Genomic DNA, 57,671 nt, shown 5'->3' on the forward strand with positions numbered 1-57,671 from the left:
CCATTTATCGCCAACTTTTTTGCCTTTTCCTGTAGCAGTGCCAGGCTTTTTACGCTTCTCTTCTTTTTCTTTTTTATCCTTCGCTTTCTTTTCTTTAGCTTCGGCTTTTTTCTTTTTCTCTAAAGCTATGCCCAGCTTTCTCTCTGCTTCTTTAATTGCTTTTTCAGCGTCTAAAAGTCGCTCTTTTGCTAATGTGAAACGCTCTACAATAGACTCATAAATTTCCGGATCATCAATTAGAACTTCAGGTTCGCTACCATCATCAGTCTCATATCCATATACGCTAGCAATACTCAAAATGTTAATAACATAATCTTCAGGATTACGATTGAGTAAATATGACAATGCTTTTTGATTATCAATTTTTTCAATATATTCAATACCAAATACGCTAGAAATTACCTGACTTGACTGTTTAATTTGTAAAGGATTTTTACTCACATCAGTTAAAGCACCGCCTTCCGGAGAGCTTTTAGTTTTATCGAGTTCTCTTTTTGCTGTCTGAGCATCTACATCTGCTTGTGATAACTCGCTACTTGCTTGCTTCCAATCTAATTCCGCAGCTTCAGCTGGATATAAAGCACGCCAATCTCGGTTAGCTTCCTCAATTAGTTGTTTTTCTTGTGCAGTCGTTGGATTCTTCGATATTGAAATATAAATTGGCGCATGGTCGCCACCAAAATCAACAATCCCCTGATATGTCTCAGACGTTACACTCGGAATAACCGATTCTGGCTTAACATTGTCATAAGACGGTGTTTTAAACGATGCACTCGGCTTTTTATCCGTCATTTCAATCTGTAATGCCGGTTTACCTGGTGCAATTTCAACAGAATATACACCTGGTCGCCCAGTTTTTTTAGCTTGAACAACATTGACCTGTTGCGGGTTTTTAGTCATTGCGGGCGTAACTTTATTCTTTTCTGGCGAAACAACCTGTTCAACCACAACCTTAGCCGGCACTGTTTTTTGACGAGAAATATCTTTAACGGGCATATCTGTCACGATGCTGACAGGAAGAGCCGTTAATGAATATGTTTGACTCTGTAATTTCTGATTAGCGACTAAATTGGCTAATTGTTGCTGATGTTCCCGAAAAGCAGGGTCCATTGTATCTAAAGCAATAGGGGTAGGTGTAAGTAAAGCACCAACGGCAGTTAAACGACCAGCCATCGGTAAGCTACTCTCCAATAACCCAGCCAAACGGGCAAAAGGCGAAGTGAGTGCAGTCGTATTAATTGTAATACCCCACGTTCCCTCAACTATCGCTATTTGGGACGGAATCGTCATTAACATGGCTGAGGCAATAGCTTGTTTTTCCGGCGTTTTGCTGAAATTCACCGATGAACCATTCCCTCCACCGCCTGAGTTACCGCCATCCCCATTACCTTCCGGACCAGTGCCTTTTCCGCTGTTATCATTTCCACCGTACGGATCATTCTCAGAACTCCATCCTGAACCATCTGAAGCATGTACACCCATAAAAATTTCCTTTTTTTATTAAGAATCCGTTTCATGGCACTGTGTAAATACACAGTTAAGTTAAATTAAATATAAACCTAATTCATGAATAAGAAAAAATACTAATGAATATTATTTTTGTTTGCATTACTTTTTACCTTCGCTTTCCTGCTCCCTCATCCACTCTTCATGAAATAAATCATCCTGCAGAAGGTAGCAATTGATTTTCTGTGTAGCCATAAGGCGAAATCATGAATAACGGTAAATATAATAAACGCCATATAATTTGATTATTTGTCATGTTGTTTAAGTTTTTGTCATTAACAGTCAGTTAATAGTAATGTAACTTATTCTCATTAACTGTTTTTAGATAAAAAATATTCACTATGACTAAAATTGAACACTTTCCTGTTTAATACGGTTTTTTGTGTTTATTTCATTCCATTATTTCGGTTAATACTTCATTAAAGATAATATTTAATATTACACACTGAAAATCAATCGATTGATTTTATTAGAAAATAATTTTGCTGAAGACTTTGTCACAAGTAGCCCTACAGGTAATTTCACAATTGCAAAAAAGGATATGACAGTGGGGAATTTAGCGTTTATCTAATGAGTATAAGTAAAGTTCGATTGCAGTGAATCTACAGGGAAAGGGAATTATTCAAGTGATAACTATACTCTAAATAATTCGAATTGTAGGAGCAGCAATTGAAGATAGTCAGATGAGCATACATCAGTATGTGACCCAAATAACCGAAAGAAGCCAACACAGCTAGAGCTCGAAATATGACGAAAATTTAGGCACTTTTCCGCTTATTCATCTCACGTATGTAACCCAAATAACCGAAATATGGCCAATGATTAAATTTCTAAATAGTTCGAACTCTAGCAAGGCGGCAATTGAGGATAGTTTGGGGAGCATACATCAATATATGACCCAAATAGCCGAAAGAAGCCAACACAGCTAGAGCTCGAAATATGACGAAAATTTAGGCGCTCTTTCTCTTATCAGCAGCGATATTACTATAATCTGGGCTCTCTAAAGCGATTAGCTCATCCAACAACGCAGTTAATTGCTGCATTTTCTCTGGTGAAAATGCCAGCTCTATTTTTTGATAGCCTTCTTCCACTTCCTGCCGTGCTTTGTCATAGAGCTCTTGCCCTGCAGGTGTCAAAGAGACATATAATTTACGTTGGTCATTCAACGGTTTTAAGCGGAAAATTAAACCTTCGCGCTCCATACGGGTTAGGATCCCCGTTAAACTTGGGCGCAGAATACAGGTTTGAACTGATAATTCATGAAAATCAATTGAACGCTTATCAGCTAAAACTCGAATGATACGCCATTGCTGTTCAGTCAAATTATACGACTTTAATATCGGCCGGAAAAAACCCATTGCGGTTTCTCTTGCCTGCAATAATGCAATTGTCAATGATTCATGCATAAGATTAAAACTCACCACTTAATTAACGTTACTTAACCCAATTTTGGCATTTTATGGCAGTTGCCATTTCGCTTTGTTGGCCCTGTACTTTGATGAAATCACATACCATAACTATGAGCTTTCACATCACCAGTTTGCCTTATTTAAGAGTAGCACGGTCAAATAACAATCTCAAAGAAAAACCCTAAAATATTAATGAGTAAATAATTTAAAAACTCACTTTTAAGTTAATTTTTTGTAAATCAAAAAAAATTGAAAAAATAATATTTTCTTTTATAACATAACCTTACAAGAAGACAACTTAATTATGTTAATGAGATCACAATTAAAATTAACATTTCCATAAACCTATTGCTAATTTCAAAATTATACTTTATTAATATATTAATAATTACTCGAAAGTTGAATTCTTTTCATTAAGGAGTTGTCAATGAAAGGCACTGTATTTGCCGTTGCCCTCAATCATCAAAGCCAGCTTAGCCACTGGCTTGAGGCATTCCAGCAAGCCCCTTATAAAACCCCACCAAAAACCCCAGTGTGGTTTATTAAGCCGCGTAATACGCGTATCAATTCAGGCGAGAAAATTTTGCATCCCGCTGGTGAAGAAGTGCAAAGTGGCGCTACGCTTGCTTTGGTGATCGGTAAAAATGCACGTAAAGTCAGTAAGACAGATGCACATCAGTTTATTGCTGGGTTTGCGCTGGCAAATGAAGTGAGCTTGCCAGAAGACACCTTCTATCGCCCTGCCATTAAAGCAAAATGCCGCGACACGTTTTGTCCAATTGGTGAAATGGTTGCAACTTCGCTAAATAATCCTGTCGATATCATCACCCTAGTAAATGGTAAAGAAGTGGATCGCTGGTCAACAAAAGATCTGATCCGTGATGCGAGTGAGTTAGTTGCTGCATTAAGTGACTTCGCCACCTTAAAGCAAGGGGATGTGATCCTGCTCGGCACACCACAACAACGTGTCACCATCAAACCCGGTGACGAAGTGGTTATTCAAGCGGAAGGCTTTCCTAGCCTGAAAAATACCGTTGTGGCAGCAGGAGGAAAATAATGTCTACGATTACAAAACACGCAAAAATCCTTTTTAAAGGCACTGAATATTCCGTCACCGTCGGTGATAACGAAGCCATTACGTTACCTAACGGGGACGTGATTGCGGGTGATTCTCCTGATGTTGAATGGTTACCTCCTGCGCAAGGAACCTTGTTTGCCCTAGGCCTGAACTATGCCGACCACGCTGCCGAATTAGAATTTAAGCCACCTGAAGAGCCTTTAATTTTCTTAAAAGCAGAAAGCAGCTTAACGGGTCATCGCCAAGTTTCTGTTCGCCCTGATAATGTGGAATATATGCATTATGAGTCTGAATTAGTGGTGGTGATTGGTAAAACAGCTCACAAGGTTTCAAGGGAAGATGCCATGGACTATGTCGCAGGTTACACCGTGTGTAATGACTATGCGATCCGTGACTATTTAGAGAACTATTATCGCCCAAATTTACGTGTTAAGAGTCGTGATACTTTAACGCCGATTGGCCCTTGGATTGTCGATAAAGATGCCATTAAAGATCCGCATAATTTGGCTTTGTACACCTATGTTAATGGTGAATTACGCCAAAAAGGCACCACTGCCGATCTAATTTTCGATATTCCTTTTTTAATTGCTTACCTCAGTGACTTTATGACATTGCAACCGGGAGACATGATTGCTACGGGGACACCAAAAGGGCTGTCTGACGTGGTACCGGGCGACGAAGTCATTGTTGAAGTTGAAGGCGTTGGCCGACTGGTCAACACCATTATCAGCGAAAAAGACTATGAGGAACGAGTGTAATGACTAAGATTAATCATTGGATCAACGGTAAAAACGTTGCCAGCAAAGACTATTTCGAAACCACCAACCCTGCAACGGGTGAAGTATTAGCAGAAGTCGCCGCGGGTGGACAAGATGAAATCAACCAAGCCGTTGCCGCAGCGAAAGACGCTTTTCCAAAGTGGGCCAATACCCCAATGAAAGAGCGCGCTCGCTTAATGCGTCGCCTTGGTGAATTGATCGACGAAAACGTCCCGCAAATCGCGGAAATGGAAACCAAAGATACCGGTTTACCTATTCACCAAACTAAAAACGTGTTGATCCCACGTGCTTCACATAACTTTGAATTTTTTGCTGAAATTTGCCAGCAAATGAACGGCCGTACATACCCTGTTGATGACAAGATGATGAACTACACCTTGGTTCAACCTGTGGGTGTCTGTGCGCTAATTTCCCCATGGAACGTGCCATTTATGACCGCCACATGGAAAACCGCCCCTTGTTTAGCACTGGGTAATACTGCGGTTCTGAAAATGTCTGAATTATCACCATTATCGGCAAATCGCCTCGGTGAACTGGCACTAGAAGCCGGTATTCCAGCAGGTGTTCTGAACGTGGTTCAAGGTTACGGTAGCACTGCGGGTGATGCGTTAGTTAAGCATCATGATGTCCGTGCGGTTTCCTTTACCGGCGGTACGGCTACTGGCCGCACCATTATGCAAAATGCAGGCTTGAAAAAGTATTCTATGGAGTTAGGTGGTAAATCACCTGTGTTGGTGTTTGAAGATGCCGATATTGAGCGTGCACTAGACGCAGCTCTGTTTACTATTTTCTCCATTAATGGTGAACGCTGTACGGCTGGCTCACGTATTTTCATTCAAGAAAGCATCTACCCTGAGTTTGTTAAACGCTTTGCTGAGCGGGCAAATCGCCTGATCGTCGGTGACCCGAACGATCCCAAAACCCAAGTGGGTGCATTGATCAGCCAGCAGCACTGGAACAAAGTTTCGGGTTATATTCGCTTAGGTATGGAAGAAGGCGCAACCTTGTTAGCGGGTGGTCCAGACAAACCGACTGATCTACCTGATCACCTCAAAGGTGGTAATTTCTTGCGTCCTACCGTATTGGCTGATGTCGATAACCGCATGCGTGTCGCCCAAGAAGAGATCTTTGGGCCTGTTGCTTGTTTAATTCCGTTTAAGTCTGAAGAAGACGGTTTACGCATGGCAAATGATATTGAGTACGGTCTTGCTTCGTATATTTGGACACAAGATGTCAGCAAGATTTTACGTTTATCACGCAGCATTGAGGCTGGCATGGTGTTTGTTAACACCCAAAACGTGCGTGACCTGCGCCAGCCTTTTGGTGGTGTAAAAGCTTCGGGTGTAGGCCGTGAAGGTGGCGAGTATAGCTTCGAAGTCTTCGCGGAAATGAAGAACGTCTGTATCTCCTACGGAGACCACAACATCCCTCGCTGGGGTGTGTAATAAAAAGCAAAATTATTCCGTAGCAAGCTACACCATTCTTTATTCTAAGTAATTTTGAATCAATGATAATTAATTTGGCTACTTATCCTAAATAATTCGTGTTGTAGCTAGGCGGTAAGTGAAGTTATCCCTAGGAGCATACTGAAGTATGTGACTAGGGTAACTTTATGAAGCCAACAACGCTACGGCGCGAAGTATGACGGATAAGCGAAGGAGGAAGGAAATGGGTAAGTTGGCACTCGCAGCAAAAATAACACACGTCCCATCCATGTACCTATCAGAACTACCAGGTAAAAACTTTGGATGTCGCCAAGCCGCTATCGATGGGCACAAAGAAATCAGTCGCCGCTGCCGTGAGTTGGGCGTTGATACTATTATTGTTTTTGATACACACTGGTTAGTTAACAGCGCCTATCATATTAACTGTGCTGACCACTTCAAAGGTATTTATACCAGTAATGAGCTTCCACATTTTATTCGTGATATGGAATATGAATATGATGGGAACTCCGTATTGGGCCAAATGATCGGTGAGGAAGCACGTAAATTAGGCGTTCGTGCTCAAGCACATGAAATTCCAAGCTTAACCCTCGAATACGCCACATTAGTCCCTATGCGCTATATGAATAGCGATCGTCACTTTAAAGTCATCTCGATTTCAGCCTTCTGTACTTCTCATAGTTTTGAAGACAGCCGTAAGTTAGGCGAAGCCGTACTGACTGCGATTGAAAAATACGATGGAACTGTGGCGGTACTAGCAAGTGGTTCGTTATCTCACCGCTTTATTGATGACCAACGTGCTGAAGATGGCATGAACAGCTACACACGTGAATTTGATGAGCAAATGGATAAACGCGTCGTCAAACTTTGGCGTGAAGGACGTTTTGAAGAATTCTGCAAAATGTTACCTGAATATGCCGACTACTGCTATGGCGAAGGCCATATGCACGACACCGTGATGCTATTAGGTATGCTGGGTTGGGATAAATACGCCGAAAAAGTGGAAATTTTAACTGACTTGTTCGCAAGCTCTGGAACAGGACAATTAAACGCGGTATTCCCTCTGCCTAGTTATATTACTGACAAACAAGCCACCACTGCGTAAGGAGTTGTTATGCCTCATTTTTATGCAGAATGTACAGAAAACATTCGTGATGACGCTCAGCTACCTGAGCTCTTCGCCAAAGTGAATGAAGCCCTTGCGGGAACAGGTATCTTCCCATTAGGTGGCATTCGTAGTCGTGCTATTTGGCTAGATACTTGGCAAATGGCCGATGGCAAGCACGATTATGCTTTTGTCCATATGACGTTGAAGATAGGTGCTGGGCGTTCTCTTGAAGATAGGCAAAAAACGGGGGAAATGATTTTTGAGCTGATCAAAAAACATTTTGCCGATTTGATGGCAAAACGCTACCTCGCATTATCTTTTACCATGGAAGAGCTTGATCCAGTTTTAAATTATAAGCAAAACAATGTTCATGCCTTATTTAAGGGTTAACAGTTTAAAGGTTAATGGTTTAAATCTTTATTTATCATTTTATTGAGAGGGCAAGATGGTTAAAAATTTCGATAAACACATACCGCACTATTTGATCCCATTACTAGGGTCATTAGTGGCATTCGGTCCATTGTCTATCGATATGTACCTTCCTGCCCTCCCTCAAATGGGTATTGCGTTACACGCCACTCAAGGGCAAATGCAGTACACTCTTGGCGCCTTTTTTGCCGGATTCTGCATTGGAATGCTGTTTTATGGCCCACTAAGTGACCTTCTAGGTCGTCGGAAAATGTTGTTAAGTGGCCTTGCCATTTTTACTGTCGCCAGTTTGTTGTGCGCCCAAGCCACCAATGCAAATACTTTGATTGTATTCCGAGCGCTGCAAGCTTTTGGCAGTGGAGCGGCCATTGTGATGGCAAGAGCTATCGCTAGGGATGTTTACCCTGCTCATGAGTTACCTAAAGTACTGTCATTAATGACACTTGTGACCATGATAGCGCCATTACTGGCACCGCTATTGGGTGGTTTTTTACTCATTCATTTTCAGTGGCAAGTGATTTTCTATTTGCTGGCAGTGATTGGCTTGGCTTCGGTGTGTGCAATTTTTTTCTTACTCCCTGAAACGTTAACCCACCAGCGCGGTTCTGAAAATATACTTTGTATCGCTTTCAAGAATTATGCACAGGTGCTCACAGACCGAGAAGCACTGAGTATTATTGGCACCATGGCCTTCTCCTTTGCCGGTATGTTTGCCTTTATCAGTGGTTCACCGTTTGTGTACATCAATTATTTCGGTGTTTCTGAACAACATTATGGTTTGCTGTTCGGCTGTAACATCTTGGGGATGATTGTCATGCTGTTGTTGAACGTTAAACTACTAAAAACCTATAGTTTAACGCGCATACTGACTATGCAAAGTGGGTTTCAATTAGCGTTTGGTCTGCTGTTACTCATATTTTACCAACAAAGTTTGCCCATAATTGTTATTCTAGTCGTACTGTTCTTATCGATGGTCAATGCTATCGGCACGAACAGTTTGTCACTATTACTGCAACATCGCGGGAAAATTGCAGGAAGTGCCAGTGCACTTGCCATTTCTATTCAGTTTGCCTTAGCGGCTGTCGCCAGCGTTGCAGTTTCTGTATTACAAGATGAATCCCCATTCGCTATGGCACTTGTTATGGCGCTTTGTGCCGGGTTAAGTTTTGCTAGCCAACAGCTATCAGCTAAAAATATCCGCCCACAAGTCCAATCAGTGTCTTCGGAGAACAACGAAAAATGAGCATAAATACTAATTCTACATTATTTCGCCAACAAGCTTATATCAACGGCCAATGGGTTGATGCCCAAAATAAAAGTGTATTTGAGGTCACTAACCCAGCAAATAACGAGGTTATCGCTAACGTCAGCAATGTCGGTGCTTTAGAAACTCAACAAGCTATCGAAGCCGCAGAAAAAGCCCTGCCGGCATGGCGTGCTAAAACCGCCAAAGAGCGCAGCCAAATTTTAAACAAATGGTTCCGTTTAATGATGGATAACCAAAAGGAATTGGCCGAATTACTCAGTGCTGAGCAAGGTAAGTCGATCACTGAATCGATGGGAGAAATTGCCTACGGTGCCAGCTTTATTGAGTGGTTTGCTGAAGAAGGTAAACGAGTGTATGGGGAAACCATTCCATCACCTCTGCCAGGACGTCGTCTGGTGACGATAAAACAGCCCGTGGGTGTGGTTGCGGCTATCACGCCATGGAACTTCCCAAATGCCATGATCACTCGCAAAGTCGGCCCTGCGCTTGCAGCTGGTTGTACGATGGTATTAAAACCTGCGGCAGAAACGCCATTATCAGCATTAGCATTGGCAGCGTTAGGGGAAGAAGCTGGCATTCCTGCTGGCGTGTTTAACATTGTTCCAGGTACTGATGCTAAAGCTATTGGTGGCGTTATGACTTCCAGCCCAATTGTTCGCAAACTCACATTCACGGGTTCAACGCGAGTCGGTAAGTTGCTGATGGAACAGTGTGCCAATACGGTGAAAAAGATGTCTCTGGAACTCGGAGGTAACGCGCCATTTATCGTGTTTGATGATGCTGATTTAGATGCAGCAGTACAAGGTGCATTAGCGGCTAAATTCCGTAATAGCGGGCAAACTTGTGTGTGTGCTAACCGTATTTTAGTCCAAGAAGGGGTTTACGATGAATTCGCAGCTCGTTTGGCAAAAGCGGTGAATGAACTGAAAATCGGCCCTGCCACACAAGCAGACTCCCAACAAGGTCCTCTGATTAACCAAGCCGCGGTCGATAAAGTCACTGAACATATTGCAGATGCCGTTTCACACGGTGCAAAAGTGATTGCAGGGGGTAAACCAGCCCAATTAGGTGGCTTGTTCTTTGAACCGACGGTTATCACAGGTGTGACTGAGTCCATGAAGGTCGCAAAAGAAGAAACGTTCGGCCCACTGGCACCATTATTTAAATTCCGCGATGAACAAGAAGCGATAGCTCTTGCCAATGATACTGAATTTGGCTTGGCATCTTATTTCTATTCAAAAGATATCGGGCGTATCTACCGTGTTGCAGAGGCATTAGAAAGCGGCATGGTGGGTATTAATGAAGGCATTATTTCAAATGAAGTAGCCCCATTTGGTGGTATTAAGCAATCGGGTCTGGGGCGTGAAGGTTCACGCTACGGAATTGAAGATTATTTGGAAGTGAAATACCTCTGCTTTGGTGGTCTTTCCAATTAGAAAGACACATTAGCTGGCGGTCTTCGCTTTTAAAATCTTAGCTCTAAATAATTCGAGTTAGAACAAGGCAGTAAATGAGACTAATCCCTTAGGAGCATACCCGTGTGACTAGGGGATAGGCGCAAGCCTATCGTGAAGCTAACGCAGTTATAGCTCGAAGTATGACGAGCTGAGGTGCAAAAGGAAAATAAGATGTTACAAAAAGATGTCATATCGCAAATCGCACAGCGCCTAAATCAGGCTGAAAAATCACGTGAGCAAATTCGTCAGATCTCACTCGATCACCCAGAAATGACGATCGACGATGCTTATGCTATTCAAAAAGAGTGGGTTGGCGTGAAAATTGCTGAAGGACGCGTGTTAAAAGGCCATAAAATTGGGCTGACGTCTAAAGCAATGCAAGCCAGTTCACAGATTGATGAACCTGATTACGGCGCGCTTCTTGACGATATGTTTTTTGATGACGGCTGTGATATTCCAACAGACCGCTTTATCGTGCCACGCATTGAAGTTGAATTAGCTTTCGTACTCGCGAAGCCATTACGCGGGCCAAACTGCACCATCTTTGATGTGTATAACGCGACTGATTATGTGATCCCAGCACTTGAGCTAATTGATGCACGTTGCCACAACGTTGACCCTGAAACCAATCGCCCACGCAAAGTGTTCGATACCATTTCAGATAACGCAGCAAATGGCGCAGTAATTTTAGGTGGCAGACCAATCAAGCCACGCGATTTGGATATGCGCTGGATCAGCGCCCTGCTCTATCGCAATGGTGTCATTGAAGAATCTGGCGTAGCAGCGGCTGTACTCAACCACCCAGCGAATGGTGTGGCATGGCTAGCGAACAAATTAGCACCGCATAATGTACAACTTGAGCCGGGCCAAATTATTTTAGGTGGTTCATTTACACGCCCTGTCCCTGCTCGTAAAGGCGATGTATTCCATGTTGACTACGGCAATATGGGTTCCATTAGCTGCCGATTTGTATAAGGAATCCCCATGGATCTGTTAGAAAATAAATTCAAGAAAGCCTTAAAAAGTGGCCAACCGCAAATTGGTTTATGGCTTGGCTTGTGCAGCCCATATAGTGCTGAATTACTTGCCGGTGCAGGCTTCGACTGGTTATTAATTGATGGTGAACATGCACCAAATAATGTGCAAACGACCTTATCTCAGTTACAAGCTATTGCCCCTTATCCGTCACAACCCGTCGTTCGTCCGCCATGGAATGATCCTGTTATCATTAAGCAATTGCTAGATATTGGCGCACAAACGTTGTTGCTGCCAATGGTGCAAAATGCAGAGCAAGCCAAGCAAGCGGTACGCGCAACGCGTTATCCACCCGCCGGGATCCGTGGTGTCGGCAGTGCTTTAGCTCGCGCTTCTCGCTGGAACCGAGTACCTAATTATTTAACTCGTGCCAATGATGAAATGTGCGTGATAGTACAGGTTGAAACCCGTGAAGCCATGAATAATCTTCCTGAGATCTTAAAAGTTGAAGGTGTCGATGGCGTGTTTATCGGCCCTGCGGATCTTAGTGCAGATATGGGCTTTTCAGGCAACCCTAACCACCCAGAAGTCAAAGCTGCGATAGAAAAAGCGATTGTCCAAATTCGTGAGGCTGGCTTGGCACCAGGTATTTTAATGGCAGCCCCAGATGTTGCCGAACATTATCTTAAACTCGGCGTACTATTTGTTGCCGTCGGGGTCGATACCACGCTACTGGCACGTACCGCAGAAGCACTAGCAGCAAAGTTTGGTAAAACAGTTTCAGAGGTGACCTCGAGTGCACCCAGTGTTTATTAATAAAGCTATCTCTAAATAAGTTAATTTTAACCCTACAGACAAATAACTTAATTAGATAAATAAAAAATCAATATCGCAATATAGGGCAGACAGCACCATGACTGCCTACTAGTCCCTTGTACCTATAATAATCTGCAAAAGAAAGAATTGAGGGCCCTACAATATGAGTAATCAACAACTTGCAAGCACTAACCCTGCTGAACAACATAAAAATTTAACCGAACCGCAGCAGCGGGTGATTAATAAACTATTTAAACGTCTCATTGTATTTTTATTTGTGCTGTTTGTTTTTTCTTTCTTAGACCGTATTAATATCGGCTTTGCAGGTCTAACTATGGGGAAAGATATCGGCCTAACTTCCACCATGTTTGGCTTAGCAGCCACCTTGTTCTATGCCACTTATGTGATTTTTGGTATTCCAAGTAACATCATGTTAGGGATTGTTGGGGCTCGCCGCTGGATAGCCACCATCATGGTACTTTGGGGTATCGCTTCTACAGCCACCATGTTTGCCACAGGGCCAACCAGTTTATACGTCCTACGGATGTTAGTGGGTATCGCTGAAGCTGGCTTCTTACCGGGGATTTTAGTTTATTTAACTTACTGGTTCCCTGCCTATTTCCGTGCTCGTGCTAATGCCTTATTTATGATTGCGATGCCAGTCACCATGGCATTCGGTTCACTAGCTTCTGGTTATATTTTAGGCATGGATGGCATTTTAAACCTAAAAGGCTGGCAGTGGCTGTTCCTGCTAGAAGGTTTCCCATCCGTGATCCTCGGTGTGTTGGTTTGGTTCTATTTGGATGATTCACCAAAGAAAGCCAAATGGCTGACCCAAGAAGATAAAGACACATTGCAAGAAATGATGGACCAGGACCAACTAGAGCTTGTGCAACCTCATGGTTCAAAAAGCCATACAGCAATGCAAAATAAAAGTTTATGGAAAGAAATCTTCACTCCAGTCATTCTGATGTATACCGTGGCCTACTTCTGTTTAACCAATACATTAAGTGCCATCAATATTTGGACTCCGCAAATTATGCAAAGCTTCAATCAAGGCAGTAGTAATGCCATGATTGGGCTGTTAACTGCCATCCCACAGTTTTGTACTATCCTTGGGATGATCTATTGGAGCCGCCGCTCTGACCGGTTACAAGAACGGAAAATGCACACCGCCTTACCGTACTTATTTGCAGCAGCGGGGTGGGTGCTCGCGGCGATGACTAGCCATCCAGTCATTCAATTGATTGGTATCATCATGGCATCAACAGGTTCATTTACTGCAATGGCTGTGTTCTGGACAACGCCAGACCAATCAATCAGTCTACGTGCTCGTGCTATCGGTATTGCTGTTATCAACGCAACAGGTAATATAGGTTCTGCCGTCAGTCCACTGTTAATTGGTTGGCTAAAAGACCAAACCGGTAGCTTTAACTCAGGCCTGTATTTTGTGGCTGGCCTGCTGGTGGTCGGCGCGCTGTTAGTCATTGCTATCCCAATGAAAAACTCAAGACCAAGAGCAACACCTTAATGTTTTGATGTTTTGATATTTTAAATGTTTTAATAACTTACGCTGCAAATAATTATTAAAGGGTGTTACCCAAAATAATTTGGCTTGCAGCTAGGCGGCAAGCAAGTTAATCCCTAGGAGCATACTGAAGTATGTGACTAGGGTTGGCTTGTGAGGCCAACAACGCTGCGAGCCGAAGAATGAAGGGTAACTCAACTTTAATTACCAATATAGACATAAGTACAGACTACGACGAAACCCAAGGCACCGACGATGTCCACTACCAAACCTTTGGCAACATGGCCGCCTTCTTTGGTCGCGACATGCAAGCTCATCGCCATGATGGTTTCTTTCAGTTGCACTATTTGGTTACCGGCCATATTACTTTGCAGCTCGATGAGTCACGCTATTCTGTTCAAGCCCCGTTATTTATTCTTACGCCCCCTTCGGTTGCACATGCATTTTTCACTCAAGAAGACACTGACGGCCACGTACTCACCGTACGGCAAGACCTGATCACCCCGCTTCTTGGCTCACTGTACCCTGCCAATCCAGATTTGGTCGATATTCCTGCTATTTGTTTATCTGTTGCCGATAAGCCTGATGATATCGATACCTTTAACCATTACTGGGCATTAATGGCTCGTGAATCGGCTAATAACCATACAGGCAAAGACCAAGTTCTTGCCTCTTTAGCCCAAGCGCTATTTACCTTTCTACTGCGCTCTATTCCACTTGATGAGCACCCAACAACAGGGGTTAGAGGCGAACACCGCCTATTCCAGCGGTTTAATCAGCTTATTGACTTACACTATCATGAACACCTCGCAGTGCCTGAATATGCCAAAAAACTTGATGTCACAGAGTCACGCCTTAAAGATATGTGCCGGCGGTTCGCTAACCGGCCACCGAAAAGGTTAATTTTTGACAGAATATTGCGAGAAGCCAAGCGGATGTTACTGTTTTCCGATAGCCCTGTTTCAGAGATTGCCTACCAGCTCGGTTTCAAAGACCCTGCCTATTTTGCTCGTTTTTTTAACCGATTAGTCGGATGCTCTCCTAGCCTATGGCGGGAACAAAACCTTCATTAAAAAGGAGCCTTAGTGATTTTATTCTTATTTCTGAGAAAAAATCATCAATAGCTCCTTAGCTGTATCTCAAATCCTCTTCAAGTTTATATCGATAAACTGTTACGCCCTCAAATCACGTTACATTTTAAAAACATTTTTGATATTTTATAAATTTCGTTTTAACTTTGTAAAAATACCAATAATGCTTAACCAAAAGTGAATACAAAGATCAAAAAAAGAACAATTACAAAAAATAATACAATTAACATTAATATAGAAATAATTTTATTATTGAATAATAATCAATATGTTACAAATAAAATTAAGCATTACATTAATATCAAAACATCGAAGTGATCACATTTCTTTCACAAAGAACAATTTTCAACGAAAAGTACCAGCGAACCTTTAGAAAATCTCTTTAAAACCCCCTCGAAAAACGATTCAATTAAGAAACACAAAATAAACATAAAATTAACATATTCGCTTGCAACCTTTATACCCTATCAATGCAAGCCCTCATTGTGAGATAACGAGGTAGACATGAAACCAGAAGATTTTCGTTCAGATGCTAAACGCCCTTTTAATAGCCAAGAATACTTAAAAAGCCTACAAGATGGCCGTGAAATCTATATTTATGGCGAGCGTGTGAAAGATGTCACTACTCATCCAGCTTTTCGTAACTCTGCAGCTTCAATAGGACAGTTATATGATGCGCTTCATGATAAAACGACTCATGACCAACTTTGTTGGAACACCGACACAGGTAACGGTGGATACACTCACAAATTCTTCCGTTTCGCAACCAGCCCAGAAGAATTACGCCAACAGCGTGATGCCATCGCAGATTGGTCACGCCAGAGCTACGGATGGATGGGACGCACTCCAGACTATAAGGCGGCATTCGCCAGCTGTTTAGGAGCGAACCCTGAATATTATGGCCAATTTGCAGATAACGCGCGCAATTGGTACAAACGCATTCAAGAAAGCGGTCTGTACTTTAACCATGCGATCGTTAACCCACCGATTGATCGTCATAAGCCCGCTGATGAAGTGAAAGATGTTTATATCAAACTCGAAAAAGAAACAGATGCAGGGATTATTGTCAGTGGTGCTAAAGTCGTTGCGACCAACTCCGCATTAACACACTATAACTTTATCGGTTTTGGCTCTGCACAAGTAATGGGAAATAACCCTGATTTTGCCCTGATGTTTGTTGCCCCAATGGACGCAGACGGTGTGAAATTAATCTCACGTGCATCTTATGAATTAGTGGCTGGCGCAACAGGCGCACCATTTGATTACCCACTTTCCAGCCGTTTCGATGAAAATGATGCCATCTTGGTGATGGATCACGTGTTAATTCCATGGGAAAACGTCCTGATCTACCGTGACTTTGACCGTGCACGTAATTGGGCTGTCCAAGGTGGATTCGCACGTTTATTCCCATTACAAGCTTGTGTCCGCTTAGCGGTTAAATTAGACTTCATTACCGGATTGTTACAAAAAAGTTTAGAATGTACAGGTGTTATTGATTTTCGTGGTGTACAAGCAGATTTAGGTGAAGTGGTTGCGTGGCGTAACCTGTTCTGGTCCTTGACTGACGCAATGACTTCTGAAGCCAAAGCCTGGGAAGGCGGTGCATTCTTACCGGATACCCAAGCTATCCAAACTTATCGAGTTATGGCACCAATGGCTTACACCAAAATCAAGAATATCATTGAAAGTAACGTAACAAGTGGTTTGATTTATCTGCCATCAAGCGTTCGTGATATGAATAATCCAGAAATTGATAAGTATTTAGCTAAATATGTTCGCGGTTCGAACGGAATGGATCACGTTGAACGCATCAAGATCCTTAAGTTAATGTGGGATGCTATTGGTAGTGAATTTGGTGGGCGCCATGAATTGTATGAAATTAACTACGCAGGAAGCCAAGACGAAATTCGTCTGCAATGTCTGCGTCATGCACAAGGTTCTGGCAATATGAAAGCCATGACAGATATGGTTGATCGTTGCTTATCAGATTACGATCAACATGGATGGAAACGTCCACACCTGCATAACAACAATGATATTAATCAGTTAGATTCGCTGCTGAAATAGTCGGCAGCAGGAGGTCAAAATGTCTTTAGAAAATGAACATCGCCTGCGTTTCAGAGATGCGATGGCAAGTCTTGGTGCAGCAGTCAATATCGTCACCACGGATGGGACTGAGGGTCGCTGTGGAATTACAGCTACCGCAGTCTGTTCAGTTACAGATACGCCACCCACTTTGATGGTCTGTGTCAACCGCAACAGTGCAATGAATGCGGTTTTTCAAAAGAATGGCCGCCTGTGCGTGAACGTGCTGAGCCATGACCAAGAAGAGTTAGCGTGCCATTTTGCTGGGATGAAAGGTTCCACAATGGAAGAGCGTTTTAGCTGGAATGTGTGGGAAAAAGGCCTCTTACAACAACCTCAATTAAAAGGTTCTCTTGCTAATTTAGAAGGTGAAATTACACAAGTGCAAGATATTGGTACGCACTCTGTCTACATGGTTGAAATGAAACAAATCATTGTTAACGATACAGGGCATGGTCTCGTTTACTTTAAACGTAAATTCCACCCTGTAATGCACCAAATCCTTGAACCAACCGCATAATTGGTAAAGTATTTATATTAAATAGCCTCTTATACTTGAGGCTATTTTTTTATATCTCATCGTTTAGTCAAAATAATAGCTAGCAACAGACTTACTCCCCATAAAATGTTTCAGTCTGAAATTTTTTATACATATAAATTATTAGTTATTTTGTATAATTTTTAAAGGATAGTGTTTTTCTGGAAAAACAAATACTCCTTTAGCCTCCAACCTTTAAACATAACATGCGCAAACAAAAACCCAACCACCTGATTTTTAAGGATTTTTAAAATTACACTAAATATGATTAATTGACATAACATAAATAACAGGTATAAACTCAAATAATATAAATATTTTTCCTATAAATACAATCAATCTAAAAATGAACTATTTGATTAATAATCATATTAATTATGACAGTCATCAGGGGCTGTTATATACCGACAATGTTGATAATGCATTAAAATTAACAACTACTTTAAATCGCTTGTTATTAGTCTTAGTGCAAAACAACCATGATATCGTTGACCGAGAAACCATATTACGCAGGGTTTGGGAGGAACATAACCAAGTCGTCTCTGATAATAACCTGAATAGTAGTGTGTCTGTACTACGACGCCATTTATCTTCCTTTTCTGATGAAGAAATTATCACAACAGTACCTAAAGTTGGGATTAAGTTTTCTGCTGACCTGAAAATTGAGAATGAGCGTGAGGAAATAAAGGATAATAATGACAAAGAATTGCTCACTACTGAGGTTGAACTAGGTTCTTCATCAAAAGCACCCGAAGGGATTCCCCCCCAAGCAAGCGAAAATAAAAAAAATTACATGCTGAATAACCGGTATGTTGAAATCTCACTTATTGGACTCATTATTTTTTGCTTATTATACCTATTTAAAAGTTATTTCTTTGCAAGCCGAACAGAATATCCTGAAGTTGGTCGTATCGATCAATGCAGTATCCGCTACATTAATAGTTATCATAAACCCGATACAACAACCATCAGCTTTGCGACAATTCAAAATGAACTCACGAAATTAAACCTTGATTGTAAAAAGCCAGCAACTGTTTTTTATTATAACGTTGGTATCGTTGCTAATGATAAAAATTTATATGACAATTTCCTATTTTTGTCGTATTGCCCAACAATACCGAAAGAGAGCACAACTGTGAGCTGTGAGAATTTTTATGTCAAATAAAGTATCAGCAAGAATGCTTTTTTTGTTTATTACATCTATAACTCTAGTTTTTATTAGCTTATATGTTCATCACATAATTAATACTCCTGTTATTCCAAATTGTCAGACAACCTTAAAAATAAATATCTCTGATCACCGTTCTACCTTAAAAGGATTTTACCTACTAAGTGTTATTCCTAATGAAAACAAACCTGACCAACACACGTTCATCATGAATGGAAATATTAATGAAAATGGTAAAAACTATACTATTTCACGAAAATTTCTGATGAAACATGAATACTTAGGCGACCATTTTTTTTTACGTGTTGACAATATATTTATAGACCCAGGTGATCAGGCTCAAGGAAAAATCAATATTCGGGGAGTCCCTGAAATGAATCAACTTTATTTTTTAAAAATAAAAAAATTAACCGATACAAGTTATATTTTTGAAGAAAATTTCTCTCCACTTTTTATTTGCACTCTGTAAATTCAAAAAAAACCACAAAAAATGCATCAAATATTAATATTTTGATGCATTTTTTTTATTTCTAAACATCTCCAACCTTAAAACACCTTAAAAGCACAAACATTAAACATTTCACAGCAAATTAAATCAATATAAAAACATTAATAGACATTAAAAAAAACTAAATATCAAACTATAACTTTGAATTTAATTAAAATTAAAGAATTTTATTCCATTTTACACCTGAGAAGGATAAGATTTCCTCCGTCGAAATGACCCACGCTAAAAACAATTATGTTAAGCGTTCTGTGATTAGGACATTTGAAAATCCATTGATGGATACTGAACTTTATTCCTATGCCAGTACTTATATAAAGGCTTACTAGGGATCAAATATTTACTTATTTTTAAGGATGTAAGATATGAAATTAAATAAACTTTCCATTGCTGTTTTATTCGCTACTTCTGCTATTTCAACTTCTATCTTTGCTAGTGGTAATAGCGGTGAATTACATTTCAGCGGCCAAGTTGTTAATGCTCCATGTAATATTGAATCAGAAAGTACAAAACAAGAAGTTCCATTCGGTCAACTTTCTCGTGCATCTTTAGAAGCGGGTAATGCAGCAGAGAAAGATATCGCAATTAAATTAAAAGAATGTAATTTTGATGAGTTTAGCAAAGACACTGAAGGTAAGTGGGTTGCTGTTAAAGATATTAAAATTACCTTTGGTGGTAAAAACTATGTCGGTACTGATAAAGAATTCTTAGGTACTACTGGTACAGCTTCAAATATCGGTATTCAAATCAAAGATTTCAAATTTGATGAAGCCAAATCTGTTATGAATCAAATTCGTAATAAACAAGGTGAAAACGTTTTAGAATTTACTGCATTAGCTAAACGTGTTGATGGTACAACACCCGTTACCGAAGGTGAATTTAGTTCTATTGCTGATTTTAAAATCACATACGAGTAATTTTTTTAGGGGAGAGAATTCTCTCCCCATAAAAGGCTCATTATGAAAAAAAATACTTATCTATGGATTGCCTTATTATTTAACTCGATTAACTCTAATGCGACTAGCTCTAACCTTGGACATATTCAAGATGGTCTTCGAGGTGAAACAGTAATGCAAGGTTATATCGTTGCGGCACCTTGTTCAATTGAAACTGATAGTCAATATCAATATATAAATTACGATTATATTTCTAACTATAGTATAAATAATATAGAAGATGAAAAATTAATGCGAAAACCTTTCTATATAAAATTAAATAACTGTATTAGTGAATATGACAGCAGTAATCATAAAGGTATTAAAATTCGTTTTTTTGCACCGCAAGATACGTATTCTAATGCAATAAAACTATCAGGCCCAAAGCCTGGGGTTGTCCTATATATATACGATATTAATAATAATTTATTAATGCCAAATAAACTCTATCCTATTTCTAATAATTACGTTTATTTTGATAAAAAGAGTAAAGAGAGCTTTTTAAAATATGAAACAGAATTGGGTGCAAGTAATAACGAAATTACACCTGGCGATTACTTTACCACAATTAAATTCAACGTTACTTACGATTAGTAAATAAACTCATAATTAATTTGATGAAAAAATCATGGTTAAATTTAATATTTACTCTTACATCATTGTGACTTCTTTTGTATCTTCAATCTCTTCGTTAGCCTATGCTGTCGAATTTAATACCGATATGTTAGATACGGAAGACACTCAAAATATTGACTTTAGCCAATTTTCTCAGGCTGGATTTATTATGCCTGGTATTTATCATTTAACCCTCAAAGTCAATAATGAGAGTATGGGTAGTGCACAAGATATCACTGTGATAGCGCCACAATCCCAAAACAATAATTTATTCGATACCGTTTGTGTTCCCGTTACTATTCTTGATCGTTTAGGGCTTACTCAAGACGCAATTAAATTAATTAAATATCGTGATGAGGGTAAATGCCTTGATTTATCTCCGCTTGAAGGTGCTTCATTAAATGTAGATTTATCAACATTAACGCTATCCATTTTAATTCCACAAAGCTATTTAGAATATACCGATCCCAGTTGGGTTCCTCCTTCACGTTGGGAGGAGGGGGTAAATGGGTTTTTATTAGATTACAACCTAACAGGTTCTTTAACGCGTCGAGATTCAGGTTCACGAGAATCGTACCTTTCTGCTAACGGAACAACAGGGCTTAATTTTGGTGCATGGCGTTTACGCGGTGATTACCAAGCAAACTATCGAAAATCGACAGGAAGCTTCAAGAACCAATATAGCGATGCCACATTTAGCCGATTATTTGCATATCGCTCAATAAAATCTATTGCATCTATTTTAACGTTAGGTGAGAACTACTTTTACTCTGCTATTTTTGATTCTTGGCAGTACACCGGGGTATCTCTTGAAACCGATGAAAATATGATGCCCCCTAAATTAACGGGTTATGCACCAGAAATTATTGGTATTGCTCAAACTAATGCCACTGTTATTGTCAAAAGCCATAACCGTATAGTTTTAGAAACAACCGTACCTGCTGGCCCTTTTCGTATCCAGACACTAGATAGCTCCATTCGTGGAACATTAGATGTGACTGTGCGAGAAGAAAATGGTGAAGAGCAACAATTTAGCATTACCACTGCAGCATTACCCTATTTAACGAGACCAGGGCAAATCCGCTATAAATTTGCAGCGGGTAAACCACGTTTTAATGGCCGCCAGCTCGAAGGTGATTTAACTGCGTCGGGAGAACTCTCTTACGGGTTAAATAACCTTTGGTCTATCTATGGGGGATCCGTTTTATCAAAAAATTATCAGGCATTTTCAGCTGGCTTTGGCCGTGACCTGTTTTCATTCGGTAGCCTTTCGTTCGATGCGACTCAGTCACATGCTCAATTGCTTGATAAAACATTAACTGGCCGAAGTTATCGACTTAGTTATTCAAAATCATTTGATGAAGCCAGAACTGACATTACATTCGCAGGGTATCGTTTCTCTGATGAAACCTATCGCTCTTTGCAACAAACGTTGGATGAACGACGTACTGGTAATGAAAGCCAAGCTCAAAAAGAAAGCTATCAAGTTAATATTAATAAATATTTTGATGATTTCTCATTGGGTGGAAACTATCAATATAATACTTATTGGAATAGTGAAACAGAAGAACAATACAGCTTATACCTAAGTACTCTTTTAAATTGGGCGGCTATTGGGCTAAAAAATATTAACCTGACAGCGTCTGCAACTCGTTCAAAAAGAGCAGGATATCAAGATGATGCGATCAGCTTATATTTCACTATTCCTTTAAGTCAAGGAAGTAGCGTCAGCTTTTCTGAAGGTTATACCCGCAACCAAAATGGCCAACACAGCTCAACACATAATATCGGCTATAGCGGATATAGTGAGCAGCGCAATTATAACTTAAATGTCGGTTATCAAACAGGAAGCCATCAGGATGACCAAACCAGCTTTAGTGGTTATTTAAACCAAAATCTTCCTTATGCCTCCATTTCGGGAAACGCAAGTTATGTCCCGAACGAATATCACAGTGTTGGGGGATCAATTAATGGTGGAATTACCTTAATTAAAGAAGGCATTGCCATGCACCAAGCCGCTTATGGCGGTACTCGACTCGTTGTAGAAACACCTGGAGCAGCTAACGTTCCTCTGAGTGGTGGCGTTTATCAAACTAATCACTTTGGACTCGCTGTATTGCCAAATGTGAGTAGTTATCGGAAAACCAGTGCATCTATTAATACCAGTAAATTACCAAAGGATGTTGAAGCATTAGAGACTGTCACCGATGCAACTTTGACTCGTGGAGCAATCGGATATCGTCGCCTCAACGTTATTCAAGGTGAAAAAACGTTCGCTCGCTTAAAGCTGGCTGATGACACTTATCCACCTTTTGGCACTAGCGTGCGTAATAGCAACAATATTGAACTCGGAATTGTTGGTGAACAAGGTATTACGTGGATTGTTGGTATCCAACCTAAAGACTTACTCAATCTCTATTGGGGAAATAAACACCAGTGTAGCGCCCATGTGCCTGATGTGATTAATCCTCAGGAGATTTACCCAACTATTATTTGCCGTTAATAAGAGAACTAAGATGAAATTGAATTCCCCTTTTTTATTACTTACTAGCGTATTCACGCTGACTATGAGTGTAATTTCAGTTACGAATGCTGCGGTTACACTTGATCGCACTCGTATAATTTTCGATGGAAATCAATCGTCTATTAATATTACGATCCGTAATGATAACCCGGAGCTACCTTATTTAGCCCAGTCTTGGTTGGAAAATGCATTAGAACAAAAATTGGAAACCGGCCCTATTATTGCCACTCCGCCGATTCAGCGCATGGAGCCCAAATCAACTAGCCTAGTTCGCCTAAGCACCGCACCTGACATTGCAAAGTTACCGCAAGACAGGGAATCCCTGTTTTATTACAACCTGCGTGAAATCCCGCCTAAATCATCAGAAGCGGGTGTGTTGCAAATTGCATTACAAAGCCGTGTAAAACTATTTTATCGCCCTGAAAACATTGTTGCACAAAGCAAAACAGATTGGACGAAACATATAACATTAACAACAACATCATCGGGCTATACGTTAAATAATCCAACACCATTTTATTTAACTGTAATTGGTTTAGGGAACAGCCAAAAACAATCTGAAGAAAGTGATTTTGACGCGGTTATGGTACCGCCAAAATCTAATCAAATGATTAAATCCTCCAAATTTTCAACACCTTACCTGACATATATCAATGATTATGGTGGAAAGCCTTCACTTGCTTTCAAATGCCAAGCTTCAAAGTGCAGTGTGACGGAATAATGAGTAAAAAATAGATAGGAGCAGAACAATGAAATTGAATTACCTAGCACTATGGGCTTTTGCTATACCTATTTTTGCTGAATCTGCTGTGCCTGTGACAACAGGCACAATATATATCAATGCGCGTATTGTTACTGCTCCTTGTCTACCTGATATCTCATTAAAATTAAATGAAAGTACTTTAATTGCAGCAACCTATAGCGTGGAAATGCATTTTTCTCATTGTAGCAAACCAATACAAAAGCAAGCTTGGGCGCCGTTTACACTGATATTAGGCAATAACCAATACGTGCTAACACAACCACGACGCAATAACACCATTTTATTCTCTATTCCTGCTAGTAATAAGATGCAACGTGTGGAAATAAATTATGACTAGATACTCAACATTATTATTTAGCCTTTTATTCCTAACATGGAATACCAGCTTTGCCAATAGCCTAACCGTTTACTTTGAGGGTGTGCTAGTGCCTCTTGGTTGTCGGCTGAGTGATGATGATACACAAAAAAAAATATATCTTTCTGGGCTACGTTTTTCTTCAATCGAAACATTAGGACGTTCAGATATGCAGCCATTTAAGTTGGATATCATGGACTGTTCTACAATGGCTTTGAATAAAACGATCAAAATAACGTTAAATACCCAAAATATTGAAACACATAATGGTATTAATTATTTAAAAACCACAGGTGAATCTAATGTTTTATTAGCTCTGACTGATAGTCGTGGTAAAGAACTGGAGCTTAATACAACAATTGATGTCAGCACAGTTACTGAATCAGGTAAAGGATCCGTTAATACACTTTTATTTGGTGTTTATGCTCAAAAACCCTTTAGTACTCGTTTAAAAACAGGGGGGTTTTCCTCAACTGTTACTTTTAACCTTGATTATCAATAAGGAGAATTGAAATGAAATTCATTTGTTTTTCATTCCCTTTAATTAGCTTATTAGTTTCCTTAGGTACTCAAGCGGATGTGCTAATTTCTCTTTCTGCTAAATTGGTTAGACCGCCATGTGTACTTACAGCAGAAAATGGCGAAAAAGAATTAGTCATTAATTTTCGAGAGGTGGCGCTAGACAGACTAACTGAAGAAAAACAGTCCTTTGGTATTCTCATTAAACAATGTGAACTTCGAAAAAATTTACAAGTTTACCTATCTCCTAGAGAAGGAAGTACTTTAACAATAAACAATGAAACCGTGCTTGCGACCTCTATTAATGGATTGGGTATTCGTTTTTCAGAAGAAAATAAAAGTAATGCGCTCAACCTTAATAAATGGGAAAGGATTGCTCCATCCGTAAGTGGTGATACAGGGAAAGTTGTTATTCAATCACAATTAGTCACTAATCAAGCTATTGAAAATCTCACTGCAGGGCCATTTAGTGCCGCTTTATCAGTGATGGTTGATTATCTGTAATATTGGGAAGTCTTTATGAAAAATATAAAAATATATTCACCATTACTTTTGTTACTACTCTTAATTAGCTTAAATTCCTATAGTGCGACCCGCTATTCAGGAAGTGGTGGTGGTTATAAAATGAGTTTAGTATCTAACAACTCCGTTGTTTCTAACACCCCAGCAATTGGAAGTGATAACAATAAATATTTTTTAATCGCTCCAGCAAATAGCTCCGGTATTGTTATTAATGAAAGTACATCTCAGCCTTATGGCTCTGTATATTGTACTGTGAACTTCTTACAAGGTAATTATTCCGCTGGTCTTCCTTGGAGCTACGCCTACCACCGTGTCTTTGCCTATATGCCAGAGGCAGGCTTTACTATTGGTGGGCTGACCGCATATAAAATAAACAACAATACATTTTTTACTCTTTATTCTGAGAATGGAATAACCAGTGGCTGGCGAAATATTTCAGGGAGAGGATGTTCTAATGAAGAAATGGGGCCATTAGCAACATCATTTTTTACTGTTCATTTTCCTTTTACCGTTAGAGTTTATGTCAAAGATATTCCTGTTGATGGAAAAATTGTTATTCCAAACGCAATGATCGCAGGTTATACACGATTATTCCAAGACTATGGAACACCAGATATTTATGTACCTATTGATAAAGCCACCGTTAAATTAGACCTTGCTACATCAGTTATCAATTATCCGTCAAATTGCCGTTCCAATATTGATAATTTAAATATTGATCATAAAACACTGGATGCTTATGAATTTAATAGTAAAGAAACTCGTACTGTTACCTATACATGCGATAGAGTGCAGCCAGTTAAAGTAAAATTAACTTTAGACTATGCCACAGATAGCGATCCACAAAAAAGACTCCCTTTAAAATCAGGAAATAACACTATTTATTCTGAGCTTACAATTTATGATGAACAAAATAATCAAAGTGGAAAAACATTTGAAACAACAATTGATAAAGTAAAAAACATTATGATTGAAAGTAAAGTTTCTGGTTATGACGCTGAACCAGGAGACTACAAAGGTAATGCTTGGTTAATCGCCACATTTATTTAATTTAGCGGTAAGTGTACTATGATAATAATATCCCGCGCACTATTTATTGGTATCTTTATTGTTTGGCACCTTGCTAGTCTTATTTATATCGATAGCCTAGGAAGCCTAAGACAATCATTACCACAAAACATTATTAGTTGGTTATCTATTTCCTTGACAATATCTATTATTGCATTTACTGTTTTCTATCGGAAAATTAAAATAATCATTACATTACCTGCTATTTGCTACTGTTTCTCTTTAGCCATTCTAATGATGGGATTAATATCTTATCAGGGAGAAAATAATAGTATTGATTTTTGGTATTGTTCTGGTATTACTGTTGGCGTATTACTCTATATTGCAGGGTTACAAGTGAGAAAAAAATGGTTAATACAATCATTTTGTATTTACTGTTATATCACTATTAGTGTAGCTCAAGCCTTTATCACTGCATATCAATATATATTTGAAGCCGATATTTTTTATCTTGCATCTGGTATGAGGTCAAATGGATTATCACAACAAGTCAATATATTATCAGTTAACATGGCGGCTGCATGCTTATTATCTCTAATGACTCTTGTGTTATCACAATTTTCGTTGTTATCTGAGCGTTATGAAAAAATTAGGGTTGTATTACTTGGAACTTGTATTTTATTTTTCACATTAACTTTAGTTGTTCTGCAGTCTGTTATTGCTTGGCTAAGCTTTACTGTTTGTGCATTTATTTTTATTTGCCTTTTTTACAAGAAAAACCCTCTACGTGTTAGCGCTAGTTATTTTATTATTGCTGTAGCAATTTTTATTGGAATTTATCTAATAAGGCTATGCCCTCAGTATATTGCAACTGAAATTATGAACCAATTCCATTTAAAACAAATGTTGCGTTTTTCTATTACTTTATTCTTAGAGAAACCTTATGATGCATGGGAGCAGTCTTTTTTATTTGAAAACAGTTATGAAAGAACAGCAATTCCTTTTTTCAGCCCTAAAATGTATATTGTTCCTCATCCACATAATGAAATATTACTCTGGCTGATGACTGGAGGGTTCACTAATTTGATTTTTTTATCTTTATTATTAACCGGAGGTATCTATGTCGTATTTCAATCTTTTATAAAATATAAAATTAACGGAAATGGTTACCCATTGGCAATCATTCTATCAATAACCCCTATTATTATACATAATCATGTTGAATACCCTTTTTTACTTTCTGTATTACACTGGGGGATCGTCATATTATTTCTATCATTCTCAGATGCCGCTTTCGCATTAGAAGAACAATCCCTATTTTATATTAACAAGCAACTATCTTATTTATTCAGCTTTATTATATTTATTATTGGATTGGGTGTATTTATTATTGGGCTATTTCTATTTAATGGAGAGAAATCTTTTTATGCACAGGGTAGTTATCATAACGAAAGCATAGCAATTCGAGTATCGAGTTCAATTAGCTTAGAAAAAAATAACGTATAAAAAAACATAAATAAACCTAATTTTCACTCAAGTAGTGTTATATTAATCAGGACAGTATTATGAGAATATATCAAACTGAAATTTCAAACACCTATATAGGACTACAACTTCGTAAGCGCCGCTTGCAAATGGGCTGGACAGCACACACTTTAGGGAAAAAGTCGGGATTAAGCCAACAACAAATTTCCCGTTATGAACGCGGTACGCAGAATTTTACGATTCATCGACTATGTATATTTGCTAATGTACTGCAGTGTGACCTAGATTATTTTCTTGAACAGAATATCTATGAGAACCATTCCCTTGTCGATATAAATCTTTAAGCACTGTTTAAACAGTAAAATCTGATTTTGTCATAAAGCAAGATCAGATTTTCTTTATTCTAACCTCACTTTCATTCTTTTCTGATTGCATAAGCGATAAGGCTCTTATATTTTTAACTCAAATCACTGATCATGGGTTAAAAGGTACCAATATGACCATCACACTTATCGTTGTATTTGTTTTACTCTTATTGGCCATAGGTTGGGGGATCTCTATCTATAACCGCCTGGTCAATACCCGTAATCAAGTCAGCAATCAATTTGCCAATATTGATGTTATTTTAAAGCAAAGAGCAGATCAGATTCCTCAGCTAGTCACTATTACGGAAAAAGCGATTGAACATGAACAAACGTTATTTACCTCATTAAGTGATGCACGCCAACGCTATTTCAATGCCCAAAATATGAATGAAAAAATCGCAGCATCGAATGAAATGAACCGTGCACTGGGTAACCTTGTAGCCATTGCGGAAAATTACCCCACCCTCATTTCTGGTGAGCAATTCACCCAATTACAAATCACTTTAAGTGATGTTGAAAATAAAATAGCCCAACGACGTGAAGGCTTTAACGACGCAACAACAGAGTATAATACTGCAATACAAATGTTCCCTGATAGCTTAATTGCCAATGCCTTTCGTTTTTCAGCACTGCCATTACTTGATATTTCTGAAGATGAAAAAAAATATCAAGGCGTCCAGTTTAAATAATGTAAGCCTAAAGGTATTAATGCGTGAATATGTATTTTTTACTCGGAGCCGCCATTGGTGCCTTAATTTTATTTATTGATAATAAATTCTCGGTAAATAAAAAAGTAAACTGGGGGATCATTCCTTTCGTCGGTGTTGCTTGTGGTATGTGGTACTCACTCTCACCTTCTACCCGTGATTATGTCAGTATCATTTATTATGTCGTTGTACTGGTCATCACCTTTTTTATTACTCGTAGTGTCGTCAATTCTAGCAAAGTAGCCTACCAACGTTATCAGCGCTTACAAAATGAAGGCTCATCAAAGTTTAGTGCGTTTCTTAGAGTCCTTGTGGGAATGCTGATCGCCACTTGCCTATTTGCTGGGTTCTTTATCGACATACGCGTATTTTTTATCGCATTTGTCTTAGCCTTCGTATTTAAAGCAATTGAAAATACACCAACCAAGCGCTTCTTAAAATTTCAGAAAAACCTAGCCACCTCTAAAATACGCTCAATGGCGATGGGACTTGTGGAAGTTGAAGGGAAAATCACGGCGGGCACGTCCATTAAAAGCCAGCTAGGTAATAAAACCTGCTATGGCTCCTTTTATTTTGAATATTCCATATCAAAAGATAAAGACGGTAAAAAAAGCTATACCTTACAAAGTAGTAAGTGCAACATGCACAGCTTTACCCTAACGGATGATACGGGCTCTGTTAAGGTAGAATGTGCCCCTGATTATTTCGTTTACCCGGGCTTAGAGCCGCATATGGATGTTGAAAGCGGTAATCGCCGTTACACAGAGTATTTACTTGAAGCAAACCGCAGTTATTTATTAATTGGTACAGCAGACGCTAACGAAAAAGGCGAATCGGTTATTATACGTAAAGCACCTCATATGCTATTAGGCGTCTCCCCCTCGGACTATGTCGTTCGTTGGAACAAAACAGGTCCATTACGTCGAAATTTAGCTATTACCGCCATGATTGCACTTTTTCTGATTGGTGTGATTTTAGTTACGCCAATGGATTATCAAAACGGGCAGCTAAATATGCATTTCGACCAGATCGCATTATTTGATGGTAATGACTAACATGGAAAAGCTTATTTTTTTCATCATCATTGCGGTTATTAGCTATATTTTTATACGCTATCTTATTAATATTTATAATAATATTGTATTTTTAAAAAACAATTGCCATAAAGCGTTTGCTAATATTGATGTATTGCTAAAGAAGCAAATTGAATTAGTGCCGGTATTAACTCACGTTGCAGATAAAGCGATGGCACATGAAAAGCAGCTGTTTAGTGAATTGATTGCCAGCCGCCAGCGCTATTTATCCAGCAGCGCGATCGAAACCAAAGTCGATATTGCGAATCAACTGACAGCGAAAATAAAGCCACTGCTCGCGGTTGCAGAAAACTACCCAACACTAATTAGTAAAGCAGTCCTAAGGGAATTACAAACCCAAGTAAAACATATTGAAGACCAAATTGCAGACCGACGTGAATTTTTCAACCAAACCGTCACACTCTACAATACAGATATTCATGTTTTCCCCAATCTGATTTTTGCCAGATTATTTCGTTTTAAAGATATCCCCCTACTCTACTCTAAATAATTCGAGTTGCAGGTAGGCGACAAAGGAAGATAGGCCGATGAGCATACACAAGTATGTGATTCGGCTAGCTGAGTGTAGTCAACACCCTTGCAACTTGAAGTATGACGAGTATATGGCAAACAGGAGCGTTTATAATGATAAGTATCCCTTTCTCTTGGTTTGGTTTCACCGATTGGCTCATTGAGCAAGAGGCAGGGCTTATCATTATGTTTGCGACATTCGGTACACTACTTTTAACGGTTGCCGTCCTTATCATCCTCAATATATTCGGGTTAAAAAAGTACTCGCTCTACATTGCAGGTGCTTTATTTTGTTCCGTTTTCATTAGCATGATGGTCATGATCCCACTGTTACTGCTTTTTAGTATTGAAAATTCAATTAAGTTGCAACTTGTCTGGTTGGTGATCGTTGCCAGTTGCTTAATTTCATTTTTAAGCAACCGACACTATTTAGATATCTACTTCAATTCCATTGCAAAGAAAGCGAATAAAGAAGTCAAAAAACAAAATAAGAAACGTAAAAAATAGCACCGGATCTATTTATCTTAAACTCGCTCTGTTTCTAATCGCTGCATATAGCGGTAGTGCGAAAATGTCACTAACAGCGCAATAAAGGCAATTAACGCCCCTAATATAAACCCACCGGAATAGCCTACCGCTGCGGTTAAACCTACAAGCATCATTGAACTGGCTAATTCACCAATATCACGGGTACTTTGTACTGCTGTCATATCAGTACCTGCTTGCTGATAGCGCGATGCAAATTGCATCCCGGCCGTCATTATCGCGACTGATGTAATCCCCGCAGATAACGAACCAAATGTAATACACAGTGCAACTAAAGAAATAGAAACACCATTAGCCGATTGCAACAGCCATAACAATGAAGATAACAAAGCAAATAACAGACCAAATGAGAAAGCGCGCCACACACCGGTTTTACCGATTAACCACGCCCCACCACCACAGCCCAGTACTAGTGTGACTATCCCCCCTGCCATGCCCATTTTACCAATTTGCGCTAATGACCAACCCGCATCATTTAGGAATAGTTTGGCTAAACCAAAACCGGAAACAGCCGTCACCGCAGAAAGCAAAGTTAATAACAATAAACGCGGAGCACCACGACGTTTTACCGTTTTTAATAGGCTCGCTTTTTCGTTCATATCCTGTGTTATTGATGGCGTTTTTAATGGACAGACACTAATAAACAATAAACTGAGTAACGGCACGCAGGCTAAAACCCCCAAAGCAAGGTGTTGGCCTAAACTTTCACTCATGATCATCAACCCTGCGCCACCAATAAAAAAGCCCGCCATCACTCCTGCTATCTGTACCGCATTGATCTTTGATAACATTGTGCCACTGACCTGCTCCGCAGCCATACCATCTGTTGCAATATCTTGGGTTGCACTGGCAAGGGAAGCGGCAAACAACAATACAATGCAGGGTAAAGCATTCTCAACCGATAACCCGATGGTGCTTAGTGCGAACATCGTTATCGTGACAATAATTTGCATTGGAATAATCCAACTTTTACGGCGACCTAAACGATTCCCCCAATGGTTATCAACAAACGAAGCCCATAAAAATTTCACCACCCATGGCAAACCGACTAATGGCAAAAAAGCTAATGCTTTCAGTTCGCCTCCGTCATGGCGTAAAAAAGTAGGTAATGCATCCATTGCTATCCCCATCGGTATCCCTTGCGCAAGATAAAGTAACCCCAACGTCACCACTAACTGTTTATTTTGTAATAGATCTTTCATACTCACTCCGCGCACGTTTTGCTGTGCCTGACAATTTTCGACAACCGAATAAAATACATAAAAGCCCTATTCCGCCACATAACAAAACGAGATTGATACGAGAAAAAGGCAACGAACTAAACAGATAGGAGGCTATAAATGCGAATAGCAACAAAACAGCGGAGAATAAAAGGCATGCCTGCAAGCTCAACTGTGCATTTTTGCAGAGTAAACTCGCTATACAGGCTATCCCCCAGCCCATAAAAAAGTGCATTGGTAGCAAAGCAGTGAACCATGGTATTAGCGCTAATAGTGCGCATGCGGACAACAGCAATCCACCACAACTGCCCACAATGAACCTTGCCGCTAGGCTATAATTTCTTTTCCAACACCATATGGCGAGGCCGACAGAAACCAATATCAGCCCACTCACCCCTGCGATAAAATGCAGATAACTCAATGTATTACTTATTTTAGGTAACCATTGATATTGCCCATAATGCAAAGGTTGGATGGCGATAAAAGCACGTGTCCAAATACCTTGCTGTGCAGAATCCCGCACTGCAACTAACTGGCGCTTTTTACTATCAAATTGATATTGTTCAAAGTTAGAGGTAGATAACTGTCCATTACGCACACCGCCAATCACCCACGTATCACCTTGCTTGAACAAGATTTGAGGGATAAAGCTAGGGACTGTTTGCTGTAATGCGCTGATTGCCGCAGTAATCGAGCTTTCAGCCACGGGAACCGGTGTTTTCAGTGGTTTAAACTCGCCCATCAAGGTTTTCATGATAATTTGTGGATTATCCGGTGCAGCCCTTTCACCAAGGGAAACCGTTCCTAGCGCCCCTAGGCCTGATAATGCTCCGGTAAACGCAAATAAAACCAGCCACGGATAACACCATAGGCCAAGCCAGCTATGTAAATCATGGAGAAACACTCTCAAGTGTGTCACACGCGGCAAGCGCACCATTGTGGATATTCTGCGGCGTTGTATCACTAGCCCTGTGATTAACAAAACGGCGAATGCAAAACCAAATAAACTGATAAAAACTCGCCCAGGAAAATCCATAAATAAGTTTTTATGTAATGTTACTAGCCACATTGTCGGGCTGTTTAAGGCAACCAATTCACCGTTAATCGCGCTATAGCTTAATTCACATCTTCCCATACCTTGGCAAAAAGTGATCTCAGGATTATGCTGCTCAGGCAGCTGGATCATGGTTGCACTTGGTTGCAACGCAAGAAGCTGTTCGAGTGGTAATAACTCACCTGAAAGTGGCACATTGTTCCACCATAACCGCAATGCATCACTACCTAAGCTCCAACACCCTGTGAATAGGATCACAAACAGAAAAACGCCAAATAGCGCCCCAGCACTGCGATGTAATTGGTCTAAACGACGAGTGAGAGGCTGTTTATGCTTCATACCCACCCCGCCATCATTAAAAAAAGCGGCAATAGCCACCAGCTATAGCTACGTACTAATAATTTTCGCCAATTTAGTGCACTGAAGTTATAAACTAATAATCCCATCGTGATGATAACGCTTAGAAATATTGCACCATATACGCGTTCGAGCGGATCTGCTGATGGATAAAAACGTGCTATCAACATCGATAGCACGATCCCACCGAACAACGTGCCAATAACTGCTAGGCAACTGACTAATTTCATTAAAAATCAGCCTTCAATGTAAACATTACATTACGTGGATCACCATAGCGGTTATTCCATTGTGGAGAGAAGAGTCCTGAGTAATAACGACGGTCGAACAAGTTATTAACATTAACCGCTGCCGTCCATGTCTCATCGATTTGGTAACCTAAGCGGGCATTAAAAATGGCATACCCACCTTGACGCAAGGTTACATTACCATTGCTAGTGCTGTAGGCGCTTTGCGCTTGCATACCACCGCCCAAGCTCCATTTGCGCTCATTCCAAGGTAGGTCATAGTTAGACCACACGCGTAGCATATGACGAGGGGTTAAAGTGTTATAAGACTCCCCTTGATGCTGACTGTCATCACGGTATTTCGTATCCGTATAGGTATAACCCACCGATACATCCCAAAATGGGGTCAGATAACCAATACCTTCAAGCTCAAAACCTTGGCTACGAACTTTACCACCACTAATGAAATAGTTATTAAAGCCCCCTGTTGGGTGTGCAGGGTCAATTTGTGGGTTATTTTTAATATCAATTTGGTAAATAGCACCTGATAGGTTTAATCCGCCATTGAATAGCGCGCCTTTGACACCCGTTTCAAGCGTTTGCCCTTCAACAGGCTTGAGCATTTTTCCGCTCCACGTTTTCCCTGTTTGTGGCTGATAAACTGTTGAATAGCTGCTATACCATGACCATTGCGGCGTAAAATCCCAAATCACACCACCGTAGGGAGTAAGGCGGCCATTTTCGGTGAAGTTTGCTGTTGGTGTTTTGACATCCCACCAGCTATCACGCACCCCCGCAATAACAGTAACAGGTTCGATCACTTTGATACGTCCCATCCCGTATAGACCCTTTTGCGTCGTTTTGGTTGGCCCTGCGGAACTATAAGCGCCAACATTAGGTTTTGGTACACTGTGAGGGTCCCAACGATACACGTTCACTGGCACATTTAAGGCGGGGTCTAAATCTGCGCTATATTGCTTTTCACTGGCATGTGAGTAACTTGCACCGACAACTACATCATGGGTTAACCCCCATGCGTCTACCTTACCGTTTAAACTGGTATCTAAGCTGGTTTGTTCGTTACGGAATTTATACGCTCCCCCCATTAACATTGCACCATCACCGGTTACAGGGTCGATATTTCCCCATGCTCCTGCGTACAATAATCGGGCATTTACATGTTGATACTCTGCGTTAAGCTTATATTGCCAATCATCATTGATTTTATGTTCAATACCCGCAAATGAACGGGAGGTATCCCACTTGAAGCGGTCCCAATCCACATCTAAATAGGTTTTACGTGGTAAATGTAAATCACTGCCATCTTTACCGAAAGGAACACCTGCCATATTGGTAACAGAATCAATTGTTTGGAATTGTGCCCCCATACGCAGTAAAGTATCTGGGGTAACATCGATGTCAACAGTACCGTACATCAACCGTGTTTGTTGGTCAGAGATATCATAAAAATAGTCTTTATCTTCCCATGCCATGACAAACCGCCCACGCACTGAACCTGATTGATTCAGTAGGCCCCCAACGTCCACTTCTCCACGATAACGATCCCAACTTCCCGCACTTAAGCTCAACTTGGCCATATTTTCTTTTGGCGCATGTTTTCTTACCATATTGACGGTTGCGGCGGGGTTTCCCATACCATGTAAAAGGCCGTTCGACCCGCGAAGAATTTCAACCCGCTCATATACCGCCATATCTTGAGGAGAACTGGCCATGTTACCTAATAGAGCTGGCACACCATCAATTTCAAATGAATCAATCTGGAAGCCGCGCACATAATAAGCCGTTGTTAACTTCACATAGGGCGCACTGGTTACCCCTGTTGCACGTTGCATGACATCATCAAGCGTTTGTAGGTTTTGTTTTTCAATTTGCTCTCTATCAATCACGCTAACAGATTGCGCCACTTCCCGTGGTTTGAGTGCAATTTTTCCGAGTGTTGTCACCCCCGGTGCAACATAGTCATCATCAATCTCTGAAGATGCGGTCACTTGTATAACATCCTGTTTCGGTTGCATAGGTGCTGCATTCACCATCGCAGAGCAACTCACTGTTGCACACAAAAGGGCACAAGGTGTTAAGCGGAATTTTCCGCGTGACTTAATGTTATAAACGGACAGCATTTCCCACCCTAAAAAAGTTAAATGATAATTGTTATCAATTTAACAATTAATGTAATGGGATACTTTCGACCGCCGGAATTTGTCTATCGTTATCCGGCTACACACTGTTATTTTTTGAGTTGATTAGGTGAAATGCCAAAACGTTTGCGAAATACAACGGAGAAATGAGCGGGGGTATAGCCGACTTGGTAAGCCACTGTTGAGATATTTGCATCATTCATACTCAATAGCTGGAAAGCTGTTTCCAAACGGGTCTCCTGCAACCAGCCATAAATACTATTGCCAAATAATTGGCGAAAGCCTTGCGTGAGTTTACGGGTATTGACCCCTAACCGTTTAGCCAATTCATCTAAACTGGGTGGGGATTCCATTTCCTGAATCAATATAGTTTTTGCCATATGCAAGATATCAATATCTCTCTGGCGTAGTACGCTCATAACAGGCGTATTTGTATGAGATAGCGAATGATGTAAGCACAGTGCCGTAATTTCAGACACTTTAGCGCTTAAATAGAGTTGGCGTAATGACGAATGAGTTGGGCAAGCAAATAACTGATGAGTGATCGCCAGTACACTCGGTGGAATAACCAACTGTAATAGCTTTGGGGAACGAGGATGATAACAAGTATCTGGTAAACTTAATTGTTGCATTTCCAACCATTCAGGAGAAATATCTATCATGGTGTATTTCATGGTTTGCTGGCCATAAAATTGATTATTCAATAGATAATTTTGCGAGCTGCTCGATAAAATCAAAGAAGGTGAATTGACTTCAACATTTTGTCCCGCACTACTACGGCAACCCATTGCCCCTTGATGGATAGCCACAATTTTGAGCCCAGCGGCTTGTTCTTCTTCAATACCTAAATCACGGTTAATCAGAAACTCACCGCGGCGGATCCGGATAAATTCACCAACAGTTTGTTCTTCACGGGCTGAATGTGCTTGTGTGAATTTATCTTCAATACGCTGCTGCATAGAGCTCTTACCTAGACGAATAAATAAACAGTTATAGTGGCAAAAAAACACCAAGATAACAATAATTATCATTCGCAATAAAAAAGAGGAGATTAATTATCTTAAATTGAAGATTTGACTATAGCTTTTAGGGTTCAAACGCAAATAAAGAATCAATGTTACTAATACAAAGACCACATGCATTGCCCATACCCATGTAAAACTCTGGCTGACTTGATGTAACCAAGCCGCCACTAATGGCCCAAATGCAGCAATAATAAAGCCACCAGCCTGCATCAACGACGTTAATGCGCCTGCGCTAACGGGATGAGGAAGGTGATCTAAAGCCGTAATAATACTGAGTGCAAAGCAGCCGCCTAACCCCATGCCTAATAACGCCACCCACAAAAGTGGCACATCGCTGGCAAACAGCATCAACCCGGAAAAACCAAGTGCTTGGCAACTGAGCGTGACTATCAACCAAAAGCGACGATCAATATTATGCGAAGCAAATACAGGGATCATTAGCGCAGATAACGCCTGAAATACCGTTAATATGGCAACAAACGTGCCACTTTGTGCAGCACTCATTCCCTGCTCTTGGAAAAAAGGTGCCAACCAAGTCACTACGGTACCATAACCCGCATTAATCAGCCCAAAACCTGCCATCAATAACCATGCTCTCGGCTTTCGTAAGAACACCAATACTGAAACTGATTCTACTTTTGAACTCCGCTCTGTATGTACATTCGCCCAAATAGCCAACAACGCCAGCAAAGCTGGGAAGGCAAGCCACGCTAAGGCACTCTGCCAATGGCCTGTCATTTCCTCAACTAAAGGGGTGAGCTGTGCGCCAATTGCTCCCCCCGCCATTAACGTGGCGGAATACAACCCTGTCATCATCGCCATTTTTTGGGGGAAATTCGCTTTAATGAGCCCAGGAAATACCGACTGAATATAAGCCGCCCCCACACCACATAAAAAAGCCGTTAATAATAAAGCCGCACCATCAACAACAAAGTAACGAGCGAGTGAACCGACTAGCAGTAATAGCATTGCAGTACTGATCCCTGCACGCTCGCCTATACGTTGGTTTAACATCGGTACAACCAATGCCCCAACCCCCATCAACAACATGGGTAACAAGGTTAAAAGCGAAATGCTTTGATAACTCATCCCTGTCGTTTGAATGATATTGTCGATAACAGGCCCTGGGCCCGTCATAAAGGGCCGTAAATTCAACCCGACTAAGACAATGGTCAGTATCAACGCCAACGAAGATGGTGCTGTTTTACTCATTTAGATTGCCGTTCCCACCACTGTTGGTACAGGGTGCTGCGCATTTCACCGTTGGGCTTTAATTGCTCAAACCGTAAACCTGATTGTTGTTCAGGCGCGACTCTCAGCGCTTTTGCAATGGCATCCGTAGAAAGCCCAAAAGGTGCGGCATCATCGTTTGAATAGGCGTAAACGACCCGAGAGATACCCGCCATTCGCATGGCAGCAAGGCACATGGGACAAGGCTGTCCACTCGCATAAACCACACAGTCATCTAATTTCACGCGGCTTAATTTTTGCCCTGCCTGACGCAGCGCCATCAGCTCTGCATGGGCAGTTGGGTCATTGAGCTCAAGCATCTGGTTGACGCCACTTGCAACGACTTGCCCATCACAGACAACAATTGCGCCAAAAGGTCGTCCGCCAGCTTGCACGTTTTCCATTGCTAAGTTGATAGCTTGTTGCAAAAATTGCGTATCCGACATTATTTCGCTCCCGAATTCTCAAGAATTTCAATCAAATTACGGTAACCTTTGCTTTTTGCCAACGTCAACGGTGATATCCCCGAGCCATCCGCTAAATTGACATCTGCGCCGCCTTTAATTAATTCAGTGACAATTTGTGCGTACTTATCGCTACCATCACCCAAAATAATCGCCTCAATCAGTGCAGTCCAACCCAACCGATTAACGTGATTCACATCAACCCCTGCATCAATCAAGGTTTTGACCGTCGTTACGTGTCCGCGTTCTGCCGCAGGGATCAACGCAGTTCCCCCGTAGCGGTTAGTACTTTTTAAATCAGCCCCATTTTTCAGGGTTAATAATAAAATATCTTGCAGCCCACGCGCCCCTGAATAAAGGTACGGTGAATCTTGCATGTTATCCTTCGCATTCACATCTGCACCGCGCTCAATTAAATAGCGCGCCACATCCACACGGTTTTCATGGGTTGCCGCCATCAACGCAGTACGTTGGCGTAAATCGCGTTGTTCAATATTCGCGCCTTGCTCAACCAAGGATTTAACAGCTTGTAGATTACCTTGTTCAGCCAATGACACCAAAGAATCAAGTTGTGAATTCGCCATACCTTTCACCATAAATACCAATGAAACTATAAAAATGCTAGCTAAGTGAAACAACCATTTCCCACGTAAAAAGAATGTTTTCATGATTAATCTCCCCGATGACTCTTTAATCTACTGAAAAAGTATGCTATTTAAAAATTAAATAACTAAATGATAGGTATTTATAAAATGAATCCATTGCTCAATCTTGTTTTGTTGAAAACCTTTGTCACTGTTGCTGAAACAGGGAATTTCACCGTGGCTTCACAGCATTTAAATTCAACGCAATCAACATTGAGCCAGCAGATTCAACGGCTAGAAACTTTAGTCGGCCAGCCTTTATTCATCCGGGGACACCGTATACTTACCTTAACCGAAACTGGTGAGGTTTTGTTGAGTTATGCAAAAAATATCTTAGTACTTAATGATACCTTCTTTATGAAAATCACTGGCAATGCGGTAATTCAAACTATTCGGCTCGGTTTTCCAGAAGATCTCGCTTCTGGCCAAGTTACCCCAACACTTGCTGCATTTATGCAAGCTAATCCCAATATACGGCTAGAAGTCACGAGTGGCCTAAGCCGCCAGCTTCATCAGCGCTACCAACATGGTGAGTTAGATTTAATTATTGTGAAACAGAAAAAAGGCGAATTTAAAAGCGATTACCATTGGCCTGAACCATTATGTTGGCTAATTAGCAACCAATATAAACACTTCAATAATGATTCCGTACCCTTGGTAGTTTTTCCTGAAAATGGTCTATATCGTAATGATATGTTTAAGTTATTAGACAATGAACAGCGCCCTTGGCACATAACTTATACTTGTTCTAGCCTCGCGGGCATTCAAAGTGCTATCGCTGACGGGTTAGGGGTCAGCTTATTACCTTTGCGAGCAAAACTACCTCAACATCGAATTTTAACAGAAGAAGAAGGTTTCCCAGCCGCTCAAGAAATGGAAATTGCCATGCATTTCCACGCAAATACTTCGGATATTGTTACTCAGCTAGCCGAGAAACTGGCACAAAAATTGGAGGAACGCGAGTGATACATAAACTGATTGAATTAGAAAAAAAATTACATAACAGTACTAACCGACAGAATAGCCATTTTCTTCGTGAGATTTTGCATGCAGATTTTTTTGAATTTGCTCGTTCTGGAGGAACCAGTGATAAGCGAGATACGCTTTTGTCATTAGCAAATGAAATGGAAACATCTATTTATTCAGAAAATTATCACTGCTCATTCTTGAGCGATAATACCGTGTTAATGACCTATACCAGTTTTGAATTACACTATGGTAAAAAAATCAAACCCACCCATCGTTCATCTATTTGGCTAAAAAATTCAGAAAACCAATGGCAGCTGCGGTTTCATCAAGGAACCCCAATATAACTCTCTACTAAAAAATTTGAAGCCTACTGAAAAACAACAGCCTCCATTTGAAGACTGCTGTTTTTTATTGACGATTACTTATCAAAATAACCCGCTCGGATAGATGCCCCAATAAGATTCACCACGAAGCGCCCAGCAGTCACCCCCGTTAGCTTAGATGGAATATCTTTGGCTGGGGTAATTTCCACAATATCCATACCAACAACGCGACCCTTCTTCACTAAACCGTGAATTAGGCTCCGAGCTTGCAAATAGGTCACCCCACCAGGAGCTGGGCCATCAACTCCAGGCATGATACTTGGGTCAATCCCATCTGCATCAATACTAATATAGTAGTTCGAATTATCAGGGATCCGGTCTAAAATGGCTTGCATCCCAACCTCATGCAGTTCGTAGGCTGGAATAACATGCGCCCCATGGTCTTTAGCCGCTTGGTAATCCGCTGGGCGCCCACTACCTTGCGCACGTAAACCAATTTGGAAAATTTCACCGATATGTTTCATTTCTGAAGCGCGGCGGATCGGGCTTGAAAGGCCAGTATCGACACCATTAACCTCTTCACGCCAATCTAAATGCGCGTCAATATGCACAAGTGTAATCGGTCCTATTTCATCAAATCCCTGCAAAATAGGTGTTGTGATGCCATGATCGCCCCCTAAAACAATAGGAAGTGCTTTAGCTCTTAGTAATTGCCGAACCGCCTCAGCCGCACGTTGATGATGTTCCCCCAAAGGCTTTGATAAATCAGGAATAACATCACCACAGTCAACAAATTTAATATCTTTTCGGCCTTGTAATAGTGGCCCATCAATATCAAAATCATAATGATCTGGATGCCTAACAATTCGGTCACTCATATCACGTAAATATTGTGGAGCTCGAGATTGGTCATTGGTAAATGCGTGAGCACTATAAGCAGAACTAAATGGCATCCCTAGTATGGCAATATCCGCTTCAATGTCGGTCAATTCAGTCACTAATTCTGAATATAAAAATGTTTTATGCCCAACATTTGGGGGTGTCGTTAATTTTTTCATACAAACTATTCCTTCTTAGATTTAGTTTTATTTCTTTTATTTTTTATTTCTTAGCCACCAAATGTGTTAGCTAGGAATACAAATAGAGGAACACCAACAATATCCGTTAATACCGTTCCGGCGATTGGAATAATAATGAATGCCTTTCGTGAGAATAAACCATATTTATTACAAATAGCGTCCATAACCACTAAGCCATTTGGTGTTGCACCTAAACCATGTCCAATAAAACCAGCGGACATAACAGCAGCATCATAGTTTTTACCTAATGCGCGATAAACAACAAATATAGAAACTAATATTGTTGTAATAACCTGAGATATTAATATAATCGTTAGTGGTAATGCTAACTCATATAATTCCCAAAGTTTTAATTTCATCATTGCCATCACTAAAAACATTTCTAGTGATAGAGTAGAAATTAACACCACTGTATTACGAGATATTTTAATTATCGGTTTTCTTTCATTAATTGAATGAAATACAACACCAACAAATAAACTAAAAATATGGCCGGGAATGGTAAAGCCTGTTGCTGTGCTTATCCATTTCGCTGTCGGCATTCCGATAGCGAGTATGCTTAAAATAATCGCTCCTGTAATAATACATTGTTGGGCTGTAATTTTATCTTCTTTGCTGTTACTTTCTGCTAAATTTTCTAAATCAACATGGTCAGTTTCAATTTTTAATTTATTTCTTTGGATCAACCAGTTCCCAACTGGCCCCCCTAGAATTGACCCTGCAATCAAACCAAACGTTGAAGCCGCTAACCCAACATTCAGTGCTTGGTCATGACCAAAGGATTCAATCAGTGGTGCTAAAGATGCCGCCATACCATGACCACCCTGCATCGAGGCTTGGCCTGCCATCATGGCAACTAATGGCTCAATATCTAAAACATATGATAAACCAATGCTGACGCCATTTTGCATAAATGCCAATCCCCAGCAAATTACCATATAAATCAGTAATATTTTTCCACCACTCACTAATAGTTTAACACCTGTCATTAAACCAATTGTGACGAAGAATACATACATCGATAAGTCATATAATGTGTTATCAAAATTAAGTTCTACAATATTAAATTGATAAGCTAACCACATTACAATAGAAAACATAAACCCGCCGATAACAGGGCTAGGAATTGAATACTTCATAAAAAATGGGAATTTTTTTATAATTACATTGCTAGCGATTAATAATAAAGCCCCTAATGCTGTAAATGTAATCATATCTAATTTTATTGTTAACAATTCATCTGTGACCATAAATTAGAATCCTTTTGTATTTATATATATTTGGATTAATTATTATTTTGTGGCGCCACTTTGGTAATAATCTATTAACAACTACAACTTTAAGATATACGTATCTGATAGGAATAAAAGTGATATTTTTGATCCTATGGTTTCATAAAATGAAACCTTTTATAGAAAACAAAAATAATTTTAATAATTAAAATAAAACAACATTATTTGTGTCGTTTGTATCCCAACAAAAATTAAGCTAGATTAGCATTTAGTGATTCATTTCACGTAATAGGTATAAATATGCATAATAAAAAATTAACGGAAAAAGACTTAAAATCATTACGTGTTTTTACTTCTGTTGCAGAAGTCGGTGGCTTTACCATTGCAGAAAAAAAATTAAATATGTCAAAAGCGTCAATAAGCCGCCATATTCGTGAAATTGAAGAAAAACTCGGTGTCCAATTATGTGAAAGAGGGCCTTCAGGCTTTAAGCTAACTGAATCAGGTTTATTTGTTATCGAAAAAGCCAAAACCGCTTTGAAAGCATTAGATAATATCAAAACTGAAGTTGATGAACGCCATGGGGTTTTATCTGGCACATTAGTTATTGGTGTTATTGAACATATTTTAACGGATCCACTATGCCATCTATCAGCAACAATCACTCAATTTACCCAAGAAGCACCTAATGTCAAATTAGAGCTAAGCATACTCAACCATAATCAATTAAATAAAGCACTTAGCGACAGAACAATTCAAATTGGTATTCGGGGGCAGTATCACGAAAATAACCGTTATAATTATCAATTCTTATTTATAGAAAACCATAAGCTTTATGTTTCTGCCAATACCGCCAGCAACAAGCATAATCTAGCATTGGTTTACCGGCCACATCCATTCACTGAAAGTATTTTAGCATCGGGTGAATTTAGTCGAGGCCCTGAAGCCGCTGGCCTTGAGGCCGTTGCTACCTTTATCGCTTCAGGTCACTATGTCGGAATTCTGCCCGAGAACTATGCCTCTCATATTAATTTTCGCCACTCACTAGTAGAAATGAACGATTCCCCTGTTTTTCATAACCGCATATGTGCGATCACTGAGGCCAGTAAACCGCTAACACAAAGTGAAGCATTATTTTTAAAACTACTTTCACAATTAAGTGAAACTTCGCTATCTACATGATCAAAAAATCCCCCAGTAAGTCACCTTACTGAGGGATTCATCACAAGAAACTTAATGCGTGTTAATTACAGAACATCAACACAGTTCAGTTCTTTAAATGCTTGCTCTAAACGAACAACCATTGACTCTTGTGCTTTACGCAGCCATACACGTGGGTCATAGTATTTTTTGTTAGGTTTATCCGCACCTTCTGGGTTACCTAACTGACCTTGCAGATAGCCTTCGTTCTTTTTGTAGTACTGTAAAATACCATCCCAAGTTGCCCACTGAGTATCAGTGTCGATGTTCATTTTGATAACACCGTAGCTAACTGCTTCTTTGATTTCAGCAGCACTTGAGCCAGAACCACCGTGGAATACGAAGTCTAAGCTGTTGTGTGGCAGATTATATTTTTCTGAAACGTAGTCTTGTGAATTACGCAGAATTTTTGGCGTTAACTGAACGTTACCTGGTTTATAAACACCGTGAACGTTACCGAAAGATGCAGCGATAGTGAAACGTGGGCTCACTGCACTCAGTTTTTCATACGCATATGCAACGTCTTCTGGCTGAGTGTACAGCTCAGAACTGTCCATTCCGGTGTTATCAACACCATCTTCTTCACCACCTGTACAGCCTAATTCGATTTCCAATGTCATATCGATTTTAGCCATACGTGCTAAGTATTTAGCACAGATTTCGATGTTTTCTTCCAGTGATTCTTCTGACAAGTCAATCATGTGAGAAGAGAACAGTGGTTTACCGGTTTTCGCGTAGTGTTTTTCACCTGCATCTAACAGGCCATCGATCCATGGCAGTAATTTTTTCGCACAGTGGTCAGTATGCAGAATAACAGGAACACCGTAGTGCTCTGCCATTTGATGCACATGATAAGCACCTGAAATTGCACCTAAAATTGCAGCTTGTTGGCCTTCTGCTTTCAAACCTTTACCTGCGATAAATGCGGCACCGCCGTTTGAAAACTGAACAATAACTGGCGCACGCACTTTCGCGGCCGTTTCAAGTACGGCGTTAATTGAATCCGTACCAACACAGTTCACCGCTGGCAATGCAAAGTTATTTTCTTTGGCAACTGCGAAAACTTTCTGTACATCATCACCCGTGATAACACCCGGTTTAACAAAATCAAAAATTTTAGACATGTGAAAAGGTCCTGTGGTAAACAGGCAGCCTACGCTGCCTGTTGTGTATGAACAATTAATTACGCTTTAGCACGTTCTTCTAGCATCACAACGGCAGGGAGCTTTTTGCCTTCAACGAACTCAAGGAAAGCACCGCCACCAGTAGAGATATATGAAATTTTGTCAGCAATATCGAATAAATCGATAGCTGCTAGGGTGTCACCACCACCAGCGATAGAGAATGCGTCGCTATCAGCAATCGCTTTTGCAACGATCTCGGTACCTTTACGGAAATTAGGGAACTCAAACACGCCTACTGGGCCATTCCAAAGAATGGTTTTGGCATTTTTCAGGATCTCAGCCAAGCGCTGTGCAGATTCATCACCTAAATCCAGAATTTGTTCGTCATCTTTAATTTCAGTACTCGCTTTCAGAGTTGCTGGTGCAGTTTCAGAGAACTCGGTTGCAACGCGAACATCCGTTGGTACTGGAATTTGGCAGTTTGCCAGTAATTTTTTCGCTTCAGGGATTAAGTCCGCTTCATATAATGAGCGACCAACATTATTGCCTTCCGCTGCGATAAAGGTATTTGCAATACCGCCACCAACAATCAGCTGGTCTGCGATTTTAGATAGGGAATCTAATACAGTCAGTTTCGTTGACACTTTAGAACCACCAACAATCGCAACCATTGGACGAGCTGGGTTATCTAATGCTTTACCTAATGCTTCTAACTCACCACTCAGTAGTGGGCCAGCACAAGCAACTGGAGAGAATTTAGCAACACCATGTGTTGACGCTTGTGCGCGGTGAGCCGTACCAAATGCGTCCATAACATAAACATCACACAATGCAGCGTATTGTTTAGACAGGGTTTCATCGTCTTTTTTCTCGCCTTTATTAAAGCGAACGTTTTCCAGCACAACTAACTCGCCAGCTTCGATTTCAACACCGTTAAGGTAGTCTTTAACTAAGCGGACTGGGTAATCCATTTTGTCAGCCAGATAGTCAACAACAGGTTGCAGTGAAAACTCTTCGTTGTACTCGCCTTCGGTCGGGCGACCAAGGTGAGAAGTGACCATGACTTTAGCGCCTTGTTTCAGAGCAGCTTCAATTGTTGGTAATGAAGCACGAATACGTGCATCAGAAGTAACTTTGCCATCTTTTACAGGAACGTTTAAGTCAGAACGGATGAATACGCGTTTACCCGCTAAGTCTAAATCGGTCATCTTAATTACAGACATGGTGAATCCTCTCGTTGATTCTCTATAAAGTTTCCATCAGCGACTGTGCAAAACAATAAAGTTATCATGCCCTGCTGTCTGTCAGTCGCCAATTAGTTTAAACCTGTCGCTGCCATCGCTAATGTTGTATCTAGCATCCGGTTAGCAAACCCCCATTCGTTATCACACCAAACTAGGGTTTTAATTAAATGCTTACCACTAACTCTCGTTTGTGTACCATCAATAATAGCACTGTGTGGATCATGATTGAAATCCATCGAGACTAGCGGTAATTCAGTGTAGTCCACTATACCACGAAAATGGCCTTGTGCCGCGCTTCGCAGTAGTTGGTTGACTTTATCAACACAAACATCGTTATGTACGGTAACACTCAAATCAATCGCTGTCACATTCGTCGTCGGTACACGGACAGAAATGGCTTCAAAATGGTCTTTAAATTTCGGAAAAATTCGCGTAATTCCTGCCGCTAACTTGGTATCAACAGGAATAATAGACTGACTCGCTGCACGAGTTCTGCGTAAATCTTTATGATAGGCATCGATAACAGGCTGGTCATTCATTGACGCATGAATCGTCGTCACGGTTCCCGATTCAATCGAAAATGCCTCATCAAGCAATTTAATAATAGGAATAATACAGTTGGTGGTGCAAGAAGCATTGGAAACAATCTTGTCTTGAGCGGTTAAACTTTCATGGTTAACACCATAAACGATAGTTGCATCAAGGTCATCAGTACCCGGGTGAGAAAATAATACTTTTTTCGCCCCTGCCGCTAAATGCAATAAGCCGTCATCCCGTGAACCATAAACCCCACTACAATCTAAAACAACATCAATCCCCAGTTCTTTCCAAGGCAACTCATGCAGCTCAGATTGGTGAAATAAACGAATATTATCATCACCAACTTGTAAAAGTGTTCCGTTAAGTCGTACATCCCAAGCAAAACGCCCATGGCTGGAATCATACTTCAGCAAATGCGCAATCCCTTCAGGTTCAGCAAGTTCATTAACCGCCACCACGACAATCTCTGCCCGACGGCCAGACTCATACAACGCTCTTAGAACACTTCGACCAATGCGGCCAAAGCCATTTATTGCTACCCTGATTGCCATTCTACACCTTGTATCTGAGCAAAATCACACGGTTGCTAAGGATAACTGACTCACACCAACTCTACTGCTCATTTTAGCTGTCAAACATCAAAAGTGTGCTTCAACCGACATTTTTAAAAAATATTTTCATTCTGCAACATACAACTGAAACGGTTCAGCTTATCTAGGATTAGATTAAGGGATATATTTATAGAACGCAATAGAAAATCCTATATTGGTGCACAAAAAAACAACGCCTAGTTTATCGCTAGGCGTTGTTCAGCAAGATAATTAGAAATGAGAACCGAAATTCGGAACTCATTCCTTCTTATTTTATTTCAGTAAAGATTTCGCAGCTTCAACTGCTTTCTCTACTGTGATACCGAATTCTTTAAACAGAACTTCGGCAGGAGCAGATTCACCAAAGGTATGCATACCGATGATGGCACCGTTTAAACCAGTGTACTTGAACCAGTAATCTGCAATACCCGCTTCGATAGCAACACGTGCTGTCACATTGGCAGGTAAAACTGCTTCACGGTAAGCCGCGTCTTGTTTATCGAATGCATCAGTAGAAGGCATTGATACAACACGAACTTTACGGCCTTCTAATGTTAATTGGTCAGCCGCTTTAACTGCCAATTCCACTTCAGAACCTGTAGCAATAAAGATTAACTCAGGCGTACCTGCGCAATCTTTCAGAATGTAAGCCCCTTTCTCGATATTGGCTAATTGTTCGGCGCTACGAGGTTGTTGCTCTAAGTTCTGGCGAGAGAAGATTAATGCGCTTGGGCCATCTTTACGCTCGATAGCATATTTCCACGCCACCGCAGATTCAACTTGGTCACAAGGACGCCACGTGCTGACATTTGGTGTCACACGCAGGCTTGCCAGTTGCTCAACCGGTTGGTGAGTCGGGCCATCTTCACCCAGACCAATAGAATCGTGAGTATAAACGAAGATGCTACGCACTTTCATCAGTGCTGCCATACGAACCGCATTACGCGCGTATTCAACAAACATCAGGAATGTCGCGCCGTAAGGAATGAAACCACCATGTAACGCGATACCGTTCATGATAGCTGACATACCAAATTCACGAACACCGTAGTGAATATAGTTACCCGCTGGGTCAACATTCAGCGCTTTCGAACCTGACCACATGGTTAAGTTACTTGGTGCTAAGTCTGCAGAACCACCCATAAATTCTGGTAACACTTTACCAAACGCTTCTAATGCATTTTGTGATGCTTTACGGCTGGCAATATTTGCTGGGTTTTGTTGCAGATTTTCAACAAATTGTTTTGCATCCGCGTCAAAATTAGCTGGTAATTCACCATTCATACGACGAGTAAATTCCGCAGCTAATTCAGGGAATTGGGCTGAATATGCGGCGAATTTTTTATCCCAAGCGCTTTGTTTTTCTTTACCTGCGGTACGAGCATCCCAAGCTTCGTAGATATCTTTAGGAATTTCGAATGGACCGTAGCTCCAACCCAGAGCTTCACGAGTTGCTGCAATTTCAGCATCACCTAAAGGTGCACCGTGGACAGACTCAGAACCAGCTTTGTTTGGTGAGCCAAAACCAATGATAGTTTTACACATAATCAGTGTTGGTTTATCAGCTTGGTTTTTCGCTTCATTCACTGCCGCATTGATCTGTGATGCGTCATGTCCGTCGATATCACGGATAACATGCCAGCCATAAGATTCGAAACGTGCTGCGGTATCGTCAGTAAACCAACCTTCAACTTCACCATCAATTGAGATGCCGTTGTCATCATAGAATGCGATCAGTTTATTTAATTTCAGTGTACCCGCTAAAGAACATGCTTCGTGCGAGATACCTTCCATCATACAGCCATCACCCATGAAAACATAAGTGTGGTGATCAACAACGTCATGGCCAGGGCGGTTAAATTGCGCGGCTAATGTGCGTTCTGCGATCGCAAAACCCACTGCGTTTGCAATGCCTTGCCCCAAAGGACCAGTTGTTGTTTCAACACCTGGAGTATAGCCATATTCTGGGTGGCCCGGTGTTTTAGAGTGTAATTGGCGGAAGTTTTTTAACTCTTCGATAGGTAAGTCATAACCAGTGAGGTGCAGTAAGCTATAAATCAACATTGAGCCATGGCCGTTTGACAGTACAAAACGGTCACGATCTGCCCAGTGAGGGTCTGCTGGGTTATGATTCATATGGTCACGCCACAGTACTTCAGCGATATCAGCCATGCCCATTGGCGCGCCAGGATGCCCTGATTTTGCTTTTTGAACCGCATCCATACTTAGAAAGCGGATAGCATTAGCAAGGGTTTTACGAGTCGTCATCAGTATACTCCAGGTAGGATAAAAACGTACTTAAACCAATTTTTACAACGCAATACGGATAGTGCTACTTTAATTTCGCTGCAACATGAAAGTATCAAGTTACCGAGGTATCGCCATCGGTCTCCTTATCTAAGAAACCACAGCACATCGACAACAAACTGAGCATTTCACGAATAGAGCGATTGAAAGTAACCCAATTCTACCCATACCGCAATATTTGCTATGTTCATGGCAGCAGATCGCTAATAAATTGAACTGCCGCAAAGCTGAATCCATTCCATTGCGCAAAATATCCCTTAAGACTTACATTTTTGCGCAAGTGACTAACCTTATTAAACCTGAGTTCAGTGTCTGGGATCAAGGTGATTTATGCTTCTAGCACATTTAGCTGCCACATTAGTGATAATTGGCAAAGTTTTAGACAAAAAAAAGCGCAATATGCCCGAATATTTTTGTTTGAGTTGAGTAAAAGACCTAGCCTTTCTAATGACTATTAATAGATAGAAGTAACATGAATTGAAAAAAAACCAGTAACAACAAATATTACTGGCTAATCATATAATATAAAATTTTAAATCAGCTAATCGCAGTTGCCTATAGAATAGTATTTATCAAATATAACAATGTATTTACGGCTTTTTTTCTTTACAGCTTCATGGTGAAATTCTTGTTGTGGTAAAAGATAAAGAACTAAGGGCTGCTCATCATCCTTTACTTCACAGCTTTCATGAATTAGCACCCTAAAATAAGTATTGCCCGTATTTTTTAATATGCCCGCATCCACATCCATCGCATATTTAAATGCAATATCTTTCGGCCTAACCACAAAATAGGTTTCTAAACTAACTGTGGGGTAAAATAACGGTTGCTGATTCTGAAAAGAGTCAGTTTCCACATCAAGTGCCGTTTCACTGATCACAATCTTATAATAGCGTTCTTTATCATCCGCTTTACCGCGATAAAAAATCTTAAAATACTCTTGCTCACCGGGTAATACGATTTTTTTTAATGGGGTAAAAATAATTTCCCCTTCTTCTATTGGCTTCCCTTGCTCTTTATTATCAGGCTTATCTATTTGGTATGCACTAAATGTATATAAATTCACCTTTTTCGTATCATTGATATAGGACTTTGAAAAAAAGCTTTTATTGGGCTCTAAAGATGAAATATCTGAGCTCAAATAAAGTGGATAGGCTTTACCAAAACATGAAAAAAGCAATAATAACAGCGAGCTAATCAATAGTTGAGTCGCTATACGCTTCAGCTTATCAGTATAAATCGCGCCAACCTTATAAATGGACATCTGGCCCCGTCCAAATCGCTTTCACGACAACCGTTCCACTCGCAGACACCGTTCCTAACCAATCGATGCCATCTAACGTAAATAATGAGTTTGAATCATTCATTGGGAAACGTAAATCCAAATTAGTGCGATAAAAAGAACCTAAATCTTGGTTAGGGATATCCCATGGTGTTTCCGTCCACAAGGCATTATCCATCGATATTTCCGTACCATCACAACTTGAGCGATAAGACTCTTCGATACCTGAAGCATTTTTAAATGACAAGTAAGCTGAAAACGGAACACGAAATTTGTCATCATCGGAGCTGAACAAACAAAAGTTTTGTCCGTTAACATTCACTGTCGGCCCCTCGACTCTTGCAGTGATCGCGTCCGCTTGTCGAGGGCCGCTTGTCGTCACAATATAATTAAACTCAATTGGTGGTTCCGCTGGGCCAATTTTCCCAGTTTTTGACGGGTTAGGAATATAATCCGCAGGCACAATACTAATGCTGTAGTCCCTAGGCTTTATCACTAACTGGTTCGATGGCGTGAATTCATAATAGCCTGACTGTGGGGCAGCGGCAGGGTTCGTAAACGAAAACGTAAAAAAGTCTTGGCTATTGGTGAAATCAATATTATTTGTCACTAATTGTTTGAAAAACGTATTAGAAAAAAAGATAGAAACATAGTTATTTGAACTTTTAAAATATGAGTTCGCTGCATAAGATGAGTTGTAATTTTGCCAAACATTAGAACCGTCGTCAGGGCCTATTTTTATTGACGCAGCAGCAGGGGTAAATGGAATTAATGTTGAATTTACTTTTAATGTTAGCAACACATTCGCAAAAATATCCCCCGATGTTTCATGTTTTACCACTTGGCAAATTAAACCGTTCACGTTGGCAACAATACCAATACGACAAAATTGCTCCCCGGGACCTAGGCTTGGGTTACCATTACTATCAATGTAAACTTCTTGCATTGCGCCTGTTGAACTCAGTTTAATATGCCCTGATTTCGTCATTGTAAACTCATGAGATGCGATAATTCGTCCACCAACACTTTGGCAACTTTCCCCTTTTGCAGGGTCATAATCCAAGTCAGTCATACATGCACGATAGCTATAAGTTTCTACTGTACCAATAGGCAGTTTTTGAAAATATTGGTATGTTGACTCACTAAAAATACCTCGCGCATATGCCCCTTCCCCCAAGGTATTATCCTGTACAATTTTATACGCGCCATTTCGACCAACATATTGTGCAGGCCAATAACCCGTATCGCGATTACAGTAATTACGCATACAGCGGTTACCAATAAATGGGCTATCAATCGGTGAATTTTCAAACCAAATATCTACATTCTGGTTGGCCCGAATCGAGGTATTGGTGTAGCCCATATAACCTAAGCTTTCTTGGTTTCTTGCTGAATAACGGGAAAATTTATTTGCGCCAGTGAATCGAGGATCTAAAGACCTTGGTGTTACAAAAAACTCATTATCAACACCATTTTCAATAAATACATAAGAGTTACTCAGAGCCACAGCTAAGCCAGAAGAACTAAAGACGCCATTCAACAAACAACTCGTCAAAAATAGTAAGAAATATTTTTTATTCATCATGAAACTCTCATTGCCTTAATGCGACTGTTCTTTGCGGGTCACAGGTAACATCCCCTAGCCATAACGCACCTCTGGCTCCCTCTAGATTCAAATCAGCTTCGCAAATAGTTTGCTCATCTTCTTGTAGAAGTGAAATAACAGGGTAGCGAACATCGACATCCATCGAAAACTCACCATTGTGATCTGTTTTTGTGCGACCAATATGGTTACGGATAGACGCATATTTAATAAATTCGCCAGTTGGCGATTTCAAACGACCAAATACCGTCACGAGCTGCCTAACTTCAGGTTTATAAATAGCAATATTCCCAGGGTATAATGTGACAGACTTATTTCGCCCCGATACAATGTCAAAACTGTCTTTAGATTTCGCATCATTCATTAATTGAATGTCATAATCCGAATAAGGGGATAATGGAATAAAGGTATTTGCTCCACTAATAGGGTAATTTTGCCCATTAACACGTGCTGTCATACTCCCAGCCCCATAAATATCCGAATTAATAATGACGCCTGATTTCCCTTGCTGCCCACTTGGCATAATAGTTCCATTGCTATAAGCGACTGAGCCTCTTGAGGTCAAATTACCATTAAGCCTATTACTATCGGGCCGGTTAAGTGTCACCATACCTGAGTTATATTTAGTCTCGTAAGAGGCATAGCCCATTGTTGAAATATTAGACTCACCGTTATTTTTATCTTTAACTAGCTTTGACACCGAACCTCCGACACTTGTAATAACCGAATCATCAAAGCTCTTATTCGCATAAATATTGGCTTTCACATTACCATTGCTCGATGAAAGACCTGTACTCAACCATGTTGATAACGGTAATGAAAAATCGAGGCTAATAAATTTTTCATTCATACTTTTTTGGTCATCATAGTGATAACGCTGAACGCCTGTTCTTAACCCAATCGTGCCGTAACGACCTGAAAACAATGTATTTGAATACTCATAGTTAATTGAATCACTACCAATACGTTTATCTTTTGTACTACTAATAGTGAATGTTCCCGCTCGCTCAAATACCTTGTCAAAATTTAAAGTCGCGCCATAAGAATAACTATCAGAGTCATAAATGGGTAATTCACCTTTTACTACGGCCTTTTCTTTCGAAGCCCAAACAGATCCATAGCCATCAGGTATATTTGTCGATAGCGTAGCAATATTTCTATGGCTTCCATGGTTTTCAATCATTCCCTGCCAAGACAGTGATACATACTGATTTAAAGAAAAGTTAATACTGCTTTCATTAATTAAAAAATTGTCATAGCCATAATTAGACATCTGAATATTTAATCCAGATAAAACAGGAAAACCTTTTGCCACGGACGCACCGACTAAATAACTTTGCTTCAGTGGCTCACGTTTAGAATATTTTCCTCTTACATAACGTTTCTTATCAAAATCAACATATCCCCCATAGACTTCCCAATTTAACTTTTCAAAATTAGCGCCGCTAGTTCCAAAAGATTTATTAATTGTTTGATGTTGAGTCGTCACAATTTTACCATCTACAACGGTCTCAATCGTGACATCATAGATACCAAATGGAAGAATACTCGTGTCGACTTCAAAGCTACCCATCGGAAAATTTTGAATATTTAATAACTTTCCATCACGGTAAATACGAATTTCACCTGGGCTATTTAAAAATACATAGATTGGTGTTAACGAATATTTTGAGTTCACCACGACACTAGATGCATTATTTCCTAGTGTAACTGCATAAATTTTACTGCTATTTAGTGTAGTTAGGCTCGCAATAGACTGTAAATTCCACGTACTCATTAACCCAATCGCATAACGTATTCCATTAAAATCGCGTTCATACATAGCACGATATAATTCAATATCAGAGTTTGATTTACCAATGCTGTAAACTGATGCATTAATGTTAATGTGGTGTTCGGCTATAGCCAACAAAGTATCTAAATTAAAATAGCTACTCGACGAATTTTTCCCTTTTTTTACCTGACTTCCAAAAACACCTAAATCATAATTAGCTACTGCAGAAAAATCATTTACCGATGAGTCACCTAGAGAAAATTGCCTAACTTTTTCTTTAGGCACAAAAGCATCTTGGTCAACATCGAGTGACAGATTAAATGAAGAAATATCTAACTGAAGTAATGCATCTTTATCAATCTTAATGTTATTTGATTCATTGAAAAAGTTATCCTTACTGTTTTCTAATTCATCTATCAATAATGAGCTTAACTTTGGTCCTTGGCTATTATCAATAAAATTAATATTCGCAAGTTTAATTTTTCCTTGTTCAACAATAATGATGGCATCAGCAATTTTATCTTCACTTTGATTTTTTTCTCTAGAGGTATTTAATCGTAAAAAAACAGGTACTGACATTCCCTCTTCCAGTGCCATAACAAAAGCTGGCGGAATAATATACCCACCAATTTTAATACGCTTGTTATCTTTAGCATAAACAACATTTGAAAAAATAAAGCTCATTATTGATAATGCAATAATACTTTTATGCATAGTTAAGATCCAATATTAGCTATTTGACCACAATAAAATTACCTTTGTGCCAAATACCAACACTTGTTTTTTTATTATTTATATCGACCAACTGAAGTTTTACAGCTAAATTTGGCATCAAGTAATAACGTTCTTTACAGATCCCATCGGAACCAAGATTTATTTTATCAGGTAAACAAGGTCCTGAAGCAACAACACGAAAAGAACTGTTCCCTAAATTAGCAACTTTCTGATTTTCATATTTGTATTGAAAGTTTTCTATTCTAGGTGCAACAACAAGTATTGTACTAATCGTTGCAGATGTTGTTGCTGATGCTGATTTTGAACTTTTCGTAATCCCACTTTCACTAATTGGGTCATCTTTCCAATTTAGTCGATAATAACGTTCCTTATCGTCTTTCGGGCCATTGTAGATAACTTTAAATACATCACGTGCATTTCCCGGAAGAATAATATTCGCTGGTGTTGACAATATTTCGTTAGGATCGTTAGTTGAAATTACCTTTCCATGTTCTAATGGTGTATCTATTTTTTCTATCGTTAAGTTTACTAATCTAGCCGCATCAACTGTGTTTTCAATTTCCTTAGAAAGTGAATTTTCATCAGATGAAATAATTTCTGTGATATTACCAACATTAACAGCCAAGGTATTTTTTAGTGGGAGAATTGATAATAGAATAACTGCTATTGTTGTTTTTTTCATAATAGAACTCAAAATAAAAAACGATAAAGACTCTATATCCTTATATTATCTTTATCGTAACAAAGGATTTTTTATTTAATTAATAAAAAACTTATGGAGTAACAAAAGTTCCTTCCCAGTTTGCAGTAAACTGGACTTTCACATCACCATCCCAAACACCATCATCTAAGTCTTTAAACTCAGCGACTGCGCCTGCTGCTTTAGCTTTAGCAATAACAAAGGTGAACTCACCGCGATCTGTTGCACGGTCTGAGCTATTATAAACACCATCAGCCGCTAAATTATCTAAACCTGAAGTAATACCGTCAGCAACGCTGATTAACGTAGTATCCGTAGCAGTGTTTAAATCAGTACCATTCCATTTAACGCCAACTTCTAATGTAGAATCGTCGGTAGTTCTTGCTAATGTATTAGCAATAATTTTAGATGTTAATTTAAAGTCAGTTGCGCCGGATTGTCCTTGAATAGCGACATCAAATGCACCATTTTGCTGATTAAAGCTTTTTTGGCCTTCGGCGTAATTAAAAGTTAAGCTTTTTAGTGGAGTCACAACTAACATGCTTGTCGTGTCTTTAATTGCAGTCGCTTGCCATGTTGCTGTTGCTTGAGCGGTACGTGTATCTGCATTTGCAACGGTAGCAAAAGAAGCAGCAATAACCCCAGATAATAATACAGATGATATTTTCTTATTAAACATTTTATTCTCTCTAATTTAAATTCAATATACAACAAATGAAAAATTACTTAGTATAAAAAACACTTTTAACTGTGTTTTTTATAAAACATAATCTTGAGCACTATGAGAATAGAGCTAGAACAATTTAAAATAATATTACTGCTTTTTATTTATGAAACTATCAATCAAGTAATTGCTTAATAAATAACTTTTTTTACTTTTTTCTTTCTCCAATTTTATATCGATATCACATTCGCTTTGAACAAATAAAATAAGCTCAACCCAATTCTTATCTAATAGGCGTAAAAGATGACTTAATTGGTCTATTGTTAATGATGTTTTCCCTGTTTCATAACGAGATATTTGTTGCTGGCTAACATGCATTAGCTTTGCCAATTGCTTTCCCGTTAAATTTTTTTCCTTTCGAGATTTTCTTAAAAATATTCCCGCATAATAACTCAACCTATTTACTTCCATAAGCATTTCCAAAATTTTCCCGATGTATAAACCAAATTTAATTTTTATTAAATGATAATCATTAATATATTTATTTAATAGGCTAAATTATTCTAGTGATAATTCATTAACTACTAATTTATGCTTAATAATATAAATTGATTAAAAAACGTGTAAAAATGTTTAAACCTATCAATAGAATTAAAATCAATAGGCCTGAGCTTTTTAATGTTTTTTTGTACCCATATTTTGAGATATACAACCGAATAAAACACGCAATTGGAGTAGAAAAATGATAAGTAACTATGTGATTAATAGATTAATTTTAAATGTGATGATATTG

The 57,671-nt window shown here is 39.8% G+C and carries 54 protein-coding genes (1 of these 54 cut by a window edge); 32 read left to right on the forward strand and 22 right to left on the reverse strand.

Annotation, left to right across the window (positions count from 1 at the left end):
* Positions 1 to 1,482 carry the 5' portion of a colicin-like bacteriocin tRNase domain-containing protein gene (locus tag PR683_RS10760; RefSeq protein WP_109911940.1) on the reverse strand. 339 nt of this gene lie to the left of the window's left edge, so 1,482 of the gene's 1,821 nt are visible here — the first part of the coding sequence; it begins with the start codon at positions 1,480 to 1,482; its stop codon lies off the left edge, out of view.
* Positions 1,483 to 2,456: 974 nt separating this feature from the next.
* Complete coding sequence (gene hpaR, locus PR683_RS10765; protein ID WP_004905292.1) at positions 2,457 to 2,912, reverse strand: homoprotocatechuate degradation operon regulator HpaR; 456 nt, start codon at positions 2,910 to 2,912, stop codon at positions 2,457 to 2,459.
* Between the two features lie 430 nt (positions 2,913 to 3,342).
* Between hpaR and PR683_RS10770 the strand changes: the two genes are divergently transcribed.
* From PR683_RS10770 to PR683_RS10910, 29 genes are all read left to right on the forward strand, one after another.
* Positions 3,343 to 3,972: a fumarylacetoacetate hydrolase family protein gene (locus PR683_RS10770; RefSeq protein ID WP_109911939.1), complete on the forward strand. Its 630-nt coding sequence runs from the start codon at positions 3,343 to 3,345 to the stop codon at positions 3,970 to 3,972.
* Positions 3,972 to 4,751 (forward strand): fumarylacetoacetate hydrolase family protein, encoded by a 780-nt coding sequence (locus PR683_RS10775; RefSeq protein WP_004914288.1) that lies wholly within the window; start codon positions 3,972 to 3,974, stop codon positions 4,749 to 4,751. The genes PR683_RS10770 and PR683_RS10775 overlap by 1 nt, the downstream gene beginning before the upstream one ends.
* Entirely contained in the window at positions 4,751 to 6,217 is a 1,467-nt protein-coding gene (gene hpaE, locus PR683_RS10780) for a 5-carboxymethyl-2-hydroxymuconate semialdehyde dehydrogenase (RefSeq protein WP_004905295.1), read from the forward strand. The genes PR683_RS10775 and hpaE overlap by 1 nt, the downstream gene beginning before the upstream one ends.
* A gap of 223 nt (positions 6,218 to 6,440) precedes the next feature.
* Positions 6,441 to 7,322 carry a 3,4-dihydroxyphenylacetate 2,3-dioxygenase gene (gene hpaD, locus PR683_RS10785; RefSeq protein ID WP_004914293.1) on the forward strand — a complete coding sequence of 294 codons (882 nt, stop codon included), beginning with the start codon at positions 6,441 to 6,443 and terminating at the stop codon, positions 7,320 to 7,322.
* Between the two features lie 9 nt (positions 7,323 to 7,331).
* A complete protein-coding gene (locus PR683_RS10790; RefSeq protein ID WP_004914298.1) occupies positions 7,332 to 7,715 on the forward strand; it encodes a 5-carboxymethyl-2-hydroxymuconate Delta-isomerase in 384 nt (127 codons plus the stop codon).
* Between the two features lie 55 nt (positions 7,716 to 7,770).
* Entirely contained in the window at positions 7,771 to 8,997 is a 1,227-nt protein-coding gene (locus PR683_RS10795) for a Bcr/CflA family multidrug efflux MFS transporter (protein WP_248445509.1), read from the forward strand.
* The gene (locus PR683_RS10800) at positions 8,994 to 10,457 is read left to right on the forward strand and encodes an NAD-dependent succinate-semialdehyde dehydrogenase (RefSeq protein ID WP_110732248.1); all 1,464 of its coding nucleotides are present in this window, start codon (positions 8,994 to 8,996) and stop codon (positions 10,455 to 10,457) included. Before PR683_RS10795 ends, PR683_RS10800 begins: the two co-directional genes overlap by 4 nt.
* A 192-nt stretch (positions 10,458 to 10,649) precedes the next feature.
* Positions 10,650 to 11,453: a 2-oxo-hept-4-ene-1,7-dioate hydratase gene (hpaH, locus tag PR683_RS10805; protein ID WP_004914311.1), complete on the forward strand. Its 804-nt coding sequence runs from the start codon at positions 10,650 to 10,652 to the stop codon at positions 11,451 to 11,453.
* 9 nt (positions 11,454 to 11,462) lie between these two features.
* Positions 11,463 to 12,269, forward strand: a complete 807-nt coding sequence (hpaI, locus tag PR683_RS10810; RefSeq protein ID WP_196723330.1) for a 4-hydroxy-2-oxoheptanedioate aldolase — start codon at positions 11,463 to 11,465, stop codon at positions 12,267 to 12,269.
* Positions 12,270 to 12,432: 163 nt separating this feature from the next.
* Positions 12,433 to 13,800 (forward strand): 4-hydroxyphenylacetate permease, encoded by a 1,368-nt coding sequence (gene hpaX / locus PR683_RS10815; protein ID WP_004914317.1) that lies wholly within the window; start codon positions 12,433 to 12,435, stop codon positions 13,798 to 13,800.
* 179 nt (positions 13,801 to 13,979) lie between these two features.
* Positions 13,980 to 14,870: a 4-hydroxyphenylacetate catabolism regulatory protein HpaA gene (gene hpaA, locus PR683_RS10820; protein ID WP_004914320.1), complete on the forward strand. Its 891-nt coding sequence runs from the start codon at positions 13,980 to 13,982 to the stop codon at positions 14,868 to 14,870.
* 522 nt (positions 14,871 to 15,392) lie between these two features.
* The gene (gene hpaB, locus PR683_RS10825) at positions 15,393 to 16,955 is read left to right on the forward strand and encodes a 4-hydroxyphenylacetate 3-monooxygenase, oxygenase component (RefSeq protein WP_004914324.1); all 1,563 of its coding nucleotides are present in this window, start codon (positions 15,393 to 15,395) and stop codon (positions 16,953 to 16,955) included.
* A gap of 19 nt (positions 16,956 to 16,974) precedes the next feature.
* Positions 16,975 to 17,493: a 4-hydroxyphenylacetate 3-monooxygenase, reductase component gene (hpaC, locus tag PR683_RS10830; RefSeq protein WP_109911935.1), complete on the forward strand. Its 519-nt coding sequence runs from the start codon at positions 16,975 to 16,977 to the stop codon at positions 17,491 to 17,493.
* A gap of 364 nt (positions 17,494 to 17,857) precedes the next feature.
* Positions 17,858 to 18,676: a winged helix-turn-helix domain-containing protein gene (locus tag PR683_RS10835; protein WP_109911934.1), complete on the forward strand. Its 819-nt coding sequence runs from the start codon at positions 17,858 to 17,860 to the stop codon at positions 18,674 to 18,676.
* The gene (locus tag PR683_RS10840; RefSeq protein ID WP_109911933.1) at positions 18,666 to 19,148 is read left to right on the forward strand and encodes a FidL-like protein; all 483 of its coding nucleotides are present in this window, start codon (positions 18,666 to 18,668) and stop codon (positions 19,146 to 19,148) included. The genes PR683_RS10835 and PR683_RS10840 overlap by 11 nt, the downstream gene beginning before the upstream one ends.
* 401 nt (positions 19,149 to 19,549) lie before the next feature.
* Complete coding sequence (locus PR683_RS10845; protein ID WP_109911932.1) at positions 19,550 to 20,101, forward strand: fimbrial protein; 552 nt, start codon at positions 19,550 to 19,552, stop codon at positions 20,099 to 20,101.
* 42 nt (positions 20,102 to 20,143) lie between these two features.
* Positions 20,144 to 20,713 (forward strand): fimbrial protein, encoded by a 570-nt coding sequence (locus tag PR683_RS10850; RefSeq protein WP_109911931.1) that lies wholly within the window; start codon positions 20,144 to 20,146, stop codon positions 20,711 to 20,713.
* A gap of 34 nt (positions 20,714 to 20,747) precedes the next feature.
* Complete coding sequence (locus PR683_RS10855; RefSeq protein ID WP_164528458.1) at positions 20,748 to 23,237, forward strand: fimbria/pilus outer membrane usher protein; 2,490 nt, start codon at positions 20,748 to 20,750, stop codon at positions 23,235 to 23,237.
* Positions 23,238 to 23,250: 13 nt separating this feature from the next.
* On the forward strand, positions 23,251 to 23,979 hold the full coding sequence (locus PR683_RS10860; protein ID WP_109911929.1) for a fimbria/pilus periplasmic chaperone: 729 nt from the start codon (positions 23,251 to 23,253) through the stop codon (positions 23,977 to 23,979).
* 28 nt (positions 23,980 to 24,007) lie between these two features.
* Positions 24,008 to 24,358 (forward strand): hypothetical protein, encoded by a 351-nt coding sequence (locus tag PR683_RS10865; RefSeq protein WP_272581789.1) that lies wholly within the window; start codon positions 24,008 to 24,010, stop codon positions 24,356 to 24,358.
* Positions 24,351 to 24,878 carry a fimbrial protein gene (locus PR683_RS10870; RefSeq protein WP_164528457.1) on the forward strand — a complete coding sequence of 176 codons (528 nt, stop codon included), beginning with the start codon at positions 24,351 to 24,353 and terminating at the stop codon, positions 24,876 to 24,878. The genes PR683_RS10865 and PR683_RS10870 overlap by 8 nt, the downstream gene beginning before the upstream one ends.
* Before the next feature lie 11 nt (positions 24,879 to 24,889).
* Positions 24,890 to 25,399, forward strand: a complete 510-nt coding sequence (locus PR683_RS10875; RefSeq protein ID WP_004905345.1) for a fimbrial protein — start codon at positions 24,890 to 24,892, stop codon at positions 25,397 to 25,399.
* 15 nt (positions 25,400 to 25,414) lie between these two features.
* Positions 25,415 to 26,467, forward strand: a complete 1,053-nt coding sequence (locus PR683_RS10880) for an adhesin (RefSeq protein ID WP_109911927.1) — start codon at positions 25,415 to 25,417, stop codon at positions 26,465 to 26,467.
* Between the two features lie 18 nt (positions 26,468 to 26,485).
* Positions 26,486 to 27,931, forward strand: coding sequence for an O-antigen ligase domain-containing protein (locus PR683_RS10885; RefSeq protein ID WP_226538033.1), 1,446 nt, complete (start codon positions 26,486 to 26,488; stop codon positions 27,929 to 27,931).
* Between the two features lie 59 nt (positions 27,932 to 27,990).
* Complete coding sequence (locus PR683_RS10890) at positions 27,991 to 28,254, forward strand: helix-turn-helix domain-containing protein (RefSeq protein WP_109911926.1); 264 nt, start codon at positions 27,991 to 27,993, stop codon at positions 28,252 to 28,254.
* Between the two features lie 152 nt (positions 28,255 to 28,406).
* Entirely contained in the window at positions 28,407 to 28,964 is a 558-nt protein-coding gene (locus PR683_RS10895) for a LemA family protein (protein ID WP_272581790.1), read from the forward strand.
* A 29-nt stretch (positions 28,965 to 28,993) separates the two neighbouring features.
* Positions 28,994 to 30,037 (forward strand): hypothetical protein, encoded by a 1,044-nt coding sequence (locus tag PR683_RS10900; protein WP_272517577.1) that lies wholly within the window; start codon positions 28,994 to 28,996, stop codon positions 30,035 to 30,037.
* Position 30,038: 1 nt separating this feature from the next.
* Complete coding sequence (locus PR683_RS10905; protein WP_110732251.1) at positions 30,039 to 30,566, forward strand: LemA family protein; 528 nt, start codon at positions 30,039 to 30,041, stop codon at positions 30,564 to 30,566.
* 134 nt (positions 30,567 to 30,700) lie between these two features.
* Positions 30,701 to 31,093 (forward strand): hypothetical protein, encoded by a 393-nt coding sequence (locus PR683_RS10910; RefSeq protein WP_109911923.1) that lies wholly within the window; start codon positions 30,701 to 30,703, stop codon positions 31,091 to 31,093.
* Between the two features lie 17 nt (positions 31,094 to 31,110).
* Here PR683_RS10910 and PR683_RS10915 read toward each other — a convergent pair whose 3' ends face one another.
* The 8 genes from PR683_RS10915 to PR683_RS10950 all read right to left on the reverse strand — a co-directional run bounded on the left by PR683_RS10915 (position 31,111) and on the right by PR683_RS10950 (position 39,536).
* Positions 31,111 to 32,334, reverse strand: coding sequence for a RhtX/FptX family siderophore transporter (locus PR683_RS10915; RefSeq protein WP_117162842.1), 1,224 nt, complete (start codon positions 32,332 to 32,334; stop codon positions 31,111 to 31,113).
* Positions 32,312 to 33,745, reverse strand: coding sequence for a PepSY-associated TM helix domain-containing protein (locus PR683_RS10920; RefSeq protein ID WP_117162843.1), 1,434 nt, complete (start codon positions 33,743 to 33,745; stop codon positions 32,312 to 32,314). The genes PR683_RS10915 and PR683_RS10920 overlap by 23 nt, the downstream gene beginning before the upstream one ends.
* Complete coding sequence (locus PR683_RS10925) at positions 33,742 to 33,993, reverse strand: hypothetical protein (RefSeq protein ID WP_109911920.1); 252 nt, start codon at positions 33,991 to 33,993, stop codon at positions 33,742 to 33,744. Before PR683_RS10925 ends, PR683_RS10920 begins: the two co-directional genes overlap by 4 nt.
* On the reverse strand, positions 33,993 to 36,131 hold the full coding sequence (locus PR683_RS10930; protein ID WP_109911919.1) for a TonB-dependent siderophore receptor: 2,139 nt from the start codon (positions 36,129 to 36,131) through the stop codon (positions 33,993 to 33,995). Before PR683_RS10930 ends, PR683_RS10925 begins: the two co-directional genes overlap by 1 nt.
* 107 nt (positions 36,132 to 36,238) lie before the next feature.
* Positions 36,239 to 37,108 (reverse strand): helix-turn-helix transcriptional regulator, encoded by an 870-nt coding sequence (locus tag PR683_RS10935; protein ID WP_272581791.1) that lies wholly within the window; start codon positions 37,106 to 37,108, stop codon positions 36,239 to 36,241.
* 96 nt (positions 37,109 to 37,204) lie between these two features.
* Positions 37,205 to 38,386 carry a cyanate transporter gene (locus PR683_RS10940; protein WP_123382483.1) on the reverse strand — a complete coding sequence of 394 codons (1,182 nt, stop codon included), beginning with the start codon at positions 38,384 to 38,386 and terminating at the stop codon, positions 37,205 to 37,207.
* Positions 38,383 to 38,850: a nucleoside deaminase gene (locus tag PR683_RS10945; RefSeq protein WP_004914393.1), complete on the reverse strand. Its 468-nt coding sequence runs from the start codon at positions 38,848 to 38,850 to the stop codon at positions 38,383 to 38,385. Before PR683_RS10945 ends, PR683_RS10940 begins: the two co-directional genes overlap by 4 nt.
* Entirely contained in the window at positions 38,850 to 39,536 is a 687-nt protein-coding gene (locus tag PR683_RS10950) for an ankyrin repeat domain-containing protein (RefSeq protein ID WP_196719809.1), read from the reverse strand. The genes PR683_RS10945 and PR683_RS10950 overlap by 1 nt, the downstream gene beginning before the upstream one ends.
* Before the next feature lie 84 nt (positions 39,537 to 39,620).
* Between PR683_RS10950 and PR683_RS10955 the strand changes: the two genes are divergently transcribed.
* Together PR683_RS10955 and PR683_RS10960 are read left to right on the forward strand one after the other, a co-directional pair.
* Positions 39,621 to 40,478, forward strand: coding sequence for a LysR substrate-binding domain-containing protein (locus PR683_RS10955; protein WP_164528454.1), 858 nt, complete (start codon positions 39,621 to 39,623; stop codon positions 40,476 to 40,478).
* Positions 40,475 to 40,825, forward strand: a complete 351-nt coding sequence (locus PR683_RS10960) for a nuclear transport factor 2 family protein (RefSeq protein ID WP_109911913.1) — start codon at positions 40,475 to 40,477, stop codon at positions 40,823 to 40,825. The genes PR683_RS10955 and PR683_RS10960 overlap by 4 nt, the downstream gene beginning before the upstream one ends.
* A 74-nt stretch (positions 40,826 to 40,899) precedes the next feature.
* On the opposite strand, the gene PR683_RS10965 is transcribed toward PR683_RS10960, so the two are convergent.
* Both PR683_RS10965 and PR683_RS10970 read right to left on the reverse strand, forming a co-directional pair.
* Positions 40,900 to 41,862: an agmatinase gene (locus PR683_RS10965; RefSeq protein WP_109911912.1), complete on the reverse strand. Its 963-nt coding sequence runs from the start codon at positions 41,860 to 41,862 to the stop codon at positions 40,900 to 40,902.
* A gap of 50 nt (positions 41,863 to 41,912) precedes the next feature.
* On the reverse strand, positions 41,913 to 43,133 hold the full coding sequence (locus PR683_RS10970) for a sodium/glutamate symporter (RefSeq protein WP_110732254.1): 1,221 nt from the start codon (positions 43,131 to 43,133) through the stop codon (positions 41,913 to 41,915).
* A gap of 282 nt (positions 43,134 to 43,415) precedes the next feature.
* Here PR683_RS10970 and PR683_RS10975 point away from each other — a divergent pair, with 282 nt between their 5' ends.
* On the forward strand, positions 43,416 to 44,297 hold the full coding sequence (locus tag PR683_RS10975) for a LysR family transcriptional regulator (protein ID WP_117162845.1): 882 nt from the start codon (positions 43,416 to 43,418) through the stop codon (positions 44,295 to 44,297).
* Positions 44,298 to 44,362: 65 nt separating this feature from the next.
* Here PR683_RS10975 and fbaA read toward each other — a convergent pair whose 3' ends face one another.
* The 10 genes from fbaA to PR683_RS11025 all read right to left on the reverse strand — a co-directional run bounded on the left by fbaA (position 44,363) and on the right by PR683_RS11025 (position 57,349).
* The gene (gene fbaA, locus PR683_RS10980; protein ID WP_109911909.1) at positions 44,363 to 45,439 is read right to left on the reverse strand and encodes a class II fructose-bisphosphate aldolase; all 1,077 of its coding nucleotides are present in this window, start codon (positions 45,437 to 45,439) and stop codon (positions 44,363 to 44,365) included.
* Between the two features lie 59 nt (positions 45,440 to 45,498).
* Positions 45,499 to 46,662: a phosphoglycerate kinase gene (gene pgk, locus PR683_RS10985; RefSeq protein WP_004914415.1), complete on the reverse strand. Its 1,164-nt coding sequence runs from the start codon at positions 46,660 to 46,662 to the stop codon at positions 45,499 to 45,501.
* Positions 46,663 to 46,754: 92 nt separating this feature from the next.
* Positions 46,755 to 47,774, reverse strand: coding sequence for an erythrose-4-phosphate dehydrogenase (gene epd, locus PR683_RS10990; protein WP_004914418.1), 1,020 nt, complete (start codon positions 47,772 to 47,774; stop codon positions 46,755 to 46,757).
* A 312-nt stretch (positions 47,775 to 48,086) separates the two neighbouring features.
* Positions 48,087 to 50,081 carry a transketolase gene (gene tkt, locus PR683_RS10995; RefSeq protein WP_196719808.1) on the reverse strand — a complete coding sequence of 665 codons (1,995 nt, stop codon included), beginning with the start codon at positions 50,079 to 50,081 and terminating at the stop codon, positions 48,087 to 48,089.
* Between the two features lie 580 nt (positions 50,082 to 50,661).
* Entirely contained in the window at positions 50,662 to 51,384 is a 723-nt protein-coding gene (locus tag PR683_RS11000; RefSeq protein ID WP_231136597.1) for a fimbrial protein, read from the reverse strand.
* Positions 51,371 to 52,987 (reverse strand): fimbrial protein, encoded by a 1,617-nt coding sequence (locus PR683_RS11005; RefSeq protein ID WP_227024218.1) that lies wholly within the window; start codon positions 52,985 to 52,987, stop codon positions 51,371 to 51,373. The genes PR683_RS11000 and PR683_RS11005 overlap by 14 nt, the downstream gene beginning before the upstream one ends.
* Before the next feature lie 7 nt (positions 52,988 to 52,994).
* Positions 52,995 to 55,493, reverse strand: a complete 2,499-nt coding sequence (locus PR683_RS11010; protein ID WP_164528450.1) for a TcfC E-set like domain-containing protein — start codon at positions 55,491 to 55,493, stop codon at positions 52,995 to 52,997.
* 19 nt (positions 55,494 to 55,512) lie between these two features.
* The gene (locus tag PR683_RS11015) at positions 55,513 to 56,196 is read right to left on the reverse strand and encodes a hypothetical protein (RefSeq protein WP_004914433.1); all 684 of its coding nucleotides are present in this window, start codon (positions 56,194 to 56,196) and stop codon (positions 55,513 to 55,515) included.
* Positions 56,197 to 56,287: 91 nt separating this feature from the next.
* Entirely contained in the window at positions 56,288 to 56,893 is a 606-nt protein-coding gene (gene ecpA, locus PR683_RS11020) for a common pilus major fimbrillin subunit EcpA (protein ID WP_004914437.1), read from the reverse strand.
* A gap of 135 nt (positions 56,894 to 57,028) precedes the next feature.
* Positions 57,029 to 57,349, reverse strand: a complete 321-nt coding sequence (locus PR683_RS11025) for a helix-turn-helix domain-containing protein (RefSeq protein WP_109911906.1) — start codon at positions 57,347 to 57,349, stop codon at positions 57,029 to 57,031.
* Positions 57,350 to 57,671 lie beyond the last annotated feature (322 nt).

Source organism: Providencia sp. PROV269 (genome assembly GCF_028477785.1).
Classification (GTDB): Bacteria; Pseudomonadota; Gammaproteobacteria; order Enterobacterales; family Enterobacteriaceae; genus Providencia; species Providencia rettgeri.

Excerpts from the sequence above, each read along its gene's own strand:
- hpaR (WP_004905292.1), bottom strand. The coding sequence starts at position 2,912 with ATGCATGAATCATTGACAATTGCATTATTGCAGGCAAGAGAAACCGCA.
- PR683_RS10770 (WP_109911939.1), top strand. The coding sequence starts at position 3,343 with ATGAAAGGCACTGTATTTGCCGTTGCCCTCAATCATCAAAGCCAGCTT.
- PR683_RS10775 (WP_004914288.1), top strand. The coding sequence starts at position 3,972 with ATGTCTACGATTACAAAACACGCAAAAATCCTTTTTAAAGGCACTGAA.
- hpaE (WP_004905295.1), top strand. The coding sequence starts at position 4,751 with ATGACTAAGATTAATCATTGGATCAACGGTAAAAACGTTGCCAGCAAA.
- hpaD (WP_004914293.1), top strand. The coding sequence starts at position 6,441 with ATGGGTAAGTTGGCACTCGCAGCAAAAATAACACACGTCCCATCCATG.
- PR683_RS10790 (WP_004914298.1), top strand. The coding sequence starts at position 7,332 with ATGCCTCATTTTTATGCAGAATGTACAGAAAACATTCGTGATGACGCT.
- PR683_RS10795 (WP_248445509.1), top strand. The coding sequence starts at position 7,771 with ATGGTTAAAAATTTCGATAAACACATACCGCACTATTTGATCCCATTA.
- PR683_RS10800 (WP_110732248.1), top strand. The coding sequence starts at position 8,994 with ATGAGCATAAATACTAATTCTACATTATTTCGCCAACAAGCTTATATC.
- hpaH (WP_004914311.1), top strand. The coding sequence starts at position 10,650 with ATGTTACAAAAAGATGTCATATCGCAAATCGCACAGCGCCTAAATCAG.
- hpaI (WP_196723330.1), top strand. The coding sequence starts at position 11,463 with ATGGATCTGTTAGAAAATAAATTCAAGAAAGCCTTAAAAAGTGGCCAA.
- hpaX (WP_004914317.1), top strand. The coding sequence starts at position 12,433 with ATGAGTAATCAACAACTTGCAAGCACTAACCCTGCTGAACAACATAAA.
- hpaA (WP_004914320.1), top strand. The coding sequence starts at position 13,980 with ATGAAGGGTAACTCAACTTTAATTACCAATATAGACATAAGTACAGAC.
- hpaB (WP_004914324.1), top strand. The coding sequence starts at position 15,393 with ATGAAACCAGAAGATTTTCGTTCAGATGCTAAACGCCCTTTTAATAGC.
- hpaC (WP_109911935.1), top strand. The coding sequence starts at position 16,975 with ATGTCTTTAGAAAATGAACATCGCCTGCGTTTCAGAGATGCGATGGCA.
- PR683_RS10835 (WP_109911934.1), top strand. The coding sequence starts at position 17,858 with ATGAACTATTTGATTAATAATCATATTAATTATGACAGTCATCAGGGG.
- PR683_RS10840 (WP_109911933.1), top strand. The coding sequence starts at position 18,666 with ATGTCAAATAAAGTATCAGCAAGAATGCTTTTTTTGTTTATTACATCT.
- PR683_RS10845 (WP_109911932.1), top strand. The coding sequence starts at position 19,550 with ATGAAATTAAATAAACTTTCCATTGCTGTTTTATTCGCTACTTCTGCT.
- PR683_RS10850 (WP_109911931.1), top strand. The coding sequence starts at position 20,144 with ATGAAAAAAAATACTTATCTATGGATTGCCTTATTATTTAACTCGATT.
- PR683_RS10855 (WP_164528458.1), top strand. The coding sequence starts at position 20,748 with ATGGTTAAATTTAATATTTACTCTTACATCATTGTGACTTCTTTTGTA.
- PR683_RS10860 (WP_109911929.1), top strand. The coding sequence starts at position 23,251 with ATGAAATTGAATTCCCCTTTTTTATTACTTACTAGCGTATTCACGCTG.
- PR683_RS10865 (WP_272581789.1), top strand. The coding sequence starts at position 24,008 with ATGAAATTGAATTACCTAGCACTATGGGCTTTTGCTATACCTATTTTT.
- PR683_RS10870 (WP_164528457.1), top strand. The coding sequence starts at position 24,351 with ATGACTAGATACTCAACATTATTATTTAGCCTTTTATTCCTAACATGG.
- PR683_RS10875 (WP_004905345.1), top strand. The coding sequence starts at position 24,890 with ATGAAATTCATTTGTTTTTCATTCCCTTTAATTAGCTTATTAGTTTCC.
- PR683_RS10880 (WP_109911927.1), top strand. The coding sequence starts at position 25,415 with ATGAAAAATATAAAAATATATTCACCATTACTTTTGTTACTACTCTTA.
- PR683_RS10885 (WP_226538033.1), top strand. The coding sequence starts at position 26,486 with ATGATAATAATATCCCGCGCACTATTTATTGGTATCTTTATTGTTTGG.
- PR683_RS10890 (WP_109911926.1), top strand. The coding sequence starts at position 27,991 with ATGAGAATATATCAAACTGAAATTTCAAACACCTATATAGGACTACAA.
- PR683_RS10895 (WP_272581790.1), top strand. The coding sequence starts at position 28,407 with ATGACCATCACACTTATCGTTGTATTTGTTTTACTCTTATTGGCCATA.
- PR683_RS10900 (WP_272517577.1), top strand. The coding sequence starts at position 28,994 with ATGTATTTTTTACTCGGAGCCGCCATTGGTGCCTTAATTTTATTTATT.
- PR683_RS10905 (WP_110732251.1), top strand. The coding sequence starts at position 30,039 with ATGGAAAAGCTTATTTTTTTCATCATCATTGCGGTTATTAGCTATATT.
- PR683_RS10910 (WP_109911923.1), top strand. The coding sequence starts at position 30,701 with ATGATAAGTATCCCTTTCTCTTGGTTTGGTTTCACCGATTGGCTCATT.
- PR683_RS10915 (WP_117162842.1), bottom strand. The coding sequence starts at position 32,334 with ATGAAAGATCTATTACAAAATAAACAGTTAGTGGTGACGTTGGGGTTA.
- PR683_RS10920 (WP_117162843.1), bottom strand. The coding sequence starts at position 33,745 with ATGAAGCATAAACAGCCTCTCACTCGTCGTTTAGACCAATTACATCGC.
- PR683_RS10925 (WP_109911920.1), bottom strand. The coding sequence starts at position 33,993 with ATGAAATTAGTCAGTTGCCTAGCAGTTATTGGCACGTTGTTCGGTGGG.
- PR683_RS10930 (WP_109911919.1), bottom strand. The coding sequence starts at position 36,131 with ATGCTGTCCGTTTATAACATTAAGTCACGCGGAAAATTCCGCTTAACA.
- PR683_RS10935 (WP_272581791.1), bottom strand. The coding sequence starts at position 37,108 with ATGCAGCAGCGTATTGAAGATAAATTCACACAAGCACATTCAGCCCGT.
- PR683_RS10940 (WP_123382483.1), bottom strand. The coding sequence starts at position 38,386 with ATGAGTAAAACAGCACCATCTTCGTTGGCGTTGATACTGACCATTGTC.
- PR683_RS10945 (WP_004914393.1), bottom strand. The coding sequence starts at position 38,850 with ATGTCGGATACGCAATTTTTGCAACAAGCTATCAACTTAGCAATGGAA.
- PR683_RS10950 (WP_196719809.1), bottom strand. The coding sequence starts at position 39,536 with ATGAAAACATTCTTTTTACGTGGGAAATGGTTGTTTCACTTAGCTAGC.
- PR683_RS10955 (WP_164528454.1), top strand. The coding sequence starts at position 39,621 with ATGAATCCATTGCTCAATCTTGTTTTGTTGAAAACCTTTGTCACTGTT.
- PR683_RS10965 (WP_109911912.1), bottom strand. The coding sequence starts at position 41,862 with ATGAAAAAATTAACGACACCCCCAAATGTTGGGCATAAAACATTTTTA.
- PR683_RS10970 (WP_110732254.1), bottom strand. The coding sequence starts at position 43,133 with ATGGTCACAGATGAATTGTTAACAATAAAATTAGATATGATTACATTT.
- PR683_RS10975 (WP_117162845.1), top strand. The coding sequence starts at position 43,416 with ATGCATAATAAAAAATTAACGGAAAAAGACTTAAAATCATTACGTGTT.
- fbaA (WP_109911909.1), bottom strand. The coding sequence starts at position 45,439 with ATGTCTAAAATTTTTGATTTTGTTAAACCGGGTGTTATCACGGGTGAT.
- pgk (WP_004914415.1), bottom strand. The coding sequence starts at position 46,662 with ATGTCTGTAATTAAGATGACCGATTTAGACTTAGCGGGTAAACGCGTA.
- epd (WP_004914418.1), bottom strand. The coding sequence starts at position 47,774 with ATGGCAATCAGGGTAGCAATAAATGGCTTTGGCCGCATTGGTCGAAGT.
- tkt (WP_196719808.1), bottom strand. The coding sequence starts at position 50,081 with ATGACGACTCGTAAAACCCTTGCTAATGCTATCCGCTTTCTAAGTATG.
- PR683_RS11000 (WP_231136597.1), bottom strand. The coding sequence starts at position 51,384 with ATGTCCATTTATAAGGTTGGCGCGATTTATACTGATAAGCTGAAGCGT.
- PR683_RS11005 (WP_227024218.1), bottom strand. The coding sequence starts at position 52,987 with ATGATGAATAAAAAATATTTCTTACTATTTTTGACGAGTTGTTTGTTG.
- PR683_RS11010 (WP_164528450.1), bottom strand. The coding sequence starts at position 55,493 with ATGCATAAAAGTATTATTGCATTATCAATAATGAGCTTTATTTTTTCA.
- PR683_RS11015 (WP_004914433.1), bottom strand. The coding sequence starts at position 56,196 with ATGAAAAAAACAACAATAGCAGTTATTCTATTATCAATTCTCCCACTA.
- ecpA (WP_004914437.1), bottom strand. The coding sequence starts at position 56,893 with ATGTTTAATAAGAAAATATCATCTGTATTATTATCTGGGGTTATTGCT.
- PR683_RS11025 (WP_109911906.1), bottom strand. The coding sequence starts at position 57,349 with ATGGAAGTAAATAGGTTGAGTTATTATGCGGGAATATTTTTAAGAAAA.